Genomic DNA, 57,671 nt, shown 5'->3' with positions numbered 1-57,671 from the left:
GCCCCGTCCATCACGTCCGGCGGCCGCGCCGACCACCCGCAACAGCCACCCCCGACGGCCACGTCGCACCGGCGTCGGACCGGCCCCGGACAACCGAACGGCCCGCGCGGACCAGAGGTCCCCACGGGCCGTTCAGCGCTGTCCGGACAACCCTCCGGCGGGGTTCACCACCTGACGGGCGGCACCGCTCAGACGGCGGCGAACGCACCCTCCAGGATGTCCAGGCCCTCGTTGAGGAGGTGCTCCGGCATGACCAGCGGCGGCAGGAAGCGCAGCACGTTGCCGTAGGTACCGGCGGTCAGCACCACCAGACCCTCGGCGTGGCACGCCTTGGCGATCGCCGCGGTGGCCTCCGCGTTCGGCTCCTTGCCACCCGGCTTCACCAGCTCGACCGCGATCATCGCGCCACGGCCGCGGACCTCGCCGATGCGGACCCGGTCGGAGTCGGCGAACTTCTCCTGCAGAGCGCGCAGGCGGCCCAGCATGACCTCGCCGATCCGCTGCGCCTTGCCGTTGAGGTCCAGCTCCTTCATGGTCTCGATCGCGCCCAGCGCCGCGGCACAGGCCACCGGGTTGCCACCGTAGGTGCCGCCCAGGCCACCCGCGTGCGCGGCGTCCATGATCTCGGCGCGACCGGTCACCGCGGCCAGCGGCAGACCGCCGGCGATGCCCTTCGCCGTCGTGATCAGGTCCGGCACGACACCTTCGTCGTCACACGCGAACCACTGGCCGGTTCGGCAGAAGCCGGTCTGGATCTCGTCCGCGACGAACACGATGCCGTTCGCCTTCGCGAACTCCACGATCGCCGGCAGGAAGCCCTTGGCCGGCTCGATGAAACCGCCCTCGCCCTGGATCGGCTCGATGATGATCGCGGCGACGTTCTCCGCGCCGATCTGCTTCGTGATGACGTCGATCGCCTGCGCGGCAGCCTCCGCCGCACAGTTCTCCGCACCCGTCAGCCAGCGGTACGGGTAGGCCACCGGCACCCGGTGGATGTCCGGGGCGAACGGGCCGAAGCCCTGCTTGTACGGCATGTTCTTCGCCGTCAGACCCATGGTCAGGTTCGTACGGCCGTGGTACCCGTGGTCGAACACCACGACGGCGGTGCGCTTGGTGTACGCGCGGGCGATCTTCACCGCGTTCTCGACCGCCTCGGCGCCCGAGTTGAACAGCGCGGTGCGCTTGTCGTGGTCACCCGGAGTGAGCTCGTTCAGCTGCTCGGCGACCGCCACGTAACCCTCGTACGGGGTCACCATGAAGCACGTGTGGGTGAAAGCGGCCAGCTGCTCGCTCGCCCTGGCCACCACGGCCTCGGCACTGTTGCCGACATTCGTCACGGCGATGCCGGAACCGAAGTCGATCAGCGAGTTGCCGTCCACGTCCTCCAGCACACCGCCGTTGGCACGGGACACGTACACCGGCAGGGTGGTGCCGACACCGGCCGCCACCGCACCCAGCTTGCGGGCCTGCAGCTCCAGCGACTTCGGACCGGGGATCGCGGTGACCAGGCGGCGCTCCTGCGGGAGCGGCGTTGCGGCGCTCATGGGGTATCTCCAGACTTCTCGGCTCGGTGATTCGCAGGCTACGGCCGCCCTCCCCGACCGGGCATGCGCCACTCGGTAGCAGTGCGCCGCCCGACTTGTCCGGCACGGCCAGCGGCGGCGGCACGACTACCCGCAGACCCCGCTCCACTACCCTGAGCACGGGCGTGTCGCCGGTACGGCGGCATGGGTATGGCGGCACCGACGGCGGTCGGGCCGGGCGGGCGAGGGAGCGGGGCCGTACATGGCACAGGACGGGTCACACCACGACGGCGAGCGCACCGCCACCAGACCCCCGACCCCCCTACCCCACCAACGACCCGGCACAGCCCCGGACGGCTCCTTCGACCTGCCCACCTGGGCCTGCGCCCCGCGCCCCGAAGCCGAGCCGGGCATCTACCGGCTCGGCTACCGCCGGATCGACCCGGAGCGGGCGGAGGCGGCCAAGGTCGCGACCTGGCCCCTGCTGCTACGGGCGGGGCTCAACGCGGTGGTGGCGTGGTTGGCCTTCGTATACGGGGTCGAGTTCGCCACTGCCGGAACGACGATGATCGGTGTCCTCCCGTCGCAGTCGGCCTTCGTCGCCACATCGGTGGTCCTGACCTTGAACGCATTGGTCCTTGCCGTCGTCATCAAGATCTTCGGCCGGATGGGCCGCTGGCCCGAGGTGTGGCGCCGGTACGCTGCCCCGTTGCTGTCGCGGACGGTGACGCAGGAGCAGCGCGCCGAGGAGGACGCCCCGGCGGTCGAGACGGTTCGGCGGCAGGATCCGTGGGACGGGCTGCGGCAGGGCGGTGCCTGGGAGGCGGCCGCGCGGCTCGATGGGGAGGCCGTGGGGGACGTCGACTACGTGCGGATCCAGCGTGCCTGGGAGTCCGCGCAGGCGGATCCCGTGTTCGTGCCCGCGTTCGCCGAGCAGGTGGCCGCCCGGGGTGCGGCGGCTTTCGCCCATCCGTCGGAGGCGCGTGAGCTGCCGGGCCGCGGGGAGCAGCACGATCTGCTGCTCGGCCAGGTCCGGTTGGGTACCGCGCAGGACGTGCCGAAGAACCCGTTGAGCCATCGGGCGTCCGGGTTCGCCCTGGAGCCGGCGTTGCTGGGCACCTCGGTGTTGGCGGTGGGGCCGGCCGGGACGGGGAAGACCGCGCGGTTGGCCCGGCCGGTGGCCGAGGCTCTGTGCTTGCAGGCGTTGGCCGGTACGGCGTGTGCGGTGGTGGTGGGGGCGGCGGATGCCGATCTGGGCCCGGATGCCTGGTACGACGTGGTGATCGCGCCCGGGGACTCCTCCTCGGTGTACGGCCTGGACCTCTACGGTGCCGCGCAGAACGCCGACGAGGCTGCGGCCCGGCTGGCGGAGGCGCTGTTGCCGGATGAGCTGACCGCCCGCGCGGAGATTGCCCGCACCGCGCTGCAGCAGGTGGTGGGTCCGTTCCACGCCGCGTACGGGCGCTACCCGGGGGTGCGCGAGTTGCGGGCGCTGCTGGCCGGTGATCCGGACGCGTTGGCGGCTCTGGTGAAGGCGCTCGGTACGGCCGGTCGACTGGCCGTCCACGAGCGGGACCTGGAGTACCGCGAGCGCCAGCGGGACCGGGCGGACGACCCGGGGGCGCTGCTGGCGGACCGGCTGGCGCTGCTGGACCGGCCCGCCTTCGAGGGTGCTTTCACGACTGACGGCACCGGCCGGCCGCCGTTCGCGATGCGGGTGCTGGACCACCCGCTGCGGGTGCGGGTGAAGCTGCCCGAGCGCAGTCACCCGGAGGCGGCCCGGATGCTGTCCCGGCTGGTAGTGGGGCAGTTCGTGCAGGCGGCGGGGGCGCGCGAGGACCGCTCGCTGTTCGCCGGCCTGGTGGTCGACGACGCCTCGGCGGCGCTGGACGCCGCCGCGGTGCGCGGGCTGCAGCGGATGCGTGGGGCGAACGCGGGTGCGGTGCTGCTGCTGCGGACGCTGGTGGACCTGCCGGAGGCGCTGCGGGCGCCGTTGTTCGGCGCGGTCGGCTGCCGGATGGCGTTCCCGGGGATCGCGCCGTGGGACGGGCGGCTGTTCTCGGAGGCCTGGGGTACGCACCTGGTGCGGGAGACCGCGGTCACCCACACCCCCGACACCTCCGGGGGCGTGATACGGCGTGCGGGCCGGGTGGGGCGGAAGGCGTTGTCGGGGACGACGGCGCAGACGGAGTCGGTGACGACGCGGGAGGTGGAGCGGTTGCGGTGGTCGCCGTCGGATCTGGCGCACGCGTTGCCGGCGGGGCATGCGGTGGTGTCGTTGACGGCGGTGTCGGGGGAGCAGGTGCCGCCGTTGTTGGTGGATCTTCGGGGGTGAGGCGAGGCCGGGTCGGAAGTCGCCTTCGAGGTGGATTCGGCAGTGCGGGTTGTCCGGGGCGTCCATAATGAAGGGGAGAGACCCTCACCAGTCCCACGTCCCTCTCCCCCCTCTCCTCGCCCGGCCGCAACGGCGCGGTCAGGTCGATCGTTCGAAGGTGCCATGCCCCCCACACTCGCCTCCGTCGTCCGCAACAGTTCGCTCCATCTGACGGTTCTCGCCGGCGCGGACCATCTGGAGCGGCCGGTCCGCTGGGTGCACACCAGTGAGCTGGACGACCCGACGCCGTTCCTCGAGGGTGGTGAGCTGCTGCTCACCACCGGGATCAAGCTGGGCCGTACGGCGGCGCGGTTGCAGGCGTACGTGCACCGGCTGGCCGATGCCGGGGTGGTGGGGTTGGGGCTCGGGGTGGGGTTGTCGCACACCGAGGTGCCGCAGCCGTTGGTGGATGCGGCGGCGCAGCGGGGGCTGCCGTTGTTGCGGGTGCCGGAGCCGACGCCGTTCATCGCGATCAGCAAGGTGGTGTCGGCGGCGCTGGCGGCGGAGCAGTACGAGGCGGTGACGACCAGTTTCGAGGCGCAGGAGGAGTTGACCCGGGCGGCGCTGGGCAAGGACGGCACGACGGCGGTGGTGCGTCGGCTGGCGGCGCGGCTGGGGGGCTGGGCGGCGCTGTACGACGGGTCGGGCGCGTTGTCGGTGGTGGCGCCGGATTGGGCGGCGCGCCGGGCGGGGCGGTTGGCGGCGGAGGTGGACCGGTTGCGTCGGCGGCCGGCGCCGTCGAGTGCCGCGTTGCAGGGGCGGGCGCCGGGGATAGACACGGCGGACGAGGACTACGTGGTGGTCCAGTCGCTGGGGGCGGATCGGCGGGCGCGGGGTTTCCTGGCGGTCGGGACCGAGGACCGGATCACGCCGACCGAGCGGTACGTGCTGAACGCGGCGGTGGCGCTGCTGACTTTGACGCTGGAGCGGTCGCGCGAGCTGCGGCAGGCGGAGGAGCGGATGGGTGCGGCGCTGCTGCGGATGGTGCTGGCGGGTGAGGTGGCGACGGCCCGGCAGGTGGCGGTGGGGCTGTTCGGCGGCATGCCGGAGGGGACGATAAGGGTTCTGGTGGCCGGGGCGGGGCCGACGGCTGCGGATGCGGCCGAGGCGCTCGGGGAGTTGGGTGACCGGGCGGAGCAGGCGGGTGCCCGGGTGGGCGAGAAGCTGCTGGTGGCGCGGGAGGACGGCGTGCACGGGCAGCGGCTGATGGTGCTGGCGCTGGACAACGGCGCGGTGCACCGGGCGTGTCTGGGTGCGGTGGAGGAGCACGAGGGGCTGTCGTTGGGCGTCTCGGCGCCGGCCGCGTTGGAGGAGGCCGGGGCGGCGCACGCGCAGGCCGAGCGGGCGCTGGCGGTGGCTCTGCGTGGTGGCCGCCGGTCGGTGGACCACGAGGAGGTCGGCGCGGGTTCGCTGTTGCCGCTGTTGGGGGAGGACGCGGTGACGGCGTTCGCGGAGGGGTTGTTGCGGCCGCTGCGCGAGCATGACCGGACGGCTCGCGGTGATCTGGTGGCTTCGCTGCGGGCGTGGCTGTCGAGGCACGGGCAGTGGGACGCGGCGGCGGCCGATCTGGGTGTGCACCGGCACACGCTGCGGTACCGGATGCGGCGGGTGGAGGAGTTGCTGGGTCGTTCGCTGGACGACACGGATGTGCGCATGGAGTTGTGGCTGGCGCTGCGCTCCGGCGAGGAGTAGCGGACCCGGCCTGGACGCGGTGGAGTGGCGTCGGGGCGGAACGCTCCTAGTCGGCCAATCCGGTCGGCGTGTCGGCGCCCCTACTCTCGGGTTCTGGTCCCACGTCCGTGCGGGCCGTACGACGACGAGGAGAGGGCCGGTACCACGGTGACCACCACGTACGATTTCTGGCTGGCCGGCCGCCGGGCGAGCGGTGACGCCGACTTCGAGGTGCACAACAGCTGGGACGGCCGTCTGGTCGGCAGGGTGAGCGTTCCGACCGAGGCGCAGGTCGAGGAGGCGCTGGACGCCGCCGTCGCCGCGCTGCCGGTGTTCGCCGCCACGGCGGCGCACCAGCGTGCCGCCGCCCTGGACCACGTGGCGAAGCGGCTGGCCGAGCGTACCGAGGAGATCGCCCGGCTGATCACCGCGGAGAACGGCAAGCCGATCAAGTGGGCCCGTGGCGAGGTCGGCCGCGCGGTGTCGGTGTTCCGCTGGGCTGCCGAGGAGGCGCGCCGCACCAACGGCGAGACGATGCGCCTGGACACCGACCCGGGCGGCGTGGGCCGCTTCGCGGTGGTGCGCCGGTTCCCGCGCGGTGTGGTGCTGGGCATCGCCCCGTTCAACTTCCCGCTGAACCTGGTCGCGCACAAGGTCGCCCCGGCGATCGCGGTCGGTGCTCCGATCATCCTGAAGCCGGCCCCGGCGACTCCGCTGTCGGCGATGGTGCTGGGCGAGATCCTGGCCGAGACGGACCTGCCGGCCGGCTCCTGGTCGATCCTGCCGGTGCCGAACGACCGGATGCCGGCGCTGGTGCAGGACGGGCGCCTGCCGGTGATCTCGTTCACCGGTTCGGACAAGGTCGGCTACCAGATCATGGACTCGGTGCCGCGCAAGCACTGCACCCTGGAGCTGGGCGGCAACGCCGCGGCCGTGGTGCTCGCCGACTGGTCCTCGGAGGCCGACCTGGACTGGGCGGCGACCCGGATCGCGATGTTCGCGAACTACCAGGGCGGCCAGTCCTGCATCTCGGTGCAGCGGGTGATCGCCGACGCGTCGGTGTACGACGCGCTGGTGGAGAAGGTCGTGGCCAAGGTCAGGGCCCAGGTCACCGGTGACCCGAACGACGACGCGACGGACGTCGGCCCGCTGGTCGACGAGAACGCCGCCAAGCGGGTGGAGTCCTGGGTGGAGGACGCGGTCGCCAAGGGCGCCAAGGTGCTGACCGGCGGCACCCGCGAGGGCGCGACGTTCGCCCCGACCGTGCTGGCCGAGCTGCCCGCGGACGCGATCCTGGCCAAGGCCGAGGTGTTCGGCCCTGTCCTCTCGCTGCACCGGGTGGACGGCGTGGAGGAGGCCTTCGCGGCCGTCAACGACTCGGCGTTCGGCCTGCAGGCGGGCGTGTTCACGCACGACCTGCAGACCGCGTTCCGTGCCCACCGGGAGCTGGAGGTCGGCGGTGTGATCATCGGCGACGCGCCGTCCTACCGCGCCGACCAGATGCCGTACGGCGGCGTCAAGGACTCGGGCGTCGGCCGTGAGGGTGTCAAGTACGCGATGGACGACTACACCGTCGAGAAGGTCCTGGTGCTGACGGGCCTCGACCTCTGATCGGCCACGACCTCTGACCGATTGCCGGAGGGCCCGGTTCGCACGTCGAACCGGGCCCTCCGTCGTGTTCAGCCGTCGTGCCCGGCCGCGGCCGAGACCGCCTCGTCGACGGTGGCGTTCCCGGCGACCAGTTCGAGGGTCAGTCCGGCGGTGCCGGGCTCGTGCAGCAGGGCGGCCAGGACGGCGGCGACGTCGGCCCGGTCCACCGCGCCGTGCCCGGTCGAGGGGGCGAGCCGGACCAGGCCGGTGCCGGGTCCGTCGGTGAGCCGCCCGGGGCGCAGCACCGTCCAGTCCAGCGTGGTCCGGGCGCGGACCGCGTCGTCGGCGGCGCCCTTGGCCTGCAGGTAGGTCTGGAAGACGTCGTCGGAGGGGTGGTGGGCGTCGGCGTCGGCGCCCATCGAGGAGACGATCACGTACCGGCGGACGCCGGCGAGTTCGGCGGCGTCGGCGAGCAGGATGGCGGCGTCGCGGTCGACGGTGTTCTTGCGGGCGGTGCCGCTGCCCGGTCCGGCGCCGGCGGCGAAGACCACCGCATCGGCGCCGGCCAGCAGTTCGGCCAGCCGGGGGGCGGTGGTGGCCTCCAGGTCGAGCAGCAGCGGCTCGGCTCCGGCGTCGATCAGGTCCTGGGCCTGTTCGGGGCGGCGGATGATCCCGGCGGGGTGGTCGCCGCGTTCGGCGAGCAGCCGTTCCAGTTTCAGCGCGATCTGTCCGTGGCCTCCGGCGATGACGGTACGCATGGCTCCGACGGTAGCCGGTGGGGTGCCGGGTCGTCCTGGGGAAGGACTGGGGAGTCCTGGGCGTGGTCGCGGACAGGACACAATGGGCGCATGACTTCGCTCGCCCACCCGCAGCTGCGCTTCACGCCCACCGTGGCGGACCCCTCCGGCCCCCGGGAGCTGGTGATCCTCGGGTCCACCGGTTCGATCGGCACCCAGGCCATCGACGTGGTGCTCCGCAATCCGGACCGCTTCCGGGTGGTGGCCCTGTCGGCGGCCGGCGGCCGGGTGGAGCTGCTGGCCGAGCAGGCGCTGCGGCTGGGCGTGCACACCGTGGCGGTGGCCGATCCGGCGGCGGTGCCGGCGCTGCGCGAGGCGCTGGCCGCGAAGGCGGCGGGCCGTCCGCTGCCGGCCGTGCTGGCGGGGCCGGACGCGGCGACCGAGCTGGCCGGGATGGAGTGCCACTCGGTGCTGAACGGCATCACCGGGTCGATCGGGCTGCGGCCGACACTGGCCGCGCTGGCGGCGGGCCGGGTGCTGGTGCTGGCCAACAAGGAGTCGCTGATCGTCGGCGGCCCGCTGGTGAAGGCGGTGGCGAAGCCGGGGCAGATCGTGCCGGTGGACTCCGAGCACGCGGCGCTGTTCCAGGCGCTGGCCGGTGGCACCCGGGCCGAGGTGCGCAAGCTGGTGGTGACGGCGAGCGGCGGCCCGTTCCGCACCCGCTCCCGCGAGCAGCTGGCCGGGGTGACGCCGCAGGAGGCGCTGGCGCATCCGACCTGGGCGATGGGCCCGGTCGTCACGATCAACTCGGCGACCCTGGTCAACAAGGGCCTGGAGGTGATCGAGGCGCACCTGCTGTACGACGTGCCGTTCGACCGGATCGAGGTCGTGGTCCACCCGCAGTCGGTGGTGCATTCGATGGTGGAGTTCACCGACGGTTCGACGCTGGCGCAGGCCAGTCCGCCGGACATGCGGATGCCGATCGCGCTGGGCCTGGGCTGGCCGGAGCGGGTGCCGGACGCCGCCCCGGGCTGCGACTGGACGAAGGCCGCTTCCTGGGAGTTCTTCCCGCTGGACGACGAGGCCTTCCCGGCGGTCGAGCTGGCGCGGGAGGTGGGCACCCTGGGCGGTACCGCCCCGGCGGTGTTCAATGCGGCCAACGAGGAGTGTGTGGAGGCATTCCTGAAGGGCGGCCTCGCCTTCACCGGAATCGTGGACACTGTTGCCAAGGTCGTGGCCGAGCACGGGCAGCCGGGCAGCGCGGTGGCGGCGTCGGGAACTTCCCTGACGGTGGAGGACGTCCTGCACGCGGAGGACTGGGCGCGTGCCCGGGCCCGCGAGCTGGCGGCGGGCTGACGGCCGCACGTGCGGTACGACGAGACGATGAGCGGAGCGGCATGACGGAGGACCAGCGGTGGCAACGGTTTTGACGGTGGTCGGCATCCTGGTCTTCGTGATCGGGCTGCTCATCTCGATCGCCTGGCACGAACTCGGCCACCTCTCCACGGCCAAGCTGTTCGGCATCCGGGTGCCGCAGTACATGGTCGGCTTCGGCCCGACCGTCTGGTCGCGCCGCAAGGGCGAGACCGAGTACGGCATCAAGGCGATCCCCTTCGGCGGGTACATCCGGATGATCGGGATGTTCCCGCCGGGCGATGACGGCCGGATCACCAAGCGCAGCAGCTCGCCCTGGCGGACCATGATCGAGGACGCCCGCGAGGCCTCCTACGAGGAGCTCCAGGAGGGCGACGAGCAGCGGCTCTTCTACACCCGCAAGCCCTGGAAGCGCGTCATCGTCATGTTCGCCGGGCCGTTCATGAACCTGATCCTGGCGTTCGGGCTGTTCCTGACCGTCATGATGGGCTTCGGCGTCTCGATGAACGTGCCGACGGTCAGCACCGTCGCCCAGTGCGTCGTCAAGGCGGGCCAGCCCACCGACAACTGCCCGGCGGACGCCCCGCAGACCCCGGCCGCCCAGGCCGGACTGAAGGCCGGGGACAAGATCGTCTCCTTCGACGGCGACCGGATCCGCACCTACGACCAGCTCCAGGCGGACATCCGCCGGTCGGCCGGCCGGACCGTCCCGGTGGTGGTCGAGCGGGACGGGCAGAAGCTCACCCTGAACCCGACCATCGCCGTCAACGACGTCCAGAAGTACGACGGGAACAACGTCCCGATCAAGGGCCGGACCGTCCAGGCCGGGTTCCTCGGATTCACTCCCGCGAGTGGTGTGGTCCGGCTGGGCTTCGGGCAGTCCGTCGACCGGATGTACGACATGGCCGAGAACGGGGTGAAGTCGCTGGTCGCCCTGCCCGGCAAGATCCCCGGGCTGTGGAACGCCGTCGTCGGCGACGCCCCGCGCGACCCGGACTCGCCGATCGGCATGGTCGGAGCCGCCCGGGTGAGCGGCGAGGTCTTCTCGCTCGACATCCCCGGCACCCAGCGGATCGCGTTCTTCGTGAACCTGCTGGCCGGCATCAACCTGTCGCTGTTCCTCTTCAACATGCTGCCGCTGCTCCCGCTGGACGGCGGCCATGTCGCCGGCGCGGTCTGGGAGGCGGTCCGGCGCCGCTTCGCACAGCTGTTCCGCCGGCCCGACCCGGGCCCCTTCGACGTCGCCAAGCTGATGCCGGTGGCGTACGTCGTGGCCAGCATCTTCATCGGCTTCACCCTGCTGGTGATGGTCGCGGACCTGGTGAACCCGGTGAAGATCAGCTAGGACGTTCGGGTACGGCGGGTGTGCTGGGGCCCGTTGCCGTGCCGTACCGTGGAGGCCGGGTGCGCGATCGTCAGCGCGCCCGGCCTCGGCCGTCCCAACGGCCGGGCGGTCGACCACACCTCAACCCCGGGGAACCCTGCGCACATGACCGCGATCTCGCTCGGTATTCCGTCCCTGCCGCTCAAGCCGCTTGCCAAGCGCCGCTACTCCCGGCAGATCATGGTCGGCAACGTGCCGGTCGGCGGCGACGCCCCCGTCTCGGTCCAGTCGATGACCACCACGGTCACCTCGGACATCAACGCCACGCTGCAGCAGATCGCCGAGCTCACCGCGTCCGGCTGCCAGATCGTCCGGGTGGCCGTGCCGTCCCAGGACGACGCCGACGCGCTGCCGATCATCGCCAGGAAGTCGCAGATCCCGGTCATCGCGGACATCCACTTCCAGCCGAAGTACGTCTTCGCCGCGATCGACGCCGGCTGTGCGGCGGTGCGCGTGAACCCGGGCAACATCAAGGCCTTCGACGACAAGGTCGGTGAGATCGCCAAGGCGGCCAAGGGCGCGGGCGTGCCGATCCGGATCGGCGTCAACGCCGGCTCGCTCGACAAGCGGCTGATGGAGAAGTACGGCCGGGCCACCCCGGAGGCGCTGGTCGAGTCCGCGCTGTGGGAGTGCTCGCTGTTCGAGGAGCACGACTTCCGCGACATCAAGATCTCGGTCAAGCACAACGACCCGGTCGTGATGATCAACGCCTACCGCCAGCTCGCCGCCGCCTGCGACTACCCGCTGCACCTCGGGGTGACCGAGGCCGGGCCGGCCTTCCAGGGCACCATCAAGTCGGCGGTCGCCTTCGGCGCGCTGCTGGCCGAGGGCATCGGCGACACCATCCGGGTCTCGCTCTCCGCGCCGCCGGCCGAGGAGATCAAGGTCGGCAACCAGATCCTGGAGTCGCTCGGGCTGCGTGAGCGCGGCCTGGAGATCGTCTCCTGCCCGTCCTGCGGCCGCGCCCAGGTGGACGTCTACAAGCTCGCCGAGGAGGTCACCGCCGGCCTGGAGGGCATGGAGGTGCCCCTGCGGGTGGCCGTGATGGGCTGCGTCGTGAACGGGCCGGGCGAGGCCCGGGAGGCCGACCTTGGCGTCGCCTCCGGCAACGGCAAGGGCCAGATCTTCGTCAAGGGCGAGGTCATCAAGACCGTCCCCGAGTCGAAGATCGTCGAGACCCTGATCGAGGAGGCGCTCAAGCTCGCCGAGCAGATGCAGGAGGCGGGTGTCGCGGCGGGGGCGCCGACCGTCGTCGCGGGGGAGTGAGTCCCGCGTAGCCGTCCTGATCGCGCGGGAGTGCACGCGCGACGTTTTCCGGAAGCGGGGCCGTCCGTTCGCGGACGGCCCCGCGGCCGTAGCCGGGTGGGGCCACGGAGTAGGGTGCGGCCAGAGTCGTCTCAGTGAGGTGCTGTCTCGATGCTCGATCGAGGTGTGATGCTCCCGGGCTCCTTCCAGGCCGCCCGGGCCCTGGCCACCACCCGCGTGCTGGAGCCGTCCGACCTCGCGGACGTCATGGCGATCCTCCACCGTGACCCGGTCTCCAACGCCTTCGTCGCGACCCGGGTCGAGTCCGTCGGCCTCGACCCGTGGCGGCTCGGCGGGGAGATCTGGGGCTGGTACGACGGCAGCGGCGCGCTGGCCGCCCTCTGCTACGCCGGGGCGAACCTCGTCCTGGTCGATGCCGGGCCGGAGGCGGTCGCGGCGTTCGCCGAGCGGGCCCGCCGGCAGGGGCGGCGCTGCTCCTCGATCGTCGGGCCGGCGCAGGCCACCGCGGCGTTCTGGGCTCTGCTGGAGCGGAGTTGGGGGCCGCCGCGTGAAGTCCGGGCGCACCAGCCGCTGTTGGCCACGTCGGTGCCGTCGGCGGAGATCGCGCCGGATCCGCTGGTGCGCCGGGTGCGGCGCAGCGAGGTCGAGACGCTGATGCCGGCCTGCGTGGCGATGTTCACCGAGGAGGTCGGGGTGTCGCCGCTGGCCGGCGACGGGGGGCTCCTCTACCAGGCCCGGGTGACCGAACTCGTGGCCGCCGGGCGGTCGTTCGCGCGGTTCGGGGCGGACGGGCAGGTCGTCTTCAAGGCGGAGGTCGGGGCGGTGACGGAGGGCGCCTGCCAGATCCAGGGGGTCTGGGTGGCGCCGGAGCACCGCGGGCAGGGGCTGTCCGAGACGGGGATGGCGGCGGTCCTGGACATCGCGCTGCGGGAGGTGGCGCCGGTGGTGTCGCTGTACGTCAACGACTACAACCTGCGGGCCCGGGCGGCTTATCGGCGGGTGGGGTTCCGGGAGGTCGGGGCGTTCATGAGCGTGCTGTTCTGAGGGCTCCGTTCCGGGGAGTCCCGGGGGCGCCGGCCTGTTCGGATCTTCGGCCGCGGCGAGGGGCCGCTGGTAGTAACGTCCGGAGCATGGATCAGCTGACCGGGGTGACGATCGAGGCCATCGACCTTGCGGACTGGGCGCCGCAGGCGCTGGAGGTCCAGGCGGTGGCGTTCGGGCTCACGCCCGAGGAGGTCGCGGTACGGCTGCACATCGTCGGCCGGCACGCCGGGCAGCCCGGGGTGATCGCGTTCGGGGCGATCAGCGGGGGGCGGCTGGTCGGCTTCGGGTACGGGATGCCCAACCAGCGGGAGCACTGGTGGAGCACGGTGATCGAGCCGTACCTGACCGCGCGGGGCCACGAGGCCTGGCTGGACGGGGTGTTCGCCGTCACCGAGCTGCACGTCCTGCCGGAGTTCCAGGGGCAGGGGGTCGGCTCGCGGATCATCCGGACGCTGTGCGAGCGGTCGGGGCTGGACCGGAGCATCCTCTCGGCGATCGACGCGGAGACGCCGGCGCGGCGGCTGTACCGGGTGCTGGGGTACCGGGACCTGGCGCGGGCGGTGCGGTTCCCGGCGACGGACCGGCTGTACGCGGTGATGGGGGCGCGGCTGCCCCTGCGGCAGCCGGGCGCCTAGGGCTGCTGTCCGGGCCGGCGTCTCAGAGCGAGCCCGCGAGTTCGAGGTGGAGTTCGGCGTCCTCGCGGCGGCCCGCGGTGAGGGAGCGCAGGGCCAGGTCGACGGCGCGGAAGAGGGCCCAGCCGCGGAGGCGGTCCCGGTCGACGCCGAGGGCGTCGGAGAGCTGGTGGAGCCGGCGGCGGACGGCGGCGGGGACGCCGGGGGAGCCGAGCAGGGTGTCGGCGCGGTCCAGCGCGAGGCGGGCCAGGTCGTAGGCGCGCTCGCCGACGAGGGGGCGCGGGTCGATGGCCAGCCAGGGGGCGCGGTCGGCGGCGAGGACGTTGCCATGGTGGAAGTCGCCGTGCAGGAGGAAGGTCTCGTCGGCGGAGCCGGCCAGGCTCCGGGCGGTGTCCAGGGCCTCGTCGACCAGGGCCTGGGCCTCGGCGGCGGCGGGGTGGTCGCGGTGGTCCCCGACCCGGGCGGCGGCCGCGTCGACCTGCTGCGGGAGGGTGGGGAAGGGGTGTTCCCCGGGGAGTTCCACCCAGAGGCGGTGCAGCAGGCTGGTGGCCTCCAGCATGGCCTTGGGCTCGGCGAGGGAGCGGAGCGGGATCTCGCCGTGGAGGCGCTCCAGGAGGAGGACGCCCTCGGCGGGGTCGGCGTCGAGGAGGAGGACGGCGCCCCGGCCGGCCCACCGGCTGAGGGCGGCGTGCTCGTGGGCGGTCTCGGGGGTGAGCAGCCCGGCTTTGACCACGGCGGGGGAGAGGTCGTCGCGGTGGACGTACGCGATCAGGCTGAGGCTGCCGCCGGGGTCGAGGGTGCGTTCCAGGGTGAGGTCCCAGTCGGCGAGGTGGGCGGCCGTCCTGGCGGGCAGGGTTGCGAGCCATCGGCGGCCGGCCTCCCCGTGGGCGGCGGTGACGGTGTCCGTCAGCCAGGTGGGGACGGTGATGGTGGGTGCGGCTCCCGACATGGGTCCATTGTCGGGGGTCGCGGGCGGGTTTTCAGCTGCTGGTGGGCGCGGGGGTGGGGGCTTGGGCGGGGATGCCGGGGAACGGGGTGTCGGGGGCGCCCCAGCGGCGGGCGCGGAGGGCGCACTCGCGCAGGGCGGTGGCGGCGGTGAGGCGGTGCGGGGTGGGGACGGCGGCGACCAGGTCGGCGTAGACGGTGGTCAGCCCGGTTTCGAGGTGGGCGGCGAGTTTGCCGGCGTCGGTGGGGGAGGCGACCGGGAACGGGAGTTGGTAGCCGCCGGCGGCGGGGACGGGGGTGGCGCCGAGGGAGGTGAGCAGGCGTTGCCAGGCGTCGCGTCGGGCCTGGTGGGCGGCGTGGGCGGTGCGGGCGTCGGCGCGCTGCTGGTCGTCGGGGAGGCGGGCGCCGACGACGCCGTACCCGTAGATGGCGGCGTGTTCCGCGCTGAGGGCGTTCTGGAGGGCGGTGACGGTTGCGGGGGCGGGAGTGGCGGTGGGGCTGGGGGAAGCGGAAGCGGTGGATTGGCCGGTGGCCGGTGGGGCGGGGTCGCCGAGGGCGGCCGCGTGGAGGGCGTGGGCGGCGGCGACGGAGGCGAGCAGCCGGGCGAGGGCCGGGCCGGCGGTGTCGAGGTCGGCGAGGTGGGACTCGGCGGTCTGGCGTTCCAGCGCGGCCAGGCCGACGGGGGTCGGGGGCGCGGTCGGCGTCGCGGAGGAGGTCGCGGGCGGGGACGGGACGGCGGTGGCGGGCAGACCTTCGGCGAGGGCCGCGCGGTGCCGGGCGTTCTCGGCCCGCAGGGCGGCGGGGGCCGCGGGCAGGGCGTCGTAGCCGACGAGGAGGGTGTCGGTGGCGGCGATCGCGCGGAGGCGGACGGGGGCGTCCGGGTCGGGGCGGGGGCCGGTGCTGCCGGGGGCCGGCCCGGCGGGGTCGGCGGTGCAGGCGGTCAGGGTGAGGAGTCCGAGGGACAGGAAGGTCCGTCGGCTGGGCGGCTGCATCGGGGTCACTCCGGGGCGTGGACGGGAGGACGGCCTCCGCGCCTGCCTCGTTGGCGTGAATGATTACAGAATCCCCACGATCCCGGGCCCGGTTCGGCGGTGACGGGCCCCGGACCGGCGGGTGTGAGCTTGCTCGCAGTGGGTGGGGTGCGAGCGGTCGGGGGCGGTCCGGAATCGGTGGTTGGGGGCTTCACCGGCTAGGCTTTGGGCCGAGCTGCCGTGACCCGGTGTGGCGCCGAGGGCGCGCGGCGACCTTCTGACAACAGCAGACGCGGCCGAGGAGTCCACCCGGATGAGCACCACCCACACCGACCGGCTGCGAGCGTTGCTGGAGCCGCTGGCCGTGCAGGCCGGACTGGACTTGGAGGACGTCAGGGTCACCAGGGCGGGCAGCCGCCGGCAGGTGCAGATCGACGTCGACACCGACGACGGCGTGGACATGGACGCCATCGCGGAGTTCAGCCGGCTGGTGGGCGAGGCCCTGGACGCGTCGGACCTGATGGGGGACGAGGCGTACCTGCTGGAGGTCGGTTCGCCTGGTGCGGAGCGGCCGCTGGTCCTGCCCCGGCACTGGCAGCGCGCGGAAGGTCGGCTGGCCAAGATCCACCTGGAGGACGGCGGGGAGCTCCTCGCCCGGGTGCTGGAGGCCGACGAGGACGGCGCGCTGGTCGAGGTGCAGCCGGTGAAGGGGCGCGGCCGCCCGAAGGAGCGCCGCCTGGCGTACGCCGAGGTGGCCCGGGCGCGCGTCCAGGTGGAGTTCAACCGCAAGGACGACGAGCTCCTGGACGAGGCTGCCGACTTCGACGAGGGGGACGACGGCGCCGAGTGACCTTCCGGTGCCGTACGACCATGACGAACGTGACGAAAGACGAGGAGGCGTAGCCGTGGACATCGACATGAGTGCCCTGCGCACGCTGGTCAACGAGAAGAACATCCCCTTCGACCTGCTGGTCGAGTCCATCGAGTCCGCCCTCCTCACCGCGTACCACCGCACCGAGGGCTCGCGCCGTCGCGCCCGGGTGCACCTGGACCGCAAGAGCGGCCACGTCACCGTGTGGGCGACGGAGGACCCGGCGGAGCTGGACGAGGGGGTCGAGCCGAAGGAGTTCGACGACACCCCGAGCGGCTTCGGCCGGATCGCGTCCAGCATCGGCATCCAGGTGATGATGCAGCGCCTGCGCGACGCCGCCGACGACCAGACCTTCGGCGAGTACGCGGGCAAGGAGGGCGACATCGTCACCGGTGTCGTCCAGCAGGGCAACGACCCGAAGAGCGTGCTGGTCGACATCGGCAAGCTGGAGGCCATCCTGCCCCCGCAGGAGCAGGTCCCGGGCGAGGACTACCGGCACGGCACCCGGCTGAAGTGCTACGTGGTGGCGGTGCGCCGCGGTGTCCGCGGGGCCTCGGTGACGCTGTCGCGCACGCACCCCAGCCTGGTGAGGAAGCTGTTCGCGCTGGAGGTCCCGGAGATCGCGGACGGCAGCGTGGAGATCGCCGCCATCGCCCGTGAGGCCGGCCACCGCACCAAGATCGCGGTCTGGTCGCGCCGTGCCGGGCTGAACGCCAAGGGTGCCTGCATCGGCCCGATGGGCGCCCGGGTGCGCGCGGTGATGGGCGAGCTGCACGGCGAGAAGATCGACATCGTCGACTGGTCGGAGGACCCCCGCGAGATGGTCGCCGCCGCGCTGTCCCCCGCACGGGTGACCAGCGTGGAGATCGTGGACGCCGTCCAGCGTTCCGCCCGGGTGATCGTGCCGGACTACCAGCTGTCGCTGGCGATCGGCAAGGAGGGGCAGAACGCCCGCCTGGCCGCGCGCCTGACCGGCTGGCGGATCGACATCCGGCCGGACACCGAGAGCCCGTCGGAGGACGGCGGCCGCCGTCCCGAATGACGGTCCGGGGAATCGATCGGCCGGTCGTCGGCGTTGTCGTAGCCGTCCCCGCGGGTCCTCCGGGATCAGCGGGGCGGCGCCATGTCGCTTCGGAGGGGTAGACTTGCCTTCGTCTGGCTGGACGCATGTCCGAGCACGCCCGGAACGCACCTGCGTGGGCTGCCGCAAGCGAGCGGCCAAGCACCAGCTGTTGCGTGTCACGGCGGTCGAGGGCGAGTGCGTCCCCGATCCCCGTGGCGCACTGCCGGGCCGGGGAGCTCACCTGCACCCCGATCCGGCCTGCCTCGACCTCGCGGTCCGCCGCCGGGCGTTCCCCCGGGCCTTCCGGCTCCAGGGCACGCTCGACACGGAGCGGCTCAGCGGGTTCATCGGGGAGCGGACAGGCGGAGCCTCCTAGTCGGGCCCCCTTCCGCGACGGCCGTCGCTCCACGCGGCGGAGAACCACCGCAACAAGCACAGCGCCCGGGTCACCGTGCGCCGTGCACCAGTCAGGTACCTCGCGATGTGGAAGTAGGTCGAGATTGCGATGAGCACTCGATGAGTACGCGATGAGTACGCGATGGGTACGCCCATGAAGTAGCGACAGTCCGGCGGACGAGACCCCCGGACTCATAGATCAGGAGTGAAGTGGCTAAGGTCCGGGTTTACGAACTCGCCAAGGAGCTTGGCTTGGAGAGCAAGGCCGTCATGGCCAAGCTCACCGAGCTCGGCGAGTTTGTCCGTTCGGCGTCCTCGACGATTGAGGCGCCGGTCGTACGCAAGTTGACTGACGCGCTTGGTGTGGCCCCCACTGGTGGTTCCGCTGCCAAGCCGGGCCCGCGGAAGACCGCGGCGCCCGCCCCCGCTGCCGGCTCGGGTTCCCCGAAGCCGGGGGCCCCGACCCCGGGTCCGCGCCCCAGCGCGACCCCTGGTCCCCGTCCCACCCCGGCCGCCGCGGCTCCCGCCGCCCCGGCCGAGCCCGCCCCCGCCCCCGCGGCGGCGAAGTCGGCCGGGCCGACCCCGGGCCCGCGCCCGGCGGCTCGCCCCGCCGCTCCGGCGGCCCCGGCCGCGCCCGCGGCCGAGTTCTCCTCGCCGGCTCCGGCCGGTGACGCCGCCCCGCGTCCGTCCACCCAGGCCCCGCGCCCGAGTGGCCAGGCTGCCGGCGGCGCCCGTCCGGGCCCGCGCCCGGCCGGCCCGCGTCCGGGCAACAACCCGTTCACCTCGGGCAGCGCCACCGGCATGGGTCGCCCCGGCGACCGCCGCCAGGGCGCGCCGGGTGGCCGTCCGGCCGGTGCGGGCGCCCAGGGTGGCGACCGTCCCCGTCCGGGTGGCGACCGTCCGCGTCCCGCCGGTGCCCCCGGTGCCGGTGCGCCGCGTCCCGGTGGCGACCGTCCGCGTCCCGCCGGTGCCCCCGGTGCCGGTGCGCCGCGTCCCGGTGGCGACCGTCCGCGTCCCGCCGGCGCCCCGGGTGCCGGTGCGCCGCGTCCCGGTGGCGACCGTCCGCGTCCCGATGGCATGCCCCGTCCGGCCTCGCCGCGTCCCGGCGGCCCGACCCCGTCCGGCATGCCGCGTCCGAACCCCGGCATGATGCCGCAGCGTCCGGCCGGCCCGCGTCCGGGTGGTCCGGGTGGCCGTGGTCCGGGTGGCCCCGGTGGCCGTCCGGGTGGTCCGGGTGCCGGTGGTGGCGCCCGTCCGGGCTTCCAGGGTCGTCCGGCCGGTCCGGGCTCGCGTCCGGCCGGTGGCGGCGGCTTCGGCGGTCCGCGTCCCGGCGGCGGTGCCCCGGGTGGCGGCGGCGGCTTCGGCCCCCGTCCCGGCGGCTTCGGCGGTCGTCCCGGCGGCCCGGGTGCCCGTGGTGGCACGCAGGGCGCCTTCGGTCGTGGCCCGGGCGGTCGCCCGGCGCGCGGTCGCAAGTCGAAGCGGGCGAAGCGCCAGGAGTACGAGGCCATGCAGGCCCCGTCCGTCGGCGGTGTGATGCTGCCTCGCGGCAACGGCCAGACCGTTCGCCTGTCGAGCGGCGCCTCGCTGATGGACTTCGCGGAGAAGATCAACGCCAACCCGGCCGCGCTCGTCTCCGTCATGTTCAACCTCGGTGAGATGGTCACCGCGACGCAGTCGGTCTCCGACGCGACGCTGCAGCTGCTCGCCGACGAGATGGGCTTCGCCCTGGAGATCGTCAGCCGGGACGACGAGGACCGCGAGCTGCTGGAGTCGTTCGACATCGACTTCGGCGCCAACGAGGGCGACGAGGACCAGCTGGCCGCGCGCCCGCCGGTCGTCACCGTCATGGGTCACGTCGACCACGGTAAGACCCGCCTGCTGGACGCGATCCGCAAGTCCAACGTGGTCGCGGGCGAGGCCGGTGGCATCACCCAGCACATCGGTGCGTACCAGGTGGCCACCATGGTGAACGGCGAAGAGCGCCCGATCACCTTCCTCGACACCCCGGGTCACGAGGCGTTCTCCGCCATGCGTGCCCGTGGTGCCAAGTCCACCGACATCGCGATCCTGGTGGTCGCGGCCAACGACGGTGTCATGCCGCAGACGGTCGAGGCGTTGAACCACGCCAAGGCCGCGGGTGTGCCGATCGTGGTCGCCGTCAACAAGATCGACGTCGAGGGCGCCGACCCGACCAAGGTCCGCGGCCAGCTGACCGAGTTCGGCCTGGTGGCCGAGGAGTACGGCGGCGACACCATGTTCGTCGACATCTCCGCGCGCCAGGGCCTCAACATCGACCAGCTGCTGGAGGCCGTGGTCCTCACCGCGGACGCCTCGCTCGACCTGCGGGCCAACCCCCACCAGGACGCGCAGGGCATCGCGATCGAGGCCCACCTCGACAAGGGCCGCGGCGCCATGGCGACCGTGCTCGTGCAGCGCGGTACCCTCCGCGTCGGCGACTCGATCGTCGTGGGCGACGCCTACGGCCGCGTCCGCGCGATGCTGGACGAGAACGGCAACAGCCTCGCCGAGGCCGGCCCGTCCCGCCCGGTGCTGCTGCTCGGTCTGACCTCGGTGCCCCGCGCCGGCGACAGCTTCATCGTCGTCGACGAGGACCGCACCGCCCGTCAGATCGCCGAGAAGCGCTCGGCCCGCGACCGCAACGCCGCCTTCGCGCAGCGTCGGGTCCGGGTGTCCCTGGAGGACCTGGACAAGGCCATCGCGGCCGGCTCCATCGAGCAGCTCAACCTCATCATCAAGGGTGACGTCTCCGGTTCGGTCGAGGCCCTCGAGGACGCCCTCGTCAAGCTGGACGTGGGCGAGGAGGTCGAGCTCCGGGTCCTGCACCGCGGTGTGGGTGCCATCACCGAGTCCGACGTGGACCTGGCGATGGGCTCGGACGCCATCATCATCGGCTTCAACGTGCGCGCCGAAGGCCGTGCGCGGACTGCGGCCGACAAGGAAGGCGTGGACGTCCGGTACTACTCGGTCATCTACCAGGCGATCGAGGAGATCGAGAACGCCCTCAAGGGCATGCTCAAGCCCGAGTACGAGGAGGTGCGCCTCGGCTCCGCGGAGATCCGCGAGGTCTTCCGCTCCTCCAAGTTCGGCAACATCGCCGGTGTGCTGGTCCGCGAGGGCCTGCTGCGCCGCAACGCCAAGGCCCGCCTCATCCGCGACGGCAAGGTCGTGGCGGAGAGCCTCACCATCGAGGGTCTGCGCCGCTTCAAGGACGACGCGACCGAGGTCCGCGAGGGCTTCGAGGCCGGTGTCACCCTGGGGTCGTTCAACGACATCAAGGTCGACGACGTCATCGAGACCTACGAGATGCGCGAGAAGCCGCGCGCCTAGTCGGTGAAAGCCGGGGCCGGTCGACGGGTGGTATTTCCGTCGACCGGCCCCGGTCTCGCTGTGTAGGGTCCGGGGTAGTCAGACGTAGCGGAGCCAGTCCGGTTCCGGGCTGCTCCCCGAGGCCTTCCAGGTCGGCGAGACCTGTCACACATGTTCGTGGGAACACTCACCTTCGACCTGCTGCTGGGCGACGTCCACTCGCTCAAGGAGAAGCGTTCGATCGTGCGGCCCATCGTGGCCGAACTGCAGCGCAAGTACAGCGTGTGCGCTGCCGAGACCGGGAACCAGGACCTGCACCGTCGGGCCGAGATCGGCCTCGCGGTGGTCTCCGGCGAAGCCGGGTACGTCACCGAGGTCCTGGACAGCTGTGAGCGGCTGGTCGTCGGCCGCCCCGAGGTACAGCTCCTCTCCGCGAGGAGGAGGTACCACAACGACGACGACGAATGAGAGCTGTGGAGCAGGCCGGCGGAAGTCGCCGTTCTCACACGGATCAGGACCGAGAGCGCCCGCAAGGCCGGGCGCGGGCCGGTATTTTGGGGCGTGGGCCCCGACGGGTGCGCAGTTCGCCCGGGTACCGGGCCCATTGCACGAGGAGGCAACGTGACCGACACCGCAAGGGCGCGCAAGCTCGCCGACCGCATCCAGGTGGTCGTCGCCCAGACCCTGGAACGGCGGATCAAGGACCCGCGACTGGGGTTCGTGACCATCACCGACACCCGGGTGACCGGCGACCTGCGCGAGGCCACCGTCTTCTACACCGTCTTCGGTGACGAGACCGAGCGGGAGGCCACGGCCGCCGCGCTGGAGAGCGCCAAGGGCGTGATCCGCTCCGAGGTCGGCAAGATCGGGGTGCGCCACACGCCGTCGCTGACCTTCGTCGCGGACGCCCTGCCGGACAACGCCCGGAACATCGACGACCTGCTCGACCGGGCCCGGCTCTCCGACGCCGAGGTCCGCACGCAGGCCGCGGGGGCGACCTACGCCGGCGACGTGGACCCGTACCGGGCCCCGGCGGCCGAGCGTGACGACGAGGACGAGTAGTCATGGCGGGTGAGCCGGCGAAGGCCGCCTCGCGAGCCGGATCGACCACGGGGGCGTCCTCCACCAGCACGGTGGAGGGTGCCCTCGCGGCGCTCCCCGGCCCGCGCGCCGAGGAGAGCGGTTTCGAGCTGCTCTGGCAGCAGGTGGTGACGGAGATCGGTCAGGCCCGCTCGATCGACCTGATCTGCCACATCTGCCCGGACGGCGACGCGCTGGGCTCCTCGCTGGCCGCCGCGCTGGCCCTGCGCGCGCTCGGCAAGCAGGTGCGGGTCTCCTTCGGCGACGACCCGCAGATCGTGCCCGAGTCGCTGGCCTTCCTGCCCGGCCAGGAGCTGATCGTGCCGGCCGCCGAGGTGCCCGAGGTGCCCGAGCTGGTGCTCTGCTTCGACGTGGCCGCCGAGAGCCGGCTCGGCCTGCTGCACGACAAGGCCTTCGCCGCGCCCGTCCTGGTGGTGTTCGACCACCACGCCTCCAACCCGGGCTTCGGCACCCACCAGCTGATCGACCCGACCGCGCCGGCCACCGCCGTCCTGGTCGACGAGCTGCTGCGCCGCCTCGGCGTCGAGCTCGACCAGGACCTGGCGACCTGCCTCTACACGGGCGTCGCCACCGACACCGGCTCGTTCAAGTACCGGGCGACCACGCCCGCCACCCACGAACTCGCCGGCCGGCTGCTGGCCACCGGCATCCGCCACGACCTGATCTCCCGGCAGCTCTGGGACACCTCCTCCTTCGGCTACCTCAAGGTGCTCGCGGGTGCGCTCGACCGGGCGGTCTACGAGCCGGCGGCGGCCGGCGGGCTGGGCCTGGTGTGGACCTGGGTGCCCTACCAGGACCTGGCGCTGTTCAGCGTCACGGTCGAGGAGATCGAGGGGCTGATCGACATCCTGCGCCGCCCGGCCGAGGCCGAGGTGGCGCTGGTGCTCAAGCAGGACCCGGACGGCACGCTGCGCGGCTCCTCGCGCTCCAAGGGCGCGGTGGACGTCGCCGCGGCCTGCGCCGAACTGGGCGGCGGGGGGCACGTCTTCGCGGCCGGGTTCAGCGTCCGCGACGAGGTGGCGGCGGTGGTCGAGCGGTTCAGGAACGCGCTGCTGCCGGTACGTTGAGCATCCCGCATGTCGTTTTTCAGAGAAAGAACCCGATGAAGCGCAAAGGCACCGGCCCAGACGGCCTGGTGATCGTCGACAAGCCCGAGGGCATCACCTCGCACGGAGTCGTCGCCAAGCTGCGGTGGCTGGCCGGCACCCGGAAGGTCGGGCACGCCGGCACCCTGGACCCGATGGCCACCGGCGTGCTGGTGATCGGCGTCGAGCGGGCCACCCGACTGCTCGGCCACCTGATGCTGACCGCCAAGACGTACGAGGCGACGATCCGGCTCGGCCAGACCACCGTCACCGACGACCGGGAGGGCGAGGTCACCTCCTCGGCGCCGGCCGACGCCGTCACCCGGGAGGCGATCGACACCGGGGTCGCGGCGCTCACCGGCGAGATCATGCAGGTGCCGTCCAAGGTCAGCGCGATCAAGATCGACGGCAAGCGCTCGTACGCGCGGGTGCGCGAGGGCGAGGAGTTCGAGCTGGCGGCCCGGCCGACCACGATCCACTCCTTCACCGTGCACGCGCAGCGCGCGGCGGTCGCCGAGGACGGCACGCCGGTGATCGACCTGGACGTCACCGTCGAGTGCTCCTCCGGCACCTACATCCGGGCGCTGGCGCGGGACCTTGGCGCCGGACTGGGCGTCGGCGGGCACCTGACCGCGCTGCGGCGCACCAAGGTCGGGCCGTACGGGGTCGAGTCGGCGCACACCCTGGAGCAGTTGGAGGCCGCGGTCACCGGCGACGCCGCGGCCGGGCTGGAGGTGCTGCCGATCGGGGCGGCCGCGGCGGCCGCCTTCCCGCGCTGGGACCTGGACGAGGCGGCGGCACAGAAGCTGTCGCACGGCGCCCGGCTCAAGGCGCCCGGGCTGGGCGTGGCCGGGCCGATCGCGGTGTTCGGGCCGGACGGGCGGTTCCTCGCCCTGGTCGAGGAGCGGGACGGGCAGGCGAAGCCGGTCGCGGTGTTCGTCGGCTGAGTCCGGTCGCTTCGCCACCCCCGTCGGGACTCCGGCGGGGGTTCCCCCTTTTCAGGGCCCACCAGGCGACCGGGAAAGGTCACCCGCACGAGGGAGCGCGCGAGGTGAACGCCCGTGGTGAGCGGCGCAGGCGCGGTCGGGCCGCCCTCCCGGCGGGCAGGCTCCCGGCGGTGAGGCACGACGGTCGAGGGGGCACAGATGCCGGGTTTTCCGGAAGGCGATCCGGGGCGGTACCTGCTGCGCATCCGCGACCTCGACGGGCGCCTGCACGGCCTGGGATTCGTCGCCGACCCGCAGGGCGGCGTGCTCACCGCACACGAGAGCGTGGCCGGGCTGGACCGGGTCGTCCTGCACACCCCCGGCGGGCAGACCCGGGTGCTCGGCCCGGACGCCGTCCTGCCGCTGCCCCAGTACGGCCTCGCGGTGCTGCGCACCGACGGCGTCGGCGGGCTCCCGGTGCCGCCGCTGCCGGTGGCCGCGGCCGGGGCGGGGCGCGAGCTGCTGCTGCCCGCGCTGGAGGGCGAGGACGGCCGGGCGGTCGCGCTGCGCTGCGGGCTGCTCGGGTTCACCGGCGCCGCGTACGGCGGGCACCTGCTGGGCGGGGTGCTGCTCCTGGACGTACCGGTGGTCGACGGGGTCACGGTGCCGGCCGGCTCGCCCGTACTGGACGCGCGCAGCGGGGCGGTGGTCGCACTGGCCGCGCCCGCCGTACGGGGCCCCCGGCACGGCGGGGCGTTCCCGGCCGTGGCGGCAGGGAGCCCGGGGACCGGCCCCGCGGGGGCGGTGGAGGTCTCGGACGTGCTGGCCGGGCTGCTGGCCCGCAACGCGGCGGCCGTGCCCGCCTACGGGTCGGCGCTCAACCTGGCCGGGGTGCTGCGGCTGACCGCCGCCCAGCTCGCCGCCGCCGGGGCCGGACCGGGCCGGGTGGCCGGGCTCGCCGCGGACCGGGTGGACCGGCCGGACGGCCTGGCCGGGGAGGAGCCGCCCGCGACCGTCACCGCGCTGGTCGGCGCCCCCGGCAGCGGGCGCTCCACCGAACTGGCCGCGCTGGCCGTCCGCCGCTCCGGCGCCGCCGCTCCGCTGCCCACCCTCTGGCTGCGCGGCGCCGACCTGCGCGCCGAGGACCGCTCGCTCGCCGAACCGGTCGAGCGGGCGCTGGCCGCCGCCGCGGCCGCGCTCGGCGTCCCGGCGCCCGGGCCGGAGCCGGTGGCGGCCCTGTGCGCGGCGGCCGGGCGGCCGCTGCTGGTGGTCCTCGACGGCCCGGAGGAGGCCCCGGCCCCGCTGGACGCGCGCCGGCTGCGCGGCGCAGGCCAGTGGCTCACCGGCTGCGGCGCGCGGCTGCTGACCGCCTGCGGGGAGGAGCTCTGGGAGCGCCTGGCGGCCGAGACCTGGGGCAGCGGCACGCCGGGCGCACCCCGCGCCCCGGAGCCGCACCCGGACGGCGACCTGGGCAGCGCCCCCACCATCCGGATGGACGGCGGCGGCCCGGGCGCGCCGAGCCTGGCCGGGCAGCGGCTCGGCCCGCTGCCCGTAGACGCCGCCGAACGGGCGCGCCGGCGGTACGGGCTGCCGCCGGACCGGCCGACCGCCGCCGAGGACGCCCGGCACCCGCTGGCCGTCCGGCTGGCCGGGGAGCTGTGGGCCGAGGGGCTGCGGGACGGGCCGGCGTGCCGGGGCGACCTGTTCGGCGCCTACCTGGACCTGCGCTGCCTGCGGGTGGCCCAGCGGCTGGCCGACGACGGCCGGACGCGACGCTCCGGCGCCCACCGGCGCGGCGCCGCCCGGCCCGGCGCACCGCCGCACGGGCGGGTGCGCCGACTCGCGGCGGCGGTGGCCGGGCGGGTCCACGAGGCGGCCCGGCGGATGCTCGGCAGCGAGCCGGGCGGGCTGGACCGGGCGGCCTTCGAGGAGCTGTTCCCGGCCGACGGCGGCTGGGCCGCGGCGGTGCTCGCCGACGGCCTGTTCGTGCCCGCCGGCCCCGGATTCCGGTTCGCACACGGCGAGTTCGCCGACTGGCTGCAGGGCCTCCACCTGGACCTGGACGCGGCACTGCGGCTGCTGCTCGGCGAGGACGAGGACACGCCTCCGTGGTCCGGCGACGCGCCCGGCACCGGGAGCGGGGCAGAGCGGTCCGGCGCCCCCGCCCGGGCGTACACCGTCCCCCGGCACCGGATCGGCCCGGTCGCCGCCGCCCTGGGCCGGGTCGCCGAGACCTGGGGCGCGCCCGCGCTGGACCCGTGGCTGCACCGGATCTGGCGCGCCCTGGACCTGCGCCCGCCCGGCAGCGAACCCGCCTGGTGGGCGGCCCGGCTGCTCACCGCCGGCCTCGCCGCCAGCCCGGACCTCGCCGAACACCGGGCGCTGCTCGACCAGTTGGCCGGTCGGATCGCCGAACGGGCCGCCGCGCCGGGCGGCGTGGCGGCCCTCCCGGCGGCCGGGCTCGGCCGCTTCGGCCCGGCGTTCTGGACCGGGCTCGGCCTGCCCCTCGAGGTCGAACTCGCCCTGCTGCGCCGCCTGGTGGTCGCCGACGGCCCCGGGCAGCGCTTCCTCGGCGCGGTGGCCGAGCGGCTGCGGGCCGACCCGGTCGCGGTGTTCCCGCTGCTGTGCGCCTGGTTCGACGACCCGCGCGGCCTGCCGGGCCGGGCCGGCCCCAGCGGGTGCCTCACCGTCGCCGACCTCGCCCACGACCTGCTGTACGCCCACCGGCGGCTCGCCCTGGACGAGTTGGCCGACGCACTGGCCGCCGCGGCGCACCCGCGGGCCGACGCGCTGCTCACCGTGCTCGCCGCCGAGGAGCCGTCCGCGCTGTGCCGCGCGGTGGACCGCTGGAGCCACGACCGGCGGGCCGAACGGCACGTCGCGGCGGCCGTGCACGGGCTGCGGACCGCCCCGTACGCGGCCGGTGCCGGGGCCGAGCTGCTGCGGTTCGCCGCGCTGACCCTGCTCGCCCGCGAGGAGGAGCCCGGCCTGCACGGCGCCGCGCTGGCCCTGCTGGTCCGCGATCCGGCGACCCGGGCCGAACACCTCCCGGCCGCGCTCGCCCTGCACCGGGCGGGCGGCGACGCCTTCCTGACCCCGAGGGCGCTCGCCCCGGCCCTGGAGAGCGACCCGGAGCCCGTCCTGGCCGCGCTCGCCGACCGGCTGACGGCGCCCGGTGCGGCGCCCGCCGAGACGCTGCGGGTGCTCGCCGACGCCGCCGCCCCGGCGGCCGTCCGGCAGGGCGCCGACCTGGCCGCCCGACTGCTGCGGGCGCACCCCGGACTGGCCGGCCCGGTCGCCGTCGACTACCTCGGCCGCCGGCTGGAGCGCACCGCCGCCGTCGGCCCGGCCGACCGGCTGGAGCTGCGGGTCCTGCTCGGCGCCGCACTGGCCGCCCGGACGGCGGCGGCACGGGTGCCGTTCGCCGAGGTGCTGTCCCTCCCCGTGGCCGACCCGGCGGCGGACGCGCTGCGCTGCGAGCTGCTGGACACCCTGCTCGCCACCGAGGCCGACCCGGCCGTGCTGACCGCCGCCGTGGAACGGCTCGCCGAGCACTGCGCGGCCGAGAAACCCGCCCGCGCCCGCGCGGTACTGGCCCGCGCCACCCCCGGCCTGCCGGACGCCGACGAACTGCTGGTGCGCTGCGCCGGACGGTTCGCGGCCTTCGCCCAGCTGCTCGTCCGCTGGCCGCGCGACGCCGCCCCGACCGCTCCGGACGGCCCCCGGCTGACCCTGCTGCGAGCCCTGGCGGCGGCCGGCCGCGACCCGCAGTACGCCGCCGCCGAGGCGGATCGGACCGCGGCCGGGCGGGCCGCGCGGCCGCCGGTGCGCCCAACCCGCATTCCGGTGCCGGAGCCCGGGCAGGCGCATGGCACGCTATAGGGGTTCGGGTTTGAGCGTTTGAGCGTACAGAGGGTACGCGCCGTACGGAACAAGGAGCGGTCAGGTGCAGCGCTGGTGTGGCCTGGAGGAGATCCCCGGTGACTGGGGACGCAGCGTCGTCACCATCGGCTCGTTCGACGGGGTGCACCGCGGGCATCAGCTGATCATCGGGCGGGCGGTCGGGCGGGCCCGCGAACTCGGCCTCCCTTCGGTCGTGGTGACCTTCGACCCGCACCCGCGCGAGGTCATCCGCCCGGGCAGCCACCCGCCGCTGCTCGCGCCGCACCCGCGCCGCGCCGAGCTGATCGCGGAGCTCGGGGTGGACGCGGTGCTGGTGCTGCCGTTCACCACCGAGTTCTCGAAGGAGTCCCCGGAGACGTTCGTCCGGCAGGTCCTGGTGGACGCGCTGCACGCCCGGGTCGTCATCGAGGGCCCCAACTTCCGCTTCGGGCACCGGGCCGCCGGGGACGTCGCGCTGCTCACCGAGCTGGGCCGGGCGGACGACTTCGAGGTCGAGGTGGTCGACCTGCAGGTGTGCGGCACGGCCGGGGACGGCGAGCCGTTCTCCTCCAGCCTGACCCGCCGGCTGGTGGAGACCGGGGACATGGCCGGCGCCAACGAGGTGCTGGGCCGCCCGCACCGGGTCGAGGGCGAGGTGGTGCGCGGCGCGCAGCGCGGCCGCGAGCTGGGCTACCCGACCGCCAACGTCGACACCGTGCCGCACAGCGCGATCCCCGCCGACGGGGTGTACGCGGGCTGGCTGACGGCGGACGGCGAGCGGATGCCGGCGGCGATCTCGGTCGGCACCAACCCGACCTTCGACGGCACCGCGCGGACCGTCGAGGCGTACGCCATCGACCGGGTCGGCCTGGACCTGTACGGGCTGCACGTCGCGGTGGACTTCCTGGCCTACCTGCGCGGGATGGAGAAGTTCGACTCCATCGAGGCGCTGCTGGACCGGATGGGCGACGACGTCAAGCGCGCCCGCGAGCTGACCGACGGCACCGACGACATCGACGGCACCGACGGCAGCGACGGCACCACCGGCGCCTGAGCCGCGGAAGCGCCGGAAGGGCCCGCCGACCTGGTGCCGGCGGGCCCTTCCCGTGTCGTCACTGCTGGGGCGCCTGCGGCGGGTAGCCGTACCCGGGCGGCGGCGGGGGCTGGTAGCCGTCCGGCTCGGGGGCCGGGTAGCCGTAGCCGGGCCCCGGCTGCGGGGCGGGCGCGCCCTGCTGCGGCGCCCAGGGCTGCTGCTGCGGGTAGCCGTACCCGGCCGGCGGCGGCGGGGCCTGGCCGGGCTGCGGGGCCCACGGCGCGCCGGGCGCGGGCGGCGGGGCCTGCGCGCCCTGGGCCTGGTAGGGCTGCGGCTGCGGGGCCTGCGGCTGCTGCCAGGAGGACTGCTGGGCGGCGGCCTGCTGGGCCCGGACGATGTCTTCGCCGACCAGGGTGGCCAGCTCGAAGTACGCCTCGCGGACCTTGGGCCGCATCATGTCGAGGTTGACCTCGGCGCCGGCCGCCAGGCTCTCGTCGAACGGCACCACGACGACGCCGCGGCAGCGGGTCTGGAAGTGCGCGACGATGTCCTCGACCTTGATCATCTTGCTGGTCTCGCGCACCCCGGAGACGACCGTGATGCTGCGCTGCACCAGGTCGGCGTAGCCGTGCGCGGAGAGCCAGTCCAGGGTGGTCGAGGCGCTGGAGGCGCCGTCCACGCTGGGGGTGGAGACGATGATCAGCTGGTCGGCCAGGTCCAGCACCCCGCGCATCGCGCTGTAGAGCAGGCCGGTGCCGGAGTCGGTCAGGATGATCGGGTACTGGCGGCCCAGCACGTCGATGACCTGGCGGTAGTCCGAGTCGTTGAAGGCGGTGGAGACCGCCGGGTCGACGTCGTTCGCCAGGATCTCCAGGCCCGAGTTCAGGTCCTGCGAGGTGAACTGACGGATGTCCATGTAGCTGCGCAGGTGCGGGATCGCCGTCACCAGGTCGCGGATGGTCGCGCCGGTCTGCCGCTTGACCCGGCGGCCCAGGGTGCCGGCGTCCGGGTTGGCGTCGATCGCGATCACCTTGTCCTGGCGCTCGCTGGCCAGGGTCGCGCCGAGCGCGGTGGTGGTCGTGGTCTTGCCGACCCCGCCCTTGAGGCTGATCACGGCGATCCGGTAGCAGCTCATGACCGGGGTGCGGATGATCTCCAGCCGGCGGGCCTTCTCGGCCGCCGCGGCCTTGCCGCCGAACTGGAAGCGCGGCTGCTGGCGCTGCTGCTTGGGCTGGCTGCGCAGCAGCCGGTCCGAGGACAGCTCGACGGCGGCGGTGTAGCCCAGCGGCGCGCCGTGCGCGGTCTGCTGCGGGGCGGCGGACTGCTGGAACGCGGCAGGCTGCGGGACTTGCGGCTGCTGCCACTGCTGCGCGGGGCCCGGGTGCTGCGGCTGCTGCGGCTGCTGCGGCTGGACGGGCTGCTGCAGCTGGGGCTGCGGATACGCGGTCTGGGGCTGCCCGGTCTGGGGCTGTCCGGGCTGGCCCGGCTGCTGGTACGCGGCGGGCTGGGGCCAGCCGCCCTGGCGCGGATCCACCGGGCCGGGCTGGGGCGGTTGCGGCTGCTGCGGCTGGGCCGGCGCGGGCTGCGGCTCGGCGGTGGCGGCCGGCTGGGCCTGGAGCTGGGCCGCCCAGGCGGCCTGCGGATCCCACGCGGGCTGCGGGTCCTGCGGGTGCTGCGGCGGGACCGGCTGGGCGGGCGGCTGTGCGAAGGACTGCGGGGGGCCGGGCTGCGGGTGCTGCGCGGCCGCCGTGGGAGCCGGGGCCGGCGCCGGGTACGGCTGGGGTGCGGGCGGCTGGGCGAGGGCCTCCGCCGGAGGCCAGGCGGGGGCGGCGGCGGGCGGCTGCTCGGCGGCGGGGGCGGGCGCGGGGGCGGGCGCAGGGACGGGCGCAGGGAGGGGGGCCGTCATCGGGGGAGCCGCCGGGAACGGGACGTGCTGCGCCTCGGCCTGCACCGGAGGCGCCGACGGCCCCGGCGCGACGGGCGCGGCCGGCAGGACCGGGACGACCGGAGGAGCCTCGGCCTCGGCCGGGCCGTGGGCCGGGCCGTGGGCCGGAGCGTCCGCCACGCCCGGAGCCTGCGCGTGCGGCGCGGCCTCCGCAGCGGGCACGCCGACGGGCGGGCCCACCGGAGGAGCCGCCGACGCGGCCGGAGCCGGAGCCGGAGCCGAGGCCGCCGGCGTCTCGGTCTGCACGTACCAGGACGGGGGAGTGTAGTCAGGCGCGTCCGACCAGTCGTCGTCGTCCTCCGCCGCGTTGTCGCCGACGTAGACGCCGTCCCGATCGCTGCTCACTCTGGCTCCCTCGTGTTCGCCGCCGCTTGCTCAGCGGTGCCGTTGCCGCATCACAGACTAGGCCGTACGGCAACCCCCGTTGAAGGCGGCTTCGGTTCCACGGCGGCCCGCCGGGTGCGGCGAGCCGCCGCTCAGTCCATCCGTCGCGGACCGCCGAGCACCTGCTGCTCGGCCTGCCCGGCCACGGCCCGTACGTACTGGCGCCGCATCCGGGTCGCCCACAGGGTGAGGTCGTCGCCGAGGGTGGGCAGTGTGGCCACGTCCTGCGCCGGGAGCGACAGCACCCGGCCGGTCAGCTCCGCCTCCTGGGGGGAGATCCGCTGCACGCCGACCAGGTCGGCGGCGTTCAGCACCCGGGCGGCGTTCGGGCCCAGGTACGGCAGCAGCGTCAGGGTGGTCTGCCAGGGCGCGGCGGAGAGCCGGCTGCGCGGCGGGCGGGCGCCGAGGTCGCGCACCACCAGCACCGGCGAGGCCACCGAGGCGCCCTGCGGCCCCAGCCGGCCGACCTGGTGGACCGTCACGCACGGCTGACCGCCGCCGGCGGCCTGCGCCATCGGGCCCCAGAGCTGGCCGCGGGCGGTCTCCACCGCGACCCGGGCACCGATCGCGGCGGCCCGCAGCGCGATGATCTGCGCCGTCCACATGCCGCCGACCAGCACCAGGTCGTACGCGCTGGGGCGGAAGAGTCCGAGCACCGCGGGCAGTCCCTGCGGGTCGACGCCGATGACCACGCCGTCGTCGCCGACCGGGAAGGCCAGGGCGGCGAGGTCGGCCGGCTCCAGGACGTGCTTCTCCCGGCGGGGGCCGCGCAGGCCGAAGCCGGGCAGGATCCGCGGCCGCGCCCGGTGCTGTTCGCCGCCGGGCTGCGGGCCGAGGGCCGGATAGGTCTGGTACGCCATCAGGACGCTCCTCCCAGTGGCAGGGTGGCGAGCATGCCGGGGGCCTGCTCCAGGTCGAGCCGGACGAGGCCGAGGCCGGCGCTCTGCGCCCTGGTCTCCACCTGGCGGCCGACCAGTCCGACCTCGCTCTCGCTGCGCCCGGTCACCCGCAGGTGTCCGCTGACGGTGACCGAGCCGCCGGTGCCGTGCCCGGCGGTCAGGCTGAAGGTGCTGGCGAGGGCCGGCGAGCCGGTGATCAGGTTGACCAGGTCCGGCGCGGCGATCCGGCCGGGGGCGCCGCCGGGGCGGCTGAGCTGCGGCCAGCGGGAGATCCCGTAGGTGGTGTGCCAGCGGTCGTCGATCCGCCAGAACCGGTTGCCCTCCTGGGTGCGGCGGGTGGTGCCGCCGCCGCTGCCGGTGCCCTGGCGGCCGGCCACCGCGATCGGGTTGGCACAGGCGGAGATGGCCAGGGCGGCGATCAGTTCGCGCTCGTCCAGCACGGTCGCGTTGAACCCGGCGCTGTTGAGCCGCCCGGCCAGTTGGTCGGTCACCCGCTGCAGCGCCTTGCGGGCGCCCTCCTCGCCGCCGCCGCGGGCCCGGACGGCGGTCGCCGCGCGCTCCGGGTCGAGCTTGAGGGCGACCCAGGTCAGCCGCAGCCCGGGGGTGGAGGTGCCGTCCGGCAGTTCGCGGTAGGCGCGGGCGGCCAGCGACTGCTCGGGCAGGTGCGGGGCCGGGGCGGGCTGGGTGTGCTGGACCAACTGCACCGACTCCAGGGTGATGTCGTCCACCGTGAGCGCCGAGCAGACGACGTCCAGCGGCAGCGGCAGCGCGGTGCGCACCGGGCGCAGCGGCTGGTCCTTGGCCTGGACGAGCAGCACCGAGCTGAGGAAGGTGCCGTCGCCCACCATGCCGGTCTCCCGGCGGACCGGGCGGCCGCCGAACTCGGCCTCGGTGGCGTGGGTGCAGGTGCGCAGCCCCGGTTCGAGTTCCAGCGCCGGTGCCAGTGCCGGGTCGGTGCCGACCGGCGGCAGCAGCGTCCGGGCCTTCCTGCGGCGGGACTTGAGGGCGGAGCGCACCCGCAGCAGCTCCGGGATGGTCCGCCCGCGCAGCGGGACGACCGCGAGGACGACCAGGACCAGGGCGACGGCGCCGAAGCCGGCCGTGACCGGGCGGCTGATCGTCCAGCCGACCGCGACCAGGGCCGCCGCGACCTCGATCAGGACGAGCTGCTGGAGTTTCAACCGGCCGCCGAGCAGCCCGGGTCGGGGGTTGACGCGGACCTGGACGGCGCCGCCGCCCGGGTCCGGCTGCGGGCGGGCGGGCCCGGCCCCGGCGGCCGGCGGGCCGGCGTGCTGCGCCCGGCCGGCCCGGCGCGACCTCCCGCCGCCCGTGCTGCGGCGGCGTCCTGGAGCGGTCTGGCTTGGCATCCCCCGGTGGCCCTCTCTGATCCGTGGTCGCGGCCCGACTGGCTGGTTCGCGGACCGTACCCGTACCGTACTCACCGTCTGCTGCCGCATCGTAGAGGGTTCGCGCCGGTTCGCGCCCGGCGGGTGGACCGCGGGTGCGGGTCGGTCCGGCAGCGGCCGACGAGGTCTGACAGGTCTGACAGGTCCGACAAGGGGGACGACGAGGATGGCATCGCGCCGGGACGAGCTGAACGCGTACACCTTCGCCCGCAAGCGGACGGTGGGCGCGTTCCTGCTGCCTGCCGGCGGCGGCAGCGACGAGGACGCGCCGCGTCCGGTGAAGGCGGTGCTGCCGAGTGTCCTGGCCGGGGTGGTGGTCGTGGCCGGGTTCGGGCTCTGGGGGGTGTTCAAGCCGAGTGCGCCGGTGAAGTGGGACGACGGCAGGAACATCATCCAGGGCAAGCAGTCGACCACCCGGTACGTGGTGCTGACCGACCCGGACAACAAGACGAAGCGGCTGCACCAGGTGCTCAACATGTCGTCGGCGCGGCTGGTGCTGCCGGCCGACGCCAAGGTCGTGGTGGTCGACGACGGGGTGCTCGACCGGTACCCCAACCACGGCCCGACGATCGGCATCCCGTACGCGCCGGACAAGCTGCCGACCAAGGACAACGCGAGCCAGTCGATGAAGTGGGCGGTCTGTGACCGCCCGGGCTCGGACGAGAAGCAGGAGACCGTCAACCAGGCGGTGTTCGTGGCGGCCGGCGCGGACGCGGCGGCGCTGGCGGCGAAGGACCGGATGCTCGGCCAGGACCAGCTGATGCTGGTGCAGCAGGCCGACGAGCAGCAGGTGTCGGCCTCACCGGCGCCGGGCCAGCCGGCCGCCGCGGGCGCGAAGGTCTTCCTGGTCGACGCGCAGGGCCGCAAGCACGAGATCGGCTCCCCGCAGTCGGACGACAAGGAGCGCAAGGCGCTGGTCACCGCGGTGTTCGGGCCGAACGCGGTGCCGCAGCGGGTCAAGCGGGAGTGGCTCGACACCCTGGTGAGCGGCACCCCGGTCACCTTCCCGAAGGTCGACGGCATGGCCGACACCCAGGGCGCCAACTCCACGGTGAAGCTGGAGAACGCGGCCGACCGCCGGATCGGCCGGCTGGTGCACTACCAGGACCGCCACTACGTGGTCGGCAAGGACCAGCTCTACCTGGTCACCCCGTTCCAGGCGGAGCTGATCCGGCAGAACCCGGCCTACCAGGTGCTCTACAAGTACGACCAGGACAAGAAGCCGCGCAGCGACGAGATGACCCCGGCCGACAACTCCCTGTCGGGCGGCGACGTCCGGCTGCCGGACACACCGGCGGACTGGCCGCTGAAGTCCGGTGCCCCGGTGAACAACTGGCAGGACCGTCAGGACGCCCGGCTGGTCGTGTGCAGCACCTTCGACGGCGTCGCCGAGGACGGCCGTACGCCCAAACGCAGTGTGTGGGCCGGGACTTCGTACCCCGCGCCGTACAACAACGGCGCCGGGGCCGGGTACGTGACCCCCGGGCACGGGCTGTTCTACCGCTCGCTGGACAACAGCACCGGCGGCTCCGGCACCGACTACCTGATCACCGAGACCGGGTTGCGCTACGCCGTCCCGTCCAACGGCGACGGCGGCCACGCCACCCCCACGCCGCAGCCCGGGCAGGGCGGTGCCCCGAAGCAGCCCGCGCCGCAGCCGAGCACGCCGGCCCCCGGCGCGCCGGACCAGCAGGGCGGTCAGCAGCCGGACGAACCCGGCGGCAACCAGGCCCGGTTGGGCTACCAGGGGGTCCAGCCGCTGCCGGTGCCGCACGAGTGGTCGGACCTGGTGCCGGCCGGCCCGCCGCTGACCGCGAAGAGCGCCGCCCAGCCGCAGAACGCCTGACCGACCAAGCGCGGCAGTGGATTTGGCCGCAGTGTCATGGTCTGGTAACTACTCAGTGCTCGGTGTTGGGCGGGCTGCGTGTGCCGACTACAGTGCTGCTGGGCATCACACGGGTGATGCGGCGGTCGGGGCCCGCAGGGCCCTCCGCATACGCATGTTGTCTCATGGGGGACGGTGGAGCATGGCTCAGGGTCAGTTCACGATGACCGCTCAGGAGATGCTGGCTTTCGCCAAGCAGATCGAAGAGGCCATCGGCAAGATCGAGGCTGAGCGGACCAAGCTCATCAGCACGGTCTCGGGCATCACCGGTGGCTGGCAGGGCCAGGCGGCGACCGCCTACACGAACCTGCAGAACAAGGTCAACGACGACATCGCGAAGCTCAAGGAGTCGCTGAACGCGATCAAGCACGCGATCGAGCAGACCACCAAGCACTACGCGAGCACCGAAGAAGAGCAGAAGGCGATGTTCTCCACCGCCCAGGGCTGATCGCCGAACCCGCGCTGATCGCCGTATCCCGGCTGGTCGCCGCACCCGCGCCGATCACCGGTCTGTTCCGATCCACCGCTCGGCGGGGCGTCCGCCACTGACCGCAGGACGCCCCGCACCCTCGTCAAGGGAGACAACGTGTCCGACCACATTCTCGTCAACTTCGAGACCGTTCACCACGCGGCCGAGGAGGTGCGGGCCTCGGCGGGCCGCATCGACCACCTGCTGAACGACCTCAAGGGCAACGTCACGCGCATCGCCTCCAGCTGGCAGGGCGTCGCCCAGGAGGGCTACCAGGCCCACCAGAAGGTCTGGGACGACCGCGCCAAGGACCTGCAGCAGGTCTGCTCGCAGATCGCGACCTCGCTGGACAACGCCGCGCAGAGCTACAAGACGACCGAGAACAACAACGCCAAGCTCTGGCAGCACTGACGACGCGTTCCCCAGGGGGAACGACAGGGGGCGGGTACCCGGACTCCGGGCACCCGCCCCTCGGCGCGCGGCACGGGTGGACGACATGAGGGGTGGCAGGGTGTCCGGACGCGGGTACCGGAAGGCGGCCGCGGCACTGGCCGCGCTGGCGGTGCTGGGCGGCCCGCTCGCCGCCCCGGCGTACGCCGACGGCGGGCCCGGGCTGGCCGCCGCGGGGGACTGCCCCAAGAACGCGCCCGACGTGCAGACCGTGCCGTGGTCGCTGCAGCGCCTGCTGCTGGGCGAGCTGTGGCAGGGCGGGAAGACCACGGGCAAGGGCGTGAAGGTCGCGGTCATCGACACCGGCGTCGACCGGACCAACCCGCAGCTGGCCGGCCAGGTGCCGGCCACCGACCCGGCCGTCGACAAGAACCCCCCGCCGCCGGTCGACAAGGTCCAGGAGGGTTCCAACCTGCTGGTCAACCGGGAGACCAAGGAACCGATCCCGGGCAGGTCCGTCGAGGACCCGGTCGGCCACGGCACCAAGGTGGCCGGCATCATCGCGGCCCGCAAAAGCGACCAGACCGGCTTCGTCGGGCTGGCCCCCGACGCCCAGATCCTCTCGATCCGGCAGAACGACAGCGACGGCAACGGCGACGTCGCCACGCTCGTGAAGGCCATCCACGAGGCGGTCGCGGCCAAGGCCAAGGTCATCAACATCTCCCAGGACGTGCGCGGCGCGGGCGACGCCCACTTCGGCGGCTACCAGGAGCTGAAGGCCGAGATCGAGGCCGCCGAGCTGGCCGGCGCCGTGGTGGTCGCCTCCACCGGGAACGACGGCAAGGAGGGTGACACCTATCCGGGCGCCTTCCCGACCGTGCTGGCCGTCGGCGCCTCGGACCGCAACAACGAGCGCGCCCCGTTCTCCCAGTACGGCTCCTTCGTGAAGGTCGCCGCGCCTGGTGTCGACATGCTGTCCACCGTGCCCGGGAGCGGCCAGTGCGTGGACAACGGCACCAGCTTCGCCGCCCCGTACGTCTCCGGGCTCGCCGCGCTGCTGGTCGGCGCCCACCCGGGCTGGAAGCCGGCCCAGGTGCGGGCCTGGATCGAGCAGACCGCCCAACGCACCCAGCGCGACCCGGACCGGTTCGTCGGCTGGGGCGTGGTGGACCCGGTCAAGGCCGTCACCAAGGCCCCCGACGTGGCGCCGCCCACCGCCACCCCGGACGCCCCGGTGCAGCTCGCCTCCGCCCCGATCGTGCCGCGGCCGGTGGGCCTCGGCGAGACCCAGGCCGACCGCGACGGCCGCACCGCGACGTACGTCCTCGGGGTCGGCGTGCTGCTGGTCGCCCTGCTGATCGGCGGCGGCGTGGTGCTGCGCGACCACCGGCGCAAGTCCGCCGACTGACCCGGACGTCCCGGAAGCCCTGTCCCGGGAGCACAGCCCGAAAGCCCTGTGCCGAAAGTCCCGAGTCCCGAAATCTCTGCCGCAACGGCTGTAACACCGCCGCCCGCCCACCGCATCGATGAAGTGTCAGGGAGGGCGGACCACGGGGGCAGCACGCATGGGGCGGATCGGGACCGGCCGGGAGGCCAAGGACGCCGAGTTCCTGGAACTCGTCGCCGGGCGCACCGGCCACCTGTACCGCTCGGCCTGCCTGCTGACCAGCGGCGACACCCACTACGCCGAGGACCTCGTCCAGGAGGCCCTCAGCCGGATGTACGTGCTCTGGCGGCGCAGCGCCTTCACCGGCGGCCGCAGCCGGATCCTCAATCCGGCGGCCTACACCCACACCGTCATGGTGCGCACCTTCCTGGCCCAGCAGCGCCGCCGCTCCAGCGGTGAGCGCCCCACCCGGGCCCTGCCGGAGCGGGCCGGGCAGGAGGCCGACAGCAGCCTGCGGCTGACCCTCCTCGACGCGCTCGGCCGGATGCCGCCCAAGGACCGCGCGGTCCTGGTGCTGCGCTACTGGGAGGACCGCAGCGTCGAGGAGACCGCCGAGGTCATGCGGGTCTCCTCCGGCGCCGTCCGCACCCGTACGACCCGGGCGCTGGCCCGGCTGCGCACCCTGCTCGGCGATTCGCTGGCCGAGCTCGCCGCGCGCTGACCACCTCTCGGAACCCGCCACGCAAGGAGACGGTGAACACCCATGTCCGAACCGGACAAGTTCGAGGACGATCTTCTCTACGCCCTCACCCGCACGGGTGAAGGCTTCCGCACCGAGCCGGCCGACCTGGTCGCGGGCGGCTACCGGCGCGGCCGCGGCCGCTGGCGCCGCCGTTCGACGGCCGCCGTGGTGGGCGGCGCGGCCGCGCTGGCCCTGGTGGGCACCGGCGCGGTGTACCTGACCGGGGCGTCGGCGGACCGGGGCGCGGTGGCCGCGTCCGTCCCGTCCACGGTGGCAGGCAGCGGTACCGGCACCAGTACCGGCACCGGCTCGGTGGCACCGGCCTCCGCGCCGTCCGCGTCCGTCTCGGCGGCCACGGCGGCCACGGCGGTGGTCACCGGCGACGAGGTGCTGGCCGCCTTCCGGGCCCTCCTCCCCAAGGGCGGGACCACCGACGCCAAGGGCCGCGGGACCGACGACCGCGCGCTCAAGGGCACCTTCGCGGGCGCGGACCTGGTGTTCGACGACGGTCAGGGCAGGTCGCTCGTCTCGATCGCGATCCAGAAGCACCGCAAGGGCCAGTCCCAGGACCGCAGCTGCCCGGACCCGAAGACCGTCCGGATCGACTCCTGCTCGGTCACCACCCTGGCGGACGGCTCCCGGTTGTACCTCAGCCGGGGCTACGAGTACCCGGACCACCGCGCCGACACCAAGGAGTGGATGGCGGTGCTGACCGGGCCGGACGGTCGGGAGATCACGGTCAGCGAGTGGAACGCGTCGCAGGAGAAGTTTGCGCCGGACAGCCGCCCCAACCCGCCGCTCACCCCGGAGCAGCTGAAGGCGATCGTCACCGACAAGTCCTGGGACCGGATCGTCGCGGCGGTCCAGTACGACGGGACCGACTACGCGGGGCAGGACACCGGCCTGTCCCTGGACGACCGCAAGGCCCTGCTGGCCAAGCTGCTGCCGGCCGGCGTGACCGTGACCCAGATCGACGGCAACGACGTCTTCGCGAACGTCCGGCTGGCCCAGGGGACGACCGCCGGATCGCTGGTCCTGAGGGTGCAGAAGCTGCTCCTGGTGCCGGGCGACCCGACGACGGACCAGCTGTTCGAGGGCGCGACCGTCCTTCCCGACGGGGGCAGGCTCAAGCTCTACGGCCTGGGCACGCCCGATCCGAAGAACCCGCCGATGGCGGACGTCCTGCGGGGGGACCTGCGCGTCATGGTCGCCCAGGGGCCGACCGGCAAGCCGCTGCTCACGCCGGACCAGCTGAAGGCGATCGCCACCAGCCCGGAGTGGAGGACGAAGAAGTAGCGACGCGGACAGTGCAGAAGCAGCGACGCGGACGGTAGCGACGCGGACGTGGCGGTGCCCCGGGCTGGGGAGGCCCGGGGCACCGCCGTGTGGGGGAGGGGTGGGGGTCAGGACTGCTGGTCCTCGGGGAGGCTGATCACCCAGCGGGTGGCCTGCCGGGGGCGCAGGTAGAGCAGCCAGTAGAGGCTGGCGGCGGCGGTGATGCCGCCGGTCCACAGCAGGGGCTCGGTGTCCAGCTTGGTCATCACGTAGACCAGGACGGCGATCAGCACCACCGGGACGGCCGGCCACAGCGGCATCCGCCAGGCGGCGGCGTGCTTGTGGTGGGCGCGGCGGGAGAGCAGCGCGGCGATCGCGACCAGCAGGTACATCCCGGTGACGGCGACGCCGGTGATGTTGCTCAGCAGTTCGCCCTTGACGAAGCAGAGCGCGGCGCCGGGCAGGCCGACGGCCAGGGTGGCGACCCACGGGGAGCCGAACCGGCCGAGGGTACCGAAGGCCTTGTTGACCGGCGCGGGCCAGGCCTTGTCGCGGGCGGAGGCGAACAGCACCCGGGAGTTCTGGATGACCATGACGATGCCGGCGTTGATGATGGCCAGCGCGACGCAGAGGCTGATGAAGGTGCCGACCGCGGAGTTGCTCCAGGCGGTGACCATGCCGGAGATGTCGCCGGAGGTGAGGGTCTGCAGGTCGGGGGCGCCGACGGTGATGGCGACGACCGGGACCAGGATGACCGCGGAGGAGATGCCGAGCGTCCACAGCACGGTGCGCGAGACGTTGCGGCGGGGGTTCTCCAGCTCCTCGGACAGGTAGACGGCGGTGGAGAAGCCCTGGGTGATGAACAGGGCGATGCCGAGTGCGCCGACGATGGCGCCGATGCTCACCGTGGTGGTGGCACCGCCGTCCCCGGCGACCACGCCGTGCAGCAGGCTGGGGGCGTGGCTGTTGGCGTGGGCGAAGCCGAGCACCGAGACGACGCCGGCCGCGATGACCTCCAGGACCAGGAAGACGCCGGTGATCCAGGCGTTGGCGCGCAGGTCGAGCAGGCCGGCCAGAGTGGCGGCGAGCATCACGGCGGCGCCGGTCATGGCCTTGTCGAGGTGCATGACGGGCGCGAGGTAGTCGGCGGTGCCGAGGGCGATGACCGAGGGGACGATCATCACCACGATCAGCGAGAGCACGAAGACCAGCCAGCCCATGAACCGGCCGGCCAGGGTGCCGACCATGGCGTACTCGCCGCCGGCGCTGGGGATCAGGGTGCCGAGCTCGGAGTAGCAGAACGCGACGGCGACGCACAGCACGGTGCCGATGGCGATGGCCAGGGCGGTGGCGCTGCCGATGCTGGAGAACAGCTCGGGCACGATCACGAAGAGCGTCGACGCCGGGGTGACGCAGGACAGCGTGAGCAGTGTGCCGCCCACCACGCCGATCGAGCGCTTGAGCTGCTGGGGCGCGGCCGCCCCGGCCGCCTGGGCGGCTACGGTCTGTGGCGGGCGAAGCGTGTCGGTCATGTGGCTTCCGATCGGCTCTGTGCGGTCCTGGAGTGGGAGCGGTATCGCCTCCGCTGGCTGGTCGCTCGGGTTCTGGTCCAGTCGCTCCCGGGCCGCAATGGAACCTTGGGCGTATTGATTGCGTCAACGTCGGAACTGCTTCGGAATCCGTTGCGGCGAACGGCATAAACATGCGATCCGATGATCACGTTCGGTCATTGCGCGGTTTGTCCGACTTGCTACTTTGGCCGCATCGCGAATGAATCAAAGGTAAACAAAGCGTTGAAGGCTGACATTCAAAGGCCATAGTCCCGGTGGACGGCGCTACGCCCAGGCGCTCCCCGAACGCCACCACAACTCCCCCACCGGGTACGGGAACCGCAGCAACGCCCCGGAAAGATCTAGGTAACGTTTCGGCACCTGGGACGCCGAAGGGGCCGGACTCGCGAAGTCCGACCCCTTCGATCACCGTCCGTGACAGGCGGCGCGGCTACGCCACCGGCAGCCAGCCCGTCTGGACCATCTGCCCGTTGGTCGCACGGCGTGACACGAACACCCCGCGCCCCGGCGGCAGCGCCTGCGGCCGGACCGTCCCCAGCAGCGCGCCCTCGTCCCGGTTGCCGGACAGGATCACGCCCTGGCCGCCCAGCTCGCGCATGCGCTGCAGCACCGGCTCGTACAGCGAACGCCCGGCACCGCCCGCGCTGCGGGCCACGATCACCCGCAGGCCGATGTCCCGGGCGAACGGCAGGAACTCGGCCAGCGGCGCCAGCGGGTTGCCCGAACTCGTCGCGACCAGCTCGTAGTCGTCGACGATCACGAACATGTCCTTGCCGCTGTACCAGCTGCGGTTGCGCAGCTGCTCGGCGGTCACGTCCGGGCCCGGCAGGCGGCGGGAGCAGGCTCCGCGGAGCATCTCCACGATGGCCGACATCGCCGGCTGCGCGGCCGCGTACTCCACCAGGTACTCCGGCGGCACCGTGCCCAGCAGTGCGCGCCGGTAGTCGCCGACCACGATGCCCGCCTGGTCCGACGAGTAGCGCTCGGTGATCTGCTTGACCAGCATCCGCAGCAGCGCCGACTTCCCCGACTCGGTGTCGCCGAAGACGATGAACAGCGGGTCGGTCTCGAAGTTGACGAAGAGCGGGGACAGCTCCGCCTCGTCCACGCCGAAGGCCACGCCGCGCTCCGGGTGCTCGAAGCCCTTCGGCAGCGAGTACCCGTCCAGGACGGCCGGCAGCATCCGCACCTGCGGGGCGCGCGGGCCGGCCCACGCCCCGTCGACGGCGCCGACCAGCCCGGACACGCCCTCCTGCAGGTCGTCCACCGACGAGGAGCCGTCCAGGCGCGGCAGGCCGGACAGGAAGTGCAGCCGGTCCGCGGTGATGCCGCGCCCGGCCTGCGGCGGGACGTTCTGCGCCACCCGGCGGTCCACCTCGGACTCCATCGCGTCGCCGAGCTTCAGCTCGGTGCGGTTCTGCAGCAGGTCCTTCAGCGCCGGGCGGACCTCCGCGTACCGGGCCGCGGTGACGACCAGGTGGACGCCGTAGCCGAGGCCGCGCTGCGCGATGTCGCCGATCACCGGCTCCAGGCCCTCGAACTCCTGCTTGAAGGTGTTCCAGCCGTCGATCACCAGGAACACGTCACCGAAGGCCTCGTCCGGCAGGCCGCCGGCCGCCCGGCGGGCCCGGTAGGTGCCGATGGTGTCGATCCCGGCGACCCGGAACAGCTCCTCGCGCCGGTTCATCACCCCGTGCACCTCGGAGACCATCCGGCGCACCTTGTCCACGTCCAGGCGCCCGGCCACCCCGCCGACGTGCGGCAGCCCGGCCAGCGACTGGAAGCTGCCCGCGCCGAAGTCGAGCAGGTAGAACTGCACCTCCAGCGGGGTGTGGGTGAGCGCGAACGAGGCCACCGTGGTGCGCACCACCGTCGACTTGCCCGAGCGCGGGCCGCCCACGACCAGGCCGTGGCCGGCCGCCCCCGCGTAGTCGACCTCCAGGATGTCCGTCTTCTGCTCGCGCGGCTTGTCCACGATGCCGATCGGCACCCGGAGCCGGCCCACCGGATAGCCGGGGGCGGTCAGCCCGCGCTCCGGCGCCACCTGCAGCGGCGGCAGCAGGTGGTCCATGCTCGGCGCCTCCTCCAGCGGCGGCAGCCACACCTGGTGCGCGGCCGGGCCCTGGCCGGTCATCCGCTGGACGAACACGTCCAGCACGGTGTCCACCAGCGCGTCGTCCTGCTCCGGTACCTGGGGCACCTCCTCCTCCACCAGGTCCGGCAGGTCCACGAAGGCCGCGGTGAACTCCACCGGGCGCGCGGCGACCCGCCGCCCGCCGGTCGACCGCTGCTGCCCCGGCGCGCGGTACGGCCCCGAGACGTAGGCGGCCTTGAACCGGTCCATCACGTCCTCGCCGAACTTGAGGTAGCCGACCCCCGGCACCGGCGGCAGGTGGTAGGCGTCCGGCACGCCGATCGCCGCCCGCGACTCGGCCGCCGAGAAGGTGCGCAGACCGATCCGGTACGAGAGGTAGGTGTCCAGGCCGCGCAGCTTGCCCTCCTCCAGGCGCTGCGAGGCCAGCAGCAGGTGCACGCCCAGCGACCGGCCGATCCGGCCGATCTGGATGAACATCTCGATGAAGTCCGGCTTGGCGGTGAGGAGTTCGGAGAACTCGTCGATGATCAGCACCAGCGAGGGCAGCGGGTCCAGCGCCGCGCCGGCCGCCCGGGCCCGCTCGTACTCGTGGATGTTGGCGTAGTTGCCCGCCGAGCGCAGCAGCTCCTGGCGGCGGTGCAGCTCGCCCTCGATCGCGTCGCGCATGCGGTCGACCAGGGTGAGCTCGCCCTCCAGGTTGGTGATCACCGCGGAGGTGTGCGGCATGTCCGCCATGCCGGAGAAGGTCGCACCGCCCTTGAAGTCGGCGAGGACGAAGTTCAGGATCTCCGAGGAGTGCGTCATCGCCAGCGCCAGCACCAGGGTGCGCAGCAGCTCCGACTTGCCGGAACCGGTCGCGCCCACGCACAGGCCGTGCGGGCCCATGCCCTCCAGCGCGGCCTCCTTGATGTCCAGGTAGACGTGCTCGCCGTTGGCACCGACCCCGATCGGCACCCGCATCCGCTCGTGCTGGGCCCGCTGGCGCCAGCTGCGGTTCACGTCGAAGGAGCCCGGATCGCCCGAGTTCATCATGTCGGTGAAGTCGAGGTTGGACAGCAGCGGCTCGTCGTCCCCGCCGGCCGAGACCCGGTACGGCGCCAACTGCCGCGCCAGCGCCTCGGACTGCCACACCGAGAGCAGGTCCGGCTTGCCGGTGTAGGTCGCGCCGGAGGCCGAACGCAGGACCAGCTCCTCGGAGTTCACCGTCACCATCAGGTGCCCGCTGGGCTCGTCCACCTCGCCCGGGACCACTTCGATGACCGTCACGCCCTGGACGCCCTCCGAACTCGCCAGCAGCGAGTCGTGCGGCACCCCGGCGCCGTCCATGACCACCACCAGGTGCGGCTGGTCGGCCGCGGGCGCCGCGTCCCGGACGAACCGCTGGCGCCCGGCCAGCTCGTCCTGCAGCAGGTGCTCCAGCTCGCCCAGGTCGGAGGCGAACAGCCGGCGCGAGCCCGCGCCGTCGGCCTCCTTGCGGTGCTGGTTGTGCGGGAGCCACTTGGCCCAGTCCCACTCCTCGGCCGCACCGGGCGCGGCGGCGACCGCCACCATCAGGTCGTCCGGCGAGTGCAGGGTGGTCAACTGGGCGATCATCGCGCGCACGTTGCCGTACACCGCGTCCGGCTCCCCGCACACCGTGATGTGGTAGAAGGCCCGCAGCGACACCGCGAGCGGCAGGTCCTGCAGGGTGCCGTGCGCCTTCAGGAAGGAGTGCATCGCGGCCGACGACATCGGCTCCAGCTCGTCCATCGGCGCGGTCTGCGGCGCCACCAGCGGGGTGGACAGCTGCACCGGTCCTAGGCCCACCCGGATCTGCGCGAAGTCGCCGTCCCCGGTGCGCCGCTCCCACAGCCGCCGCCCGTCCTCGACGATCGACCACAGCTGGTCCGGCGCCGGGTTCAGGAACAGCAGCGCGCCGCGCTGGCTCTCCGCCGTGCGGCGCACCTGGCGGCGCGTCTGCTGCAGGTACTTCAGGTAGTCGCGCCGCTCGTCCGCCATCGCGGTCGAGCCGCCCTTGCGGGCCCGCACGATCTGTGCCAGCACCATGCCGACCGTCGAGGCGATCATCAGACCGCCCATGACCTTCATCGGGGCGGCCGCGCCGGGCGAGAAGAAGAACACCGCCGAACCGCCCATGCCGAGCATCGGCAGGATGCTCATCAGCCAGTCCTCGCCGCCCTGCCTGGGCAGTTCGGGCGGGCTCACCAGCTCCACCGGCTCGTCCGGCACCGTGGGCGGATACGCCCTGGCCGGTCGCTTGACCGTGATCACACCCATGTGTCATCCACCCCGCGGCGTCGATCGATCACTTCGGCATCAGCCCTCACGCGACTGCGTACGGTCCGTACGGGGATCCGGCGGCTGAGGACGCCCCACACAGCGCAACCCCCGCAGCTTCGCGCAGGCGCCGATCCTAACGGTCGCTCCCGTACCGCCCGCCAGGCCCCGGCCGGTACGGACTCCGCACCGCCGCCGCACCGGCCCCGGCACCCGACCCGCACCGCCGCCGGGCACGAACCGAACCGGTAGGGTAACGCCGCGCCAACTCGCGGCCCGGCCGGGCCGGTTCCACAGCCACACCGAGCGCCGCCGGGCCTCGGCACCGTCAACAAGGGGGAGCGCCAAGTGCGTCGAAGGATCGAGGTGGGGGCATGAGCAATGCCACCGCGACCGGCTACTGCCGGGTGACGGTCGTCGCCCCGGACCGCCGGATCGACGTCGCCCTGCCCGAGGACATCCCACTCGCGGACGTGTACCCCGAGGTGCTGCGGCTGGCCAACCAGAGCCAGCCCGAGGGCACCCCCACCGGCTTCCACCTGGTCCGCCGCGACGGCACCGTCCTCGACAGCGGCCTGCCGCTGGCCGCCCAGCAGGTCCGCGACGGCGACCTGCTCGCGCTGCGCCCCTTCGCCGAGTCCCTCCCGCCGGCCGTCTACGACGACGTCGCCGACGCCATCGCCAGCGCCGTCGAGGCCGACCGCCGGTTCTGGACCGCCGAGCTGATGCGCGGCTTCGGCCTGATCGGCGCCGGGGTGCTGCTCACCCTGCTCGGCTTCGCGCTCTGGTTCTCCGACCTGCGCCACGACATGCACGGCCTGCCCGGCGTCCTGGCCGGCGTCACCGCCGTCGTGCTGACCGCGCTGGCCGGCGTCCGCGCCCGGGTCTACCAGGACGCCCACGCCGCCCTCGCCCTCGGCCTCGGCGCGCTGCCGCACGCCATGATCGGCGGCAGCGGCATCATCGCCGTCGCCCACCCGTGGGACGGCCCCGGCCGGCTCCAGTTCCTGGCCGGCTGCGTCTGCGTCCTGGTGGTCGCCGTCCTGCTGTCCGGCCTGCTGCCCGAGAAGGACGCGGTGTTCGTCGCCGCCGCCTTGGTCGCCACCGCCGGCGCGCTCGCCACCTTCGCCGCCGTCCTGATGCCCGGCACCCCGGCCGGCCACATCGCCGCCGTCACCGGCGTCGCCGCCGTCGCCGCCGTCGGCTTCCTGCCCGGCCTCTCCGCCCGCTTCGCCCGGCTGCCGGTCGGCTTCAGCGCCCCCGGCCAGACCCGCACCCGCAGCCGCGACTACGACGAGGAGGCCGAGCGCGCCGAGGCCGTCCAGTACGAGAAGATCGCCCACCAGGCCCGTCGCGGCCACGAGGCGCTGGTCGGCCTGGTCGGCGGCTGCGCCGCGGTCGTGGTCGGCGCCTGCGCCGTCCTCGGCTTCACCGACGAGACCTTCCCGGAACTGCTCGCGCTCGCCCTGGGCCTGGCCGCCATGCTGCGCGCCCGGCTGTTCCGCTACACCGCGCAGGTCCTCAGCCTCACCGTGGCGGGCCTGCTCGGCCTGTGCCTGCTGATCGTCGGGCTGTCCCTGCACACCCCGCAGTTCTTCCTGCGGGTGGCCGGCTCCACCACCCAGCTCGACCTGCGCACCGTCTGGATGACCGTCTCGATCGCCTTCGGCGCCGCGCTGCTCATCGCGATCGCCCTGGTGGTGCCCCGGCTCGGCGTCTCCCCGTTCTGGGGGCGCATCCTGGACCTGGTCGACAGCCTCACCCTGATCTCGCTCGTCCCGCTGGCGCTCGCCGTCCTGGACGTCTACCGGCTGGTCCGCGGGGCCACCGGCTGACCCCTCCGACGCCCCTCGTGCCGCCGCCCGTGCCGCCCGCCGGACCCGCCGACGGGCGGGGTGGGCGGCGCTGGTACGCTTGGCCTTCGAGCGCAGCCGTGTGCCCGCCGCCCCCTCGGGGGCCGCAGGACGCAGGCCGCGCTCACACCGAGTTCTCGATGAGTCCTGTGCTGTCGACCAGGACCGCTCGGTAGACCCGAAGGAGTTGCAGTGGCTCTCGCCTCTGACGTCAAGAAGCAGATCATCGCCGAGTTCGGCCAGAAGGAGGGCGACACCGGCTCCCCCGAGGTCCAGGTGGCCATGCTCTCCCGTCGCATCTCGGACCTGACCGAGCACCTCAAGCTGCACAAGCACGACCACCACTCGCGTCGTGGCCTGCTGATCCTGGTCGGCCAGCGCCGCCGCCTGCTGCAGTACCTGGCCAAGAAGGACATCGAGCGCTTCCGTACGCTCGTCGACCGCCTGGGCATCCGTCGCGGTGCCGCCGGCGGCGCCCGCTGACCACGCCGCTCGGGGCGGCTCCCCACACCGGGGAGCCGCCCCTCGCGCGTATGCCGCGGCCGCTGAGCCGCGGCGCCCGCACATAACAACTCGCGCGCACCTCCCCAGGTGGCCGAGGATTGCACCGTAGGGTTGTGGGCATGCCGGGTGATGGCGCACCAGCGCGCCACCCGGGCACGAGGACCCGAACCCCAGCGGGACGAAGGCTTCAAACGGAAGCCGCCCGCATCCGAGAGAGCGTCCAGACGCGGACCGCCCTTCCGGCCCGGCAGCCGTGAGGCGCCGGTCCTCGGTAGTGGCCGTCGGAACCCCCGCAGACCGAGCGGGGCACTCCGGGGGCTTCGATCGAAGACCGGCCCGACTGCCGCCCTCCCTGACGAGGGCCCAGGGCCAACCGGCAGGCAGCAGCACGCGGGGACGCTCTCCCGGAGACGTACGAAAGAGGAGATCTTCCAGGTGGAAGAGAACGTGTTCTACGCCGAAGCCGTGATCGACAACGGTTCCTTCGGCACCCGTACCATCCGCTTCGAGACCGGCCGTCTGGCCCGTCAGGCCGCCGGCTCCGCCGTGGCCTACCTGGACGACGACACCATGGTGCTGTCGGCCACCAGCGCGTCCAAGCAGCCGAAGGAGCACTTCGACTTCTTCCCGCTGACCGTGGACGTCGAGGAGCGGATGTACGCCGCGGGCCGCATCCCCGGCTCGTTCTTCCGTCGTGAGGGCCGGCCCTCCGAGGACGCGATCCTCACCTGCCGCCTGATCGACCGCCCGCTGCGCCCGTCCTTCGTCAAGGGCCTGCGCAACGAGGTCCAGGTCGTCGTCACCGTGATGGCGCTCAACCCCGACCACCTGTACGACGTGGTCGCGATCAACGCCGCCTCCGCCTCCACCCAGCTGGCGGGCCTGCCGTTCTCCGGCCCGATCGGCGGCGTGCGCGTCGCGCTGATCAACGGCCAGTGGGTCGCCTTCCCGACCCACAGCGAGCTGGAGTCGGCCGTCTTCGACATGGTCGTCGCCGGCCGCGTCCTGCCGGACGGCGACGTCGCGATCATGATGGTCGAGGCCGAGGCCACCGACAAGACCATCAAGCTGGTCGAGGGCGGCGCCGAGGCACCGACCGAGGAGGTCGTCGCCTCCGGTCTGGACGCCGCCAAGCCGTTCATCAAGGTGCTCTGCGCCGCGCAGTCGAAGCTGGCCGCCCAGGCCGCCAAGCCGACCGGCGAGTTCCCGGTCTTCCTGGACTACCAGGACGACGTCCTCGCCGCGCTGACCGCCGCCGTCAAGGACGAGCTCGCCCAGGCCCTCACCATCCCGGGCAAGCAGGAGCGCAACAACGAGCTGGACCGCGTCAAGGCGCTGGCCGCCGAGAAGCTGCTCCCCGAGTTCGAGGGCCGCGAGAAGGAGATCAGCGCCGCCTACAACGCGCTGACCAAGAAGATCGTCCGCCAGCGCGTCATCACGGACAAGATCCGCATCGACGGCCGCGGCGTCACCGACATCCGCACCCTGGCCGCCGAGGTCGAGGCCATCCCGCGGGTGCACGGCTCGGCCCTGTTCGAGCGCGGCGAGACCCAGATCCTGGGTGTCACCACGCTGAACATGCTGCGCATGGAGCAGCAGCTGGACACGCTCTCCCCGGAGACGCGCCGCCGCTACATGCACAACTACAACTTCCCGCCGTACTCCGTCGGCGAGACCGGCCGCGTGGGCTCGCCCAAGCGCCGCGAGATCGGCCACGGCGCGCTGGCCGAGCGGGCCATCCTGCCCGTGCTGCCCTCGCGCGAGGACTTCCCGTACGCCATCCGCCAGGTGTCCGAGGCGCTCAGCTCCAACGGCTCCACCTCGATGGGCTCGGTCTGCGCCTCGACCATGTCGCTGCTGAACGCCGGTGTGCCGCTGAAGGCCGCCGTCGCCGGCATCGCGATGGGCCTGATCTCCCAGGAGATCGACGGCGAGACCCACTACGTCACGCTGACCGACATCCTCGGCGCCGAGGACGCGTACGGCGACATGGACTTCAAGGTCGCCGGTACCCGCAACTTCATCACCGCCCTGCAGCTGGACACCAAGCTGAACGGCATCCCGGCGTCGGTGCTCGCCGCCGCGCTGAAGCAGGCCAAGGACGCCCGCCTGCACATCCTCGACGTGATGAACGAGGCCATCGACTCCCCGGACGAGATGTCCCCGAACGCGCCGCGCATCATCACCATCAAGATCCCGGTGGACAAGATCGGTGAGGTCATCGGCCCCAAGGGCAAGATGATCAACCAGATCCAGGAGGACACCGGCGCCGAGATCACGATCGAGGACGACGGCACCATCTACATCGGTGCCGCCGACGGACCGGCCGCCGAGGCCGCCCGCACCACGATCAACCAGATCGCCAACCCGACCATGCCGGAGGTCGGCGAGCGCTACCTGGGCACCGTGGTCAAGACCACGACCTTCGGCGCGTTCGTGTCGCTGATGCCGGGCAAGGACGGTCTGCTGCACATCTCGCAGATCCGCAAGCTCGCCGGCGGCAAGCGCGTGGAGAACGTCGAGGACGTCCTCGGCGTCGGCGCCAAGGTGCAGGTCGAGATCGCCGAGATCGACCCGCGCGGCAAGCTCTCCCTGATCCCGGTCGTCGAGGGCGAGGAAGACGGCGAGGCCGCTTCCGAGTGAAGCGCCGCTAGCTGACTCCCTGCGGCCCGTACGCCTCGCGGCGTGCGGGCCGCACCCAGTTGTCCACGCTTTCGTCCGTACGTGCCCTTCCGCACGTGTGTTTCCCCTGGAGGTACCCCCCGTGGCGCAGGCCCCGGCGGTAACGCAGCGTCCCGGCACCACCCGGACCCTGCTCAAGGGCGTCGACGGCGCCGGCACGGTGCGCCGCACCGTGCTCCCCGGCGGCCTGCGGGTCGTCACCGAGACCCTGCCGACGGTGCGCTCCGCGACCTTCGGCATCTGGGTCGGCGTCGGCTCGCGGGACGAGACCCCGCAGCTCAACGGCGCCACCCACTACTTGGAGCACCTGCTCTTCAAGGGCACCGAGCGGCGCAGCGCGCTGGACATCTCGGCCGCCCTGGACGCGGTCGGCGGCGAGATGAACGCCTTCACCGCGAAGGAGAACACCTGCTACTACGCCCGGGTCCTGGACACCGACCTGCCGCTGGCCGTCGACGTGGTCTGCGACATGCTCACCGGCTCGCTGATCCGCCCCGAGGACGTGGAGGCCGAACGCGGCGTCATCCTCGAGGAGATGGCGATGGCCGAGGACGACCCGGGCGACGTGGTGCACGACCTGTTCGCGAAGGTGATCTACGGCAGCGGCCCGCTCGGCCGCCCGATCCTCGGCACCCAGGAGACCATCAGGACGCTCACCCGGGACCAGATCGCCGGCTTCTACCACCGCCGCTACCGGCCCGAGCACCTGGTCGTCGCCGCGGCCGGCAACCTCGACCACCGCAAGCTGGTCAAGCAGGTCGAGCAGGCCTTCGCGCCGGTGCTGGCCCGCTCCACCGCGGCCCCCGCCGAAGCCCGCCGCGGCGTCAAGGCGCTGCGCACGGCCGGCAAGGTCGAGGTGCTCAACCGGTCCACCGAGCAGGCCCACTTGGTGCTGGGCGTGCCCGGCGTGCCGCGGCACGACGAGCGCCGCTGGGCGATGGGCGTGCTCAACGCGGCCCTCGGCGGCGGGATGAGCTCCCGGCTGTTCCAGGAGATCCGCGAGAAGCGCGGCCTGGCGTACTCGGTCTACTCGTACTCCTCGTCCTACGCGGACAGCGGCCTGTTCGGCATCTACGCCGGCTGCCAGCCCAAGCGGGTCGAGGAGGTGCTGCGGATCTGCCGCGCCGAACTGGCCAAGGTGGTCGCCGAGGGCATCACCGAGGAGGAACTGCGGCGCGCCATCGGGCAGATCTCCGGCTCCACCGTGCTCGGCATGGAGGACACCGGCTCGCTGATGAACCGGATCGGCAAGGCCGAACTCAGCTACGGCCACCACCTGTCGGTGGACGAGATGCTGGAGCGGATCGCGGCCGTGACCCTGGAGGACGTCCAGGCGGTGGCCCGTGATGTGCTGGGCGCGTACCGGCCGTCGCTGGCGCTGATCGGCCCGGTCAACGACAAGCGGGCCGCCAAGCTCGCCGATCTGCTGGTGTGAGAGGACATTTCGCCATGAAGCTGCGCGTCGCCGTGATCGGCGCCAAGGGCCGGATCGGCTCCGAGGCGGTCAAGGCGGTGGAGGCCGCGCCGGACCTGGAGCTGGTCGCCGCCCTCGGCCGCGGGTCGAAGCCGGAGGAGCTGACCGAGTCGGGCGCCCAGGTGGCCGTCGAACTGACCCACCCGGACTCGGTGATGGGGAACCTCGACTACTGCCTGCACCACGACATCCACGTGGTCACCGGCACCACCGGCTGGACGGACGAGCGGCTCGCCACCGTCCGCGGCTGGCTGGCGCAGGCCCCGGAGCTCGGCCTGCTGATCGCCCCGAACTTCTCCGTCGGCGCGATCCTCGGCATGAAGTTCTCCCAGATCGCCGCCCGGTACTTCGAGTCCGTCGAGGTGGTCGAGCTGCACCACGACCGCAAGGCCGACGCCCCCAGCGGCACCGCCACCCGCACCGCGCAGCTGATCGCCGCCGCCCGCGCCGAGGCCGGCCGCCCGGCGCAGCAGGACCCGACCACCCACAGCCTGCCCGGCGCCCGCGGCGCCGACGTGGACGGGGTGCCGGTGCACGCCGTCCGGCTGCGCGGCCTGCTCGCCCACCAGCAGGTGATGTTCGGCGACACCGGCGAGACGCTCACCATCCGGCACGACTCGCTGCACCACAGCAGCTTCATGCCGGGCATCCTGCTGGGCGTGCGCAAGGTCGTCGAGACGCCCGGGCTGACGTTCGGCCTCGAACACTTCCTGGACCTGTGAGCCGCACGTGACCTCCCGTACCGGCTTCTTCGTCCTGTCCGCCGTGCTGCTGCTGGTCGCCCTGCTCTGCGTGGGGGAGGGCGTCCAGCTGATCGCCACCGGCAAGCCGCTCGGCATCGGCATCGGCCTCTGCGCCTTCGTCATCCCGCTGATCGGCGTCTGGTTCCTGCGCCAGACCGTCCGCTTCGGCCGGGCCAGCGAGCGGCTCGCCCGGGAGCTGGAGGCCGAGGGCGGCCTGCCGGTGGACGAACTGAAGCGCACCACCGGCGGGCGGATCGACCGGGCCTCGGCCGACGCGGTCTTCGCCCGCCGCCGGACCGAGGCGCAGGAGGCGCCGGGCGACTGGCGGGTCTTCTTCCGCCTCGCCGTGGCCTACGCCGACGCCGGTGACACCCCGCGTGCCCGCAAGACCATGCAGCACGCCATCAAGCTGCACAGCACCGAACCTGCAAGGAGTAACGCGTGAGCGACGAACCGACGGCCCCCAGCTTCCGCAGCGACGTGACGGTGGAGCTGGTCCGCAGCGCCGCCGCCGACTCGGACGTCATCTGGGCGGCCCGCGTCTCGACCGCGGGGGAGCAGTCCCTGGAGGCGCTCCAGCAGGACCCGGAGAAGTCCAAGGGCCTGATCAACTTCCTGATGCGCGACCGGCACGGCACGCCGTTCGAGCACAACTCGATGACCTTCTTCATCAGCGCGCCGATCTTCGTGTTCCGGGAGTTCCACCGGCACCGCAGCGGCTGGTCGTACAACGAGGAGTCCGGTCGCTACCGCGAGCTGGAGCCGGTCTTCTACGTCCCCGCCGAGGACCGCAAGCTGGTCCAGCAGGGTCGCCCGGGCAAGTACGAGTTCCACGAGGGCACGCCCGAGCAGCACCGGACCACCACCGGGGCGATGGAGGCCGCGTACCGCGAGGCGTACGCCCGCTACCAGGAGATGCTGGCGGCCGGCGTGGCCCGCGAGGTGGCCCGCGCGGTGCTGCCGGTCGGCCTGTTCTCCTCGATGTACGCGACCTGCAACTCGCGCTCGCTGATGCACTTCCTGTCGCTGCGGACCAGGCGGGAGAACTCGGCGGTGCCGTCCTTCCCGCAGCGCGAGATCGAGATGGTCGCCGAGCAGATGGAGCAGCACTGGGCCCAGCTCATGCCGCTCACCCATGCGGCCTTCGACAAGCACGGCCGAGTCGCCCCCTGACCTGGGACGACAGGCATACGGGCCGAGTGCCTGGCATGTCTGGATTGCGGCTTTTCCGGCCGCTCCCTACATTCATGAGCACGGATTCCGGTGCTGCCCGAACCCCCGAGCGGGCAGCACCGGAATCCCATCTCACCGCCTGTTTCCACCGCTCCCGCGCGGCCGACCCTGTCCGAACCCTGGACCGGTGTGGATACCGCCCCACCGCCTACGAGTAGTTTTGGACGCATGGCTCCGACCTCCACCCCCCAGACGCCGTTCGGCCGGGTCCTGACCGCGATGGTCACCCCGTTCACCGCCGACGGCGGACTCGACCTCGACGGCGCCCAGCGCCTCGCCACGCACCTCGTCGACTCCGGGAACGACGGCCTCGTCGTCAACGGCACCACCGGTGAGTCCCCGACCACCAGCGATGCCGAGAAGGCCCGACTGGTCCGCGCCGTGGTGGAGGCGGTCGGGGATCGCGCCCACGTGGTGGCCGGCGTCGGCACCAACGACACCCACCACAGCATCGAGCTGGCCCGGCAGGCCCTGGCGGCCGGGGCGCACGGGCTGCTGGCCGTGACGCCGTACTACAGCAAGCCCCCGCAGGAGGGCTTGTACCGGCACACCGTCGCCCTCGCCGACGCGACCGAGCTGCCGGTCATGCTCTACGACATCCCGGGCCGCAGCGGGGTGGCGCTGAGCCACGAGACGCTGGTTCGCCTCGGCGAGCACCCGCGGATCGTCGCCAACAAGGACGCCAAGGGCGACCTCGGCGCGGCGGCCTGGGCGATCGCCCGGTCCGACCTCGCCTGGTACTCCGGCGACGACATCCTCAACCTGCCGCTGCTGTCCGTCGGAGCCGTCGGCGTGGTCAGCGTCGTCGGGCACGTGGCGGCCGGTGAACTGCGCACCATGGTCGAGGCCTACCTCGCCGGCGATGTGGTCAAGGCCACCACCGTCCACCAGCGCCTGCTGCCGGTGTTCAGCGGTATGTTCCGGACTCAGGGCGTGATCCTGACCAAGGCCGCACTGGATCTGCAGGGACTGCCGGCAGGTCCGTTGCGGCTGCCGCTGGTCGGCGCGACGCCCGAGGAGATTGCCCGATTGAAGCAGGATCTCGCCGCCGGCGGGGTAGACCTGTAGCAGACAAAGACGTGCGCGCCCCGGCTCGCCGGACCTCCAGGGGTCTGCCGCTGGACCGGACCGAAGGCGCGGAAGCACCGACCCAGTAGGAAAACGACACTGAGTACGCACGCCATATGTCTCCAGGGGGAGGACCCCAGGCATATGGCGTGCGTCGTGAGGAGAGTCTTTTGAGCCACCCGCACCCCGAGCTCGGCGCGCCCCCGGCACTCAAGGAGGGCGCCCTTCGCATCACTCCGCTCGGCGGCCTCGGCGAGATCGGCCGCAACATGACGGTCCTCGAGTACGGGGACCGCATCCTGATCATCGACTGCGGCGTCCTCTTCCCCGAGGACGAGCAGCCCGGCGTGGACCTGATCCTCCCGGACTTCAGCTACATCCGGGACCGCCTCGACAAGATCGACGGCATCGTCCTCACCCACGGGCACGAGGACCACATCGGCGCCGTCCCCTTCCTCCTGCGGGAGAACCCGGACATCCCGCTGATCGGTTCGAAGCTGACCCTCGCCCTGATCGAGGCCAAGCTCGTCGAGCACCGGATCCGCCCGTACGTACTGGAGGTCAAGGAGGGCGAGCGCGAGCGCATCGGCCCCTTCGACTGCGAGTTCATCGCGGTCAACCACTCCATCCCGGACGCCCTCGCGGTCGCCGTCCGCACCCCGGCCGGCATGGTCGTCGCCACCGGTGACTTCAAGATGGACCAGCTGCCGCTCGACGGCCGCCTGACCGACCTGCCGACCTTCGCCAAGCTGGCGGAGGAGGGCATGGACCTGCTGCTGGTGGACTCCACCAACGCCGAGGTCCCCGGCTTCATCCCGCACGAGCGGGACATCTCGGCGGCTCTGCGAAACGTTTTCGCGAACGCGGACAAGCGCATCATCGTCGCCTCCTTCGCCAGCCACGTGCACCGCATCCAGCAGGTGCTGGACGCCGCGCACGAGTACAAGCGCAAGGTCGCCTTCGTCGGCCGCTCGATGGTCCGCAACATGGGCATCGCGCGCGACCTCGGCTACCTGAAGGTCCCCGGCAACCTGATCGTCGACGTCAAGCAGCTGGACGACCTCCCGGACAAGGAGGTCGTGCTGATCTGTACCGGTTCGCAGGGCGAGCCGATGGCCGCGCTGTCCCGGATGGCCAACCGCGACCACCAGATCCGCATCGTCGAGGGCGACACCGTCGTCCTGGCGTCCTCGCTGATCCCGGGCAACGAGAACGCCGTCTACCGGGTGATCAACGGCCTGACCCGCTGGGGCGCCAAGGTCGTGCACAAGGGCAACGCCAAGGTGCACGTCTCCGGGCACGCCTCGGCCGGTGAACTGCTCTACTTCTTCAACATCTGCAAGCCGCGCAACCTGATGCCGGTGCACGGCGAGTGGCGCCACCTGCGGGCCGCCGCCGAGCTGGGCATCGCCACCGGCGTGCCGCGCAACCGCGTGGTGATCGCCGAGGACGGCGTCTGCGTCGACCTGGAGGGCGGCGTCGCCCGGATCGTCGGCAAGGTGCGGGCCGGATACGTCTACGTGGACGGCGCCTCGGTCGGCGACATCACCGAGGCCTCGCTCAAGGACCGCAGGATCCTCGGCGAGGAGGGCTTCATCTCGGTCTTCGTGGCCGTCGACTCGACCAACGGCAAGATCGTCGGCGCCCCGACCATCCAGGCGCGCGGCTCCGGCATCGACGACAACGCCTTCGTTCCGGTGGTCGCCAAGCTCCAGGAGGCCCTGGACCGCTCGGCCGGCGACGGAGTGCTGGAGCCCCGCCAGGTGCAGCAGCTGGTCCGCCGGACCATCGGCAAGTGGGTCGCGGACAACTACCGCCGCCGGCCGATGATCCTGCCGGTCGTCGTCGAGCTCTGACGCTCGTTCGTCCCCGGCCGAGGCCGGGCTGAGGCTGGTTTGACGTGGGGCGACCCGGTGCGTAGTGTTCTCCGGGTTGCCCCACGGGACGGCCCCGCGGAACGGGCTCGAATCTGAATTCGAGAACGACCGCGGAAAACGGCCCGAGAAACTCTGGTAGAGTTCGGGAGCGCCGAAAGGCGAAAGCCAAATCCGATGAATGAAACTCCGGAAAACGGAGTGGAAAACATCTGATAAGCTGGAAACACGAAAGAACGAAGCCCGGAGGTTCCGCTGGAAGGCGGTCCGAAGGAAGCGTCCGTTCCTTGAGAACTCAACAGCGTGCCAAAAGTCAACGC

The 57,671-nt window shown here is 73.2% G+C and carries 42 protein-coding genes; 33 read left to right on the top strand and 9 right to left on the bottom strand.

All coding sequences use genetic code 11. From position 1 onward, the window contains the following. Nucleotides 1–188 precede the first annotated feature (188 nt). Entirely contained in the window at nucleotides 189–1,544 is a 1,356-nt protein-coding gene (gene gabT / locus AC0B61_RS31470; protein WP_471744995.1) for a 4-aminobutyrate--2-oxoglutarate transaminase, read from the bottom strand. A gap of 241 nt (nucleotides 1,545–1,785) precedes the next feature. On the opposite strand from gabT, the gene AC0B61_RS31465 reads away from it, so the two are divergent. The 3 genes from AC0B61_RS31465 to AC0B61_RS31455 all read left to right on the top strand — a co-directional run bounded on the left by AC0B61_RS31465 (nucleotide 1,786) and on the right by AC0B61_RS31455 (nucleotide 7,179). Then, on the top strand, nucleotides 1,786–3,858 hold the full coding sequence (locus AC0B61_RS31465; protein WP_471744993.1) for an ATP-binding protein: 2,073 nt from the start codon (nucleotides 1,786–1,788) through the stop codon (nucleotides 3,856–3,858). A gap of 162 nt (nucleotides 3,859–4,020) precedes the next feature. Beyond that, nucleotides 4,021–5,589 (top strand): PucR family transcriptional regulator, encoded by a 1,569-nt coding sequence (locus AC0B61_RS31460; protein ID WP_471744991.1) that lies wholly within the window; start codon nucleotides 4,021–4,023, stop codon nucleotides 5,587–5,589. A 147-nt stretch (nucleotides 5,590–5,736) separates the two neighbouring features. Next, the gene (locus AC0B61_RS31455) at nucleotides 5,737–7,179 is read left to right on the top strand and encodes an aldehyde dehydrogenase family protein (protein ID WP_471744989.1); all 1,443 of its coding nucleotides are present in this window, start codon (nucleotides 5,737–5,739) and stop codon (nucleotides 7,177–7,179) included. Nucleotides 7,180–7,247: 68 nt separating this feature from the next. Here the strand turns inward: AC0B61_RS31455 and AC0B61_RS31450 are convergent, their stop codons facing one another. After that, nucleotides 7,248–7,916, bottom strand: a complete 669-nt coding sequence (locus tag AC0B61_RS31450; RefSeq protein ID WP_471744987.1) for an NAD(P)H-binding protein — start codon at nucleotides 7,914–7,916, stop codon at nucleotides 7,248–7,250. A gap of 90 nt (nucleotides 7,917–8,006) precedes the next feature. Between AC0B61_RS31450 and dxr the strand changes: the two genes are divergently transcribed. The 5 genes from dxr (at nucleotide 8,007) to AC0B61_RS31425 (ending at nucleotide 13,598) form a co-directional block, all read left to right on the top strand. Further along, the gene (gene dxr, locus AC0B61_RS31445) at nucleotides 8,007–9,251 is read left to right on the top strand and encodes a 1-deoxy-D-xylulose-5-phosphate reductoisomerase (RefSeq protein ID WP_471744985.1); all 1,245 of its coding nucleotides are present in this window, start codon (nucleotides 8,007–8,009) and stop codon (nucleotides 9,249–9,251) included. A 58-nt stretch (nucleotides 9,252–9,309) separates the two neighbouring features. Next, complete coding sequence (locus tag AC0B61_RS31440; RefSeq protein ID WP_471744983.1) at nucleotides 9,310–10,614, top strand: M50 family metallopeptidase; 1,305 nt, start codon at nucleotides 9,310–9,312, stop codon at nucleotides 10,612–10,614. Between the two features lie 144 nt (nucleotides 10,615–10,758). Further along, entirely contained in the window at nucleotides 10,759–11,919 is a 1,161-nt protein-coding gene (ispG, locus tag AC0B61_RS31435) for a flavodoxin-dependent (E)-4-hydroxy-3-methylbut-2-enyl-diphosphate synthase (protein WP_471744981.1), read from the top strand. A 168-nt stretch (nucleotides 11,920–12,087) separates the two neighbouring features. Then, nucleotides 12,088–12,963: a GNAT family N-acetyltransferase gene (locus AC0B61_RS31430; protein ID WP_471745019.1), complete on the top strand. Its 876-nt coding sequence runs from the start codon at nucleotides 12,088–12,090 to the stop codon at nucleotides 12,961–12,963. Nucleotides 12,964–13,049: 86 nt separating this feature from the next. Further along, nucleotides 13,050–13,598: a GNAT family N-acetyltransferase gene (locus AC0B61_RS31425; protein WP_471744979.1), complete on the top strand. Its 549-nt coding sequence runs from the start codon at nucleotides 13,050–13,052 to the stop codon at nucleotides 13,596–13,598. 22 nt (nucleotides 13,599–13,620) lie between these two features. Here AC0B61_RS31425 and AC0B61_RS31420 read toward each other — a convergent pair whose 3' ends face one another. After that, nucleotides 13,621–14,544, bottom strand: a complete 924-nt coding sequence (locus tag AC0B61_RS31420) for an aminoglycoside phosphotransferase family protein (RefSeq protein WP_471744977.1) — start codon at nucleotides 14,542–14,544, stop codon at nucleotides 13,621–13,623. 31 nt (nucleotides 14,545–14,575) lie between these two features. Next, nucleotides 14,576–15,532, bottom strand: a complete 957-nt coding sequence (locus AC0B61_RS31415; protein WP_471744975.1) for a ferritin-like domain-containing protein — start codon at nucleotides 15,530–15,532, stop codon at nucleotides 14,576–14,578. Nucleotides 15,533–15,824: 292 nt separating this feature from the next. Here AC0B61_RS31415 and rimP point away from each other — a divergent pair, with 292 nt between their 5' ends. From rimP to AC0B61_RS31365, 10 genes are all read left to right on the top strand, one after another. After that, nucleotides 15,825–16,361, top strand: coding sequence for a ribosome maturation factor RimP (rimP, locus tag AC0B61_RS31410; protein WP_471744973.1), 537 nt, complete (start codon nucleotides 15,825–15,827; stop codon nucleotides 16,359–16,361). A 55-nt stretch (nucleotides 16,362–16,416) separates the two neighbouring features. Beyond that, complete coding sequence (gene nusA, locus AC0B61_RS31405; protein ID WP_471744971.1) at nucleotides 16,417–17,424, top strand: transcription termination factor NusA; 1,008 nt, start codon at nucleotides 16,417–16,419, stop codon at nucleotides 17,422–17,424. 103 nt (nucleotides 17,425–17,527) lie between these two features. Beyond that, nucleotides 17,528–17,821, top strand: a complete 294-nt coding sequence (locus AC0B61_RS31400) for a YlxR family protein (RefSeq protein ID WP_471744969.1) — start codon at nucleotides 17,528–17,530, stop codon at nucleotides 17,819–17,821. 230 nt (nucleotides 17,822–18,051) lie between these two features. Then, nucleotides 18,052–21,189: a translation initiation factor IF-2 gene (infB, locus tag AC0B61_RS31395; protein ID WP_471744967.1), complete on the top strand. Its 3,138-nt coding sequence runs from the start codon at nucleotides 18,052–18,054 to the stop codon at nucleotides 21,187–21,189. 150 nt (nucleotides 21,190–21,339) lie between these two features. Continuing rightward, entirely contained in the window at nucleotides 21,340–21,636 is a 297-nt protein-coding gene (locus tag AC0B61_RS31390) for a DUF503 domain-containing protein (RefSeq protein ID WP_360019478.1), read from the top strand. Between the two features lie 153 nt (nucleotides 21,637–21,789). Beyond that, a complete protein-coding gene (gene rbfA, locus AC0B61_RS31385; protein WP_030245468.1) occupies nucleotides 21,790–22,230 on the top strand; it encodes a 30S ribosome-binding factor RbfA in 441 nt (146 codons plus the stop codon). 2 nt (nucleotides 22,231–22,232) lie between these two features. Continuing rightward, on the top strand, nucleotides 22,233–23,336 hold the full coding sequence (locus tag AC0B61_RS31380) for a DHH family phosphoesterase (protein WP_471744965.1): 1,104 nt from the start codon (nucleotides 22,233–22,235) through the stop codon (nucleotides 23,334–23,336). A 35-nt stretch (nucleotides 23,337–23,371) separates the two neighbouring features. Next, entirely contained in the window at nucleotides 23,372–24,301 is a 930-nt protein-coding gene (gene truB / locus AC0B61_RS31375) for a tRNA pseudouridine(55) synthase TruB (RefSeq protein ID WP_471744963.1), read from the top strand. A 198-nt stretch (nucleotides 24,302–24,499) separates the two neighbouring features. Then, complete coding sequence (locus AC0B61_RS31370; protein WP_471744962.1) at nucleotides 24,500–28,162, top strand: serine protease; 3,663 nt, start codon at nucleotides 24,500–24,502, stop codon at nucleotides 28,160–28,162. Between the two features lie 64 nt (nucleotides 28,163–28,226). Further along, nucleotides 28,227–29,216 (top strand): bifunctional riboflavin kinase/FAD synthetase, encoded by a 990-nt coding sequence (locus AC0B61_RS31365; RefSeq protein WP_471744960.1) that lies wholly within the window; start codon nucleotides 28,227–28,229, stop codon nucleotides 29,214–29,216. 58 nt (nucleotides 29,217–29,274) lie between these two features. Here the strand turns inward: AC0B61_RS31365 and AC0B61_RS31360 are convergent, their stop codons facing one another. The 3 genes from AC0B61_RS31360 to eccE all read right to left on the bottom strand — a co-directional run bounded on the left by AC0B61_RS31360 (nucleotide 29,275) and on the right by eccE (nucleotide 33,790). Beyond that, nucleotides 29,275–31,485, bottom strand: coding sequence for a MinD/ParA family ATP-binding protein (locus tag AC0B61_RS31360; RefSeq protein ID WP_471744958.1), 2,211 nt, complete (start codon nucleotides 31,483–31,485; stop codon nucleotides 29,275–29,277). Between the two features lie 131 nt (nucleotides 31,486–31,616). Continuing rightward, nucleotides 31,617–32,384: a hypothetical protein gene (locus AC0B61_RS31355; RefSeq protein ID WP_471744956.1), complete on the bottom strand. Its 768-nt coding sequence runs from the start codon at nucleotides 32,382–32,384 to the stop codon at nucleotides 31,617–31,619. Then, nucleotides 32,384–33,790 carry a type VII secretion protein EccE gene (gene eccE, locus AC0B61_RS31350; RefSeq protein ID WP_471744954.1) on the bottom strand — a complete coding sequence of 469 codons (1,407 nt, stop codon included), beginning with the start codon at nucleotides 33,788–33,790 and terminating at the stop codon, nucleotides 32,384–32,386. Before eccE ends, AC0B61_RS31355 begins: the two co-directional genes overlap by 1 nt. A 205-nt stretch (nucleotides 33,791–33,995) precedes the next feature. On the opposite strand from eccE, the gene eccB reads away from it, so the two are divergent. From eccB to AC0B61_RS31320, 6 genes are all read left to right on the top strand, one after another. Beyond that, a complete protein-coding gene (gene eccB / locus AC0B61_RS31345) occupies nucleotides 33,996–35,675 on the top strand; it encodes a type VII secretion protein EccB (protein ID WP_471744952.1) in 1,680 nt (559 codons plus the stop codon). Nucleotides 35,676–35,856: 181 nt separating this feature from the next. Next, on the top strand, nucleotides 35,857–36,162 hold the full coding sequence (locus AC0B61_RS31340; protein WP_030062514.1) for a WXG100 family type VII secretion target: 306 nt from the start codon (nucleotides 35,857–35,859) through the stop codon (nucleotides 36,160–36,162). Between the two features lie 138 nt (nucleotides 36,163–36,300). Beyond that, nucleotides 36,301–36,594, top strand: coding sequence for a WXG100 family type VII secretion target (locus AC0B61_RS31335; protein ID WP_471744950.1), 294 nt, complete (start codon nucleotides 36,301–36,303; stop codon nucleotides 36,592–36,594). A 100-nt stretch (nucleotides 36,595–36,694) separates the two neighbouring features. Further along, on the top strand, nucleotides 36,695–37,981 hold the full coding sequence (locus AC0B61_RS31330) for a S8 family serine peptidase (protein ID WP_471744948.1): 1,287 nt from the start codon (nucleotides 36,695–36,697) through the stop codon (nucleotides 37,979–37,981). 157 nt (nucleotides 37,982–38,138) lie between these two features. Beyond that, nucleotides 38,139–38,681 (top strand): SigE family RNA polymerase sigma factor, encoded by a 543-nt coding sequence (locus tag AC0B61_RS31325; protein WP_471744946.1) that lies wholly within the window; start codon nucleotides 38,139–38,141, stop codon nucleotides 38,679–38,681. Between the two features lie 42 nt (nucleotides 38,682–38,723). Then, nucleotides 38,724–39,998: a hypothetical protein gene (locus tag AC0B61_RS31320; RefSeq protein ID WP_471744944.1), complete on the top strand. Its 1,275-nt coding sequence runs from the start codon at nucleotides 38,724–38,726 to the stop codon at nucleotides 39,996–39,998. A 107-nt stretch (nucleotides 39,999–40,105) separates the two neighbouring features. Here the strand turns inward: AC0B61_RS31320 and AC0B61_RS31315 are convergent, their stop codons facing one another. Further along, entirely contained in the window at nucleotides 40,106–41,509 is a 1,404-nt protein-coding gene (locus tag AC0B61_RS31315; RefSeq protein ID WP_471744942.1) for an APC family permease, read from the bottom strand. Nucleotides 41,510–41,978: 469 nt separating this feature from the next. Beyond that, nucleotides 41,979–45,920 (bottom strand): type VII secretion protein EccCa, encoded by a 3,942-nt coding sequence (eccCa, locus tag AC0B61_RS31310; protein WP_471744940.1) that lies wholly within the window; start codon nucleotides 45,918–45,920, stop codon nucleotides 41,979–41,981. 374 nt (nucleotides 45,921–46,294) lie between these two features. Here eccCa and eccD point away from each other — a divergent pair, with 374 nt between their 5' ends. From eccD to AC0B61_RS31265, 9 genes are all read left to right on the top strand, one after another. After that, nucleotides 46,295–47,755, top strand: coding sequence for a type VII secretion integral membrane protein EccD (gene eccD, locus AC0B61_RS31305; RefSeq protein WP_471744938.1), 1,461 nt, complete (start codon nucleotides 46,295–46,297; stop codon nucleotides 47,753–47,755). 210 nt (nucleotides 47,756–47,965) lie between these two features. Continuing rightward, on the top strand, nucleotides 47,966–48,256 hold the full coding sequence (rpsO, locus tag AC0B61_RS31300) for a 30S ribosomal protein S15 (RefSeq protein ID WP_030245440.1): 291 nt from the start codon (nucleotides 47,966–47,968) through the stop codon (nucleotides 48,254–48,256). A gap of 456 nt (nucleotides 48,257–48,712) precedes the next feature. Beyond that, entirely contained in the window at nucleotides 48,713–50,920 is a 2,208-nt protein-coding gene (locus AC0B61_RS31295) for a polyribonucleotide nucleotidyltransferase (RefSeq protein ID WP_471744936.1), read from the top strand. 121 nt (nucleotides 50,921–51,041) lie between these two features. Then, entirely contained in the window at nucleotides 51,042–52,394 is a 1,353-nt protein-coding gene (locus AC0B61_RS31290; RefSeq protein ID WP_471744934.1) for a M16 family metallopeptidase, read from the top strand. Nucleotides 52,395–52,408: 14 nt separating this feature from the next. Continuing rightward, the gene (gene dapB, locus AC0B61_RS31285; protein WP_471744932.1) at nucleotides 52,409–53,155 is read left to right on the top strand and encodes a 4-hydroxy-tetrahydrodipicolinate reductase; all 747 of its coding nucleotides are present in this window, start codon (nucleotides 52,409–52,411) and stop codon (nucleotides 53,153–53,155) included. Nucleotides 53,156–53,162: 7 nt separating this feature from the next. Continuing rightward, the gene (locus AC0B61_RS31280; RefSeq protein ID WP_471744930.1) at nucleotides 53,163–53,621 is read left to right on the top strand and encodes a tetratricopeptide repeat protein; all 459 of its coding nucleotides are present in this window, start codon (nucleotides 53,163–53,165) and stop codon (nucleotides 53,619–53,621) included. Further along, nucleotides 53,618–54,349 (top strand): FAD-dependent thymidylate synthase, encoded by a 732-nt coding sequence (thyX, locus tag AC0B61_RS31275; RefSeq protein WP_471744928.1) that lies wholly within the window; start codon nucleotides 53,618–53,620, stop codon nucleotides 54,347–54,349. Before AC0B61_RS31280 ends, thyX begins: the two co-directional genes overlap by 4 nt. Before the next feature lie 228 nt (nucleotides 54,350–54,577). Further along, on the top strand, nucleotides 54,578–55,477 hold the full coding sequence (dapA, locus tag AC0B61_RS31270) for a 4-hydroxy-tetrahydrodipicolinate synthase (protein WP_471744926.1): 900 nt from the start codon (nucleotides 54,578–54,580) through the stop codon (nucleotides 55,475–55,477). 170 nt (nucleotides 55,478–55,647) lie between these two features. Beyond that, complete coding sequence (locus AC0B61_RS31265) at nucleotides 55,648–57,333, top strand: ribonuclease J (RefSeq protein WP_471744924.1); 1,686 nt, start codon at nucleotides 55,648–55,650, stop codon at nucleotides 57,331–57,333. The last annotated feature ends 338 nt before the right edge of the window (nucleotides 57,334–57,671 follow it).

The sequence above is a fragment of the Kitasatospora sp. NPDC023385 genome (genome assembly GCF_055664045.1).
Note: the sequence above shows the minus strand (reverse complement) of the source record. Positions and strands in the feature narration are given on the sequence as shown.

Excerpts from the sequence above, each read along its gene's own strand:
- gabT (WP_471744995.1), bottom strand. The coding sequence starts at position 1,544 with ATGAGCGCCGCAACGCCGCTCCCGCAGGAGCGCCGCCTGGTCACCGCG.
- AC0B61_RS31465 (WP_471744993.1), top strand. The coding sequence starts at position 1,786 with ATGGCACAGGACGGGTCACACCACGACGGCGAGCGCACCGCCACCAGA.
- AC0B61_RS31460 (WP_471744991.1), top strand. The coding sequence starts at position 4,021 with ATGCCCCCCACACTCGCCTCCGTCGTCCGCAACAGTTCGCTCCATCTG.
- AC0B61_RS31450 (WP_471744987.1), bottom strand. The coding sequence starts at position 7,916 with ATGCGTACCGTCATCGCCGGAGGCCACGGACAGATCGCGCTGAAACTG.
- dxr (WP_471744985.1), top strand. The coding sequence starts at position 8,007 with ATGACTTCGCTCGCCCACCCGCAGCTGCGCTTCACGCCCACCGTGGCG.
- ispG (WP_471744981.1), top strand. The coding sequence starts at position 10,759 with ATGACCGCGATCTCGCTCGGTATTCCGTCCCTGCCGCTCAAGCCGCTT.
- AC0B61_RS31430 (WP_471745019.1), top strand. The coding sequence starts at position 12,088 with ATGCTCCCGGGCTCCTTCCAGGCCGCCCGGGCCCTGGCCACCACCCGC.
- AC0B61_RS31425 (WP_471744979.1), top strand. The coding sequence starts at position 13,050 with ATGGATCAGCTGACCGGGGTGACGATCGAGGCCATCGACCTTGCGGAC.
- AC0B61_RS31420 (WP_471744977.1), bottom strand. The coding sequence starts at position 14,544 with ATGTCGGGAGCCGCACCCACCATCACCGTCCCCACCTGGCTGACGGAC.
- AC0B61_RS31415 (WP_471744975.1), bottom strand. The coding sequence starts at position 15,532 with ATGCAGCCGCCCAGCCGACGGACCTTCCTGTCCCTCGGACTCCTCACC.
- rimP (WP_471744973.1), top strand. The coding sequence starts at position 15,825 with ATGAGCACCACCCACACCGACCGGCTGCGAGCGTTGCTGGAGCCGCTG.
- AC0B61_RS31390 (WP_360019478.1), top strand. The coding sequence starts at position 21,340 with ATGTTCGTGGGAACACTCACCTTCGACCTGCTGCTGGGCGACGTCCAC.
- AC0B61_RS31380 (WP_471744965.1), top strand. The coding sequence starts at position 22,233 with ATGGCGGGTGAGCCGGCGAAGGCCGCCTCGCGAGCCGGATCGACCACG.
- truB (WP_471744963.1), top strand. The coding sequence starts at position 23,372 with ATGAAGCGCAAAGGCACCGGCCCAGACGGCCTGGTGATCGTCGACAAG.
- AC0B61_RS31370 (WP_471744962.1), top strand. The coding sequence starts at position 24,500 with ATGCCGGGTTTTCCGGAAGGCGATCCGGGGCGGTACCTGCTGCGCATC.
- AC0B61_RS31355 (WP_471744956.1), bottom strand. The coding sequence starts at position 32,384 with ATGGCGTACCAGACCTATCCGGCCCTCGGCCCGCAGCCCGGCGGCGAA.
- eccE (WP_471744954.1), bottom strand. The coding sequence starts at position 33,790 with ATGCCAAGCCAGACCGCTCCAGGACGCCGCCGCAGCACGGGCGGCGGG.
- eccB (WP_471744952.1), top strand. The coding sequence starts at position 33,996 with ATGGCATCGCGCCGGGACGAGCTGAACGCGTACACCTTCGCCCGCAAG.
- AC0B61_RS31340 (WP_030062514.1), top strand. The coding sequence starts at position 35,857 with ATGGCTCAGGGTCAGTTCACGATGACCGCTCAGGAGATGCTGGCTTTC.
- AC0B61_RS31325 (WP_471744946.1), top strand. The coding sequence starts at position 38,139 with ATGGGGCGGATCGGGACCGGCCGGGAGGCCAAGGACGCCGAGTTCCTG.
- AC0B61_RS31320 (WP_471744944.1), top strand. The coding sequence starts at position 38,724 with ATGTCCGAACCGGACAAGTTCGAGGACGATCTTCTCTACGCCCTCACC.
- AC0B61_RS31315 (WP_471744942.1), bottom strand. The coding sequence starts at position 41,509 with ATGACCGACACGCTTCGCCCGCCACAGACCGTAGCCGCCCAGGCGGCC.
- eccCa (WP_471744940.1), bottom strand. The coding sequence starts at position 45,920 with ATGGGTGTGATCACGGTCAAGCGACCGGCCAGGGCGTATCCGCCCACG.
- eccD (WP_471744938.1), top strand. The coding sequence starts at position 46,295 with ATGAGCAATGCCACCGCGACCGGCTACTGCCGGGTGACGGTCGTCGCC.
- dapB (WP_471744932.1), top strand. The coding sequence starts at position 52,409 with ATGAAGCTGCGCGTCGCCGTGATCGGCGCCAAGGGCCGGATCGGCTCC.
- dapA (WP_471744926.1), top strand. The coding sequence starts at position 54,578 with ATGGCTCCGACCTCCACCCCCCAGACGCCGTTCGGCCGGGTCCTGACC.